Origin of the sequence: Burkholderia sp. Ac-20349 (genome assembly GCF_017104865.1) — a bacterium.
Taxonomy (GTDB): Bacteria; Pseudomonadota; Gammaproteobacteria; order Burkholderiales; family Burkholderiaceae; genus Burkholderia; species Burkholderia aenigmatica.
Genome location: NZ_JAAGPM010000035.1, coordinates 1 through 55890 on the forward strand (window position 1 = coordinate 1; position 55890 = coordinate 55890).

Consider the following 55890-nt stretch of genomic DNA (forward strand, 5'->3'; position numbering starts at 1 on the left):
GCCGCCGCCGCGCTGATCGGCCTCGCGCTGCGCATCCGGCAGCAGGGTGCCGTCGAAGGCGTCGGCCCCGCGATGCACTGACCGGTGGCCGGCGGCGTCGGCCGCCGCCTTCGAACCCGGGCGCGCACCGTCGCGCCCTTTTTTACCGGTGCCGGACTCGGGCGCCCGCCCCCCGCTTCTCCAGGCCTTTCGGGCCGATCGGCGCGATCGCGCCGGCCACCACGCCCCGCCGCTGTTCAAACGCCTGTTTCACCCCCGCTCCGGATGCCCGCCCCACGGGCTTTCCCCACCGATTTTTAACGCAGTCGTACATCCACGCGCCACTTTTGCGACAATGGCGGACTTTGATCCACGCGCCGCCGCCGAACGCCGCATAACCGTCTGCTTCCGATGTCGCTTCCCCATATCGATCTGCTGTACTCGTTGTCCGGCCTGTTCGTCGGCATCCTCGTCGGCCTGACGGGCGTTGGCGGTGGTTCGTTGATGACGCCGATCCTCGTGCTGCTGTTCGGCGTCCACCCCGCGACGGCGGTCGGTACCGACCTGCTGTACGCGGCCGCGACCAAGGCCACCGGCACGCTCGTCCACGGCCTGAAGGGGTCGATCGACTGGCGCATCACGGGCCGGCTCGCGGCGGGCAGCGTCCCGGCCGCGGCCGTCACGCTGTGGTGGCTGCATACGCACGGGATGAACGCGCCGGGCACCGCGCGGATGATCCAGCTCGTGCTCGGCGTCGCGCTGCTGCTCACGTCGCTCGCGCTGATCTTCCGGCCGCAGCTCACCGCGCTCGCCGCGCGCAACCCGCTCGCGCCGAGCCCCGCGCGCACGCTGTGGTCGACCGTGCTGACGGGCGCCGTGCTCGGCGTGCTCGTGTCGATGACGTCGGTCGGCGCCGGCGCGATCGGCGTGACCGTGCTCCTGCTGCTGTATCCGGCGCTCGCGACGACCCGCATCGTCGGCTCCGACATCGCGCACGCGGTGCCGCTCACGCTCGTCGCGGGCATGGGTCACTGGCTGCTCGGCTCGGTCGACTGGTCGATGCTGCTGTCGCTGCTGCTCGGCTCGCTGCCCGGCATCGTGCTCGGCAGCCTGCTGTCGGCGCGCGCGCCCGAGCGGCTGCTGCGCAACCTGCTCGCCGCGACGCTCGTCGCGGTCGGCGTACGGCTGGTGCTCGCGTAAGCGGCGCGGCCGCCCCTCCCCCGCAGTCACCCCCCGCCGGCGCACGATGCGCCGGCCCGTCTCCCGCTTCACAAAAAAACAGCCCGACCGGCCTGCGCCGATCGGGCTGTCGTCCATCCAGGGCGATGCGATCCGCGCACGGCCCGGCGGCGAACCGGGCGACACGCATCGCATCGCATTGCAGCGGGCGGTGCACGCCGCCCGCTGCGCTTACTGCCCCTGCTGCTGCAGCTTCTGCTGCTTGAGCTGCTGCGTGCGCATCTGCAGCTTCAGCACGCGCTGCAGCGCGGTGCGGTTGGCCAGGATGCCATCGTAGAAGTTGGCCAGATCGCCCTTCAGCGCGGTCCGCGACGCGTCGTTCAGGTAGATCATGTGGCCCGACGGGTAGTTCTTGATCGTCAGGTTCTGCGCCTTGAGCGTCGGATCGAGCGGCATCTGCGCGAGCGTCAGCTCCGTCTGGTGGAACGGCGTGACGGCGTCGAAATAGCCGTTGGCCGACAGCACCTTCAGGTCCGGGTTCACGCTCATCGTCGACGCCAGGTCGCCGGCCGTGTACAGCGTATTGCCGCCGCCCTTGTTCGCGCCGGTCGGGTCGATGTGGCTGAAGTCCCAGTTGTTGAAGACCTGGTCGTTCAGGTCCACGAACGACGACGTCGACGTGTACTTGAGGTCGGTGTTGATGTAGCTGTTCCACAGCACCGTGTACGCGCCGCCGACGTTCGTGATCGACGGATCGTTGCTGCCCGAGTTCGGCAGGATGTACGGCGCGATGCCCTTGCCCGTGAAGTTCGCGCGACCGTCGTACTGGCCGATCTGCGTGCCCGGCACGAGCGTCAGGAAGAACGTGTACGGCGGGTTGTCGTCCGACGACGGCACGTTGCCGAGCGCGGCCGGGTTGCCGAACGTCTGGATCAGCGACGTCGGATCCGTGCCGATGTACGAGCCCATCTGCTGCGCGGTCTGCAGGTTCAGGTTCAGGCGCACGTTCACGAAGCCGCCGTCCTGCGGGTTCGGCTTCTGCGCGAGCGGCGCGAGCGTGTTGTCCGCGTAGTTGCGGGCCTGGATCATGTACGCGTCGAGATCGGTCGGCGTCGGGTTGAGCGTCGTCTTCTTCCAGTAGAACGCGTCGGCCGCGAGCGTCGGGAACGTGCCCGGCGCGGACAGCGCGTTCGCGTAGTCGAGGATCGACGACTGCAGCGTGATGCCGTTCAGGTCGATGCCGTCCTCATGCAGCACCCACGACACGACCGCGCTGCGCGCGGTGCCGTACGACTCGCCGTACAGGAACTTCGGCGAGTTCCAGCGCGAGTACTTGGTCAGGTAGCGCTGGATGAAGCGGTCGATCGAGCGGGCATCCTGGTCGGTACCCCAGAAGTCCTTGTTCTTGGCCGGGGCGATCGCCGCCGAGTAACCGGTGCCGACCGGGTTGATGAACACGAGGTCGGTACGGTCGAGCAGGCTGTCCGGGTTGTCGAGCAGCTTGTACGGCGCGGGCGGCGTGAAGTTCGGGAACGACGACTGCAGGCGCTTCGGCCCGTACGAGCCGAGCAGCAGGTAGACCGACGACGAGCCGGGGCCGCCGTTGTAGAAGAACGTGACCGGGCGCGGCTTCGACGGATCGGGATTGTCCTGCGTGTACGCGACGTAGAACATCTTCGCGTTCGGCGCCGACGTGGTCGGGTCGATCGTCGTCAGGTGGCCGGTGGTGGCCGTGTAGTTGATGGTCTTGCCGCCGACCGTGACCGTGCGGTGCACGACGGCCGCCCCTTCCGTGGAATCCGTGACCGCGTCGTTCGGCCCGGTGCCGTACACGTCGTTGTCGACGTACGGCTGGTCGGCCGGCGTGGCATTCGTTGCGTTGGTGCTGGCCGACGTGCTGCCGTTGGACGTCGTCGCGGCCGCGTTGGCGGCCGCGGCCGGGCTCGACCCGTCGTCGCCGCCGCACCCCGTGACGAGCAGCGCTGCGGCGAGCGGCACGCTCAGTGTCGTTCCGAATAGCGCGAAACCGTCTTTCAAGGACTTCCGTGTCGTCATTATTGCCTCTCGAACAGAACGATAAATACCGCCGGTCGCAAAGGATCATTTGCGCCGGCGCTCCGCACCAGGAATGCATTCGTTATGCGACGCACTCCGAGTTTTTTACCGGATCGGCAAATACCGATCGGCACGATTTACCCCACCCATATTTTTTTGCGACTGCACAATGAAATCCATTCCACTGCAAACGACAATTCAATAATCCGCAGCAATACGAATTCACTCAACGAATTTGCACTTGCACAAAATCGACGGCAAAAACATGCCCCACAAGGCCCGCCCAACAAGGGCATCTCGCTTCGAACAGACGAACAATCCCCCTCGGCGAGCTGCCGATTAATCGCAAATCTGCGATCAATCGCGACTCGAGCCGATTTAATAAAATCGAAAGGATCGATTAACTAAATGGAAAGGAATGCCTCGTATCTAGAATTTATTAAATTAAGTGAAAATACCGGCGCATATTAGGGCCCCGATTTACCACCGTAAAGTAATAATTTGTTACGGCACTCGCCATTCCGATAAAAGGCAGTGCGGGACCGATTCCAGACCACCCAAAAGAAAAAGCCGGACGACTGTCCGGCTTGGTGAGGGCGGCGCGGCGGACGCCGTCAGAGCGGCACGTCGATCGCGCCGGCGCCGACCGTGATCGCGTTCGCACCCGGCGCCGCCGAGATCGGCGGCAGGTTCGCGCTCGTCAGCGCGGGCGCGGCGCCCGGCGTGCCGCCGCGCGGCACCGTGCGGATCACCTGCGACGGCGGCAGCGGCGCGCCGTTCTTCAGGTGCTTCCACATCAGGTTCAGCGCCTGCAGGTTGTAGTAGTGAACCGGCACGAAGCGCGTGTCGAAGCCCGGCACCGGCAGGAACGCGTCGAAATGCTGGCCGTTCGTCACCTCGTAGAACACGAGCTGGCTGCGCCCGCCTTCGCTGATGCCGTTCTGCGCGACATACGCGCGCGATGCGTGGTTCACGGGCACGAGCGCATCGCTGCGGCCCTGCACGATGATTGCCGGCTTGCCCTGCAGGTTCGCGTTCACGCGCACCGCGTCGACGTTCGCGGGCATCCCGAGCATCCCGTTGGTCCACAGCTGGCGCAGGCACAACGCGCCCGCGAAGCTCGCATCGGGCGTCGCGAGCCGGTGGTCGACGCCCGCGCCCGTGTTGAACACGAGGTCGATGCCGGCCGTGGGCGGCACGCCGTTGCCGACGCCGAACACGGCCGGCATCGGCGACGTGGCGGGCGCGGCGACAGCGCCCGTCGCCGGGTTCGTCGTCGCGAAGCTGAAATTGCACAGGTTGTCGGTGACGCGCGAGCGCGTGTACGCGTTCGCATACGTGACCGCGATCGCCGGCATCGCCTGCGAATCCCACATCGGTGCTTGCAGCAGGTCGGAATCGGCGAGGTAGCCGGCCGCGTGGAGCTGCGCGAGCGCGTCGGCAGCCTGGCTTTGCGTATCGGCGCCCGACACGAGCCCGGCCGCGGCGAGCGTCGCGCAGCGCTGGGTGCGGATCGACTGCGTGGTCGCCGCCGGCAGCGCGCTCAGGTACGGCGCGCCGGCGAGCGACGCCGACGCGGCCGCGCACGGCTCCAGCAGGTTCGCGAGCGTCGCGTAATCGGCCAGCGGCCGGCCGAACGACGGCACGGTCTGGCCGCCGGAGCGCACGACCGCATTCGGCGCCATCCGCACGTTGATCTGCGGTTCGCCGACCACGACCGCGGTGATCCAGCCGCGGCTATCCTGCTCGGCCGCCGCGAGCGACGCACCGCCGCCATTGCTGACCGACGCGGCGATCGTCGTGATGTCGCCCGCGCGATAGCGTACGCCGTGATGCGAGCCGTCGATCAGCGGTCCGAACTGCTCGTTGAGCGCCCAGTACGCGAACTCGACCGACTGCAGCGTCACGCGCCCCCAGTCCTGCTCGGGGTTCTGCTGCGAATGCGCGTGCTTGAACGCGTAGCGGTTCGGGAAGCGGGAATTGAACGTGGCGAGATCGCCGCTGGTGACGTTCGCGGTGAACAGGCTCGCGGTGCCGGCCAGCACCGCGTTGGCGAGCGTACCGTCGATCAGCGTGACGGTATCCGACATCAGCTCGTGCGCGCCGTTGCCGCCGCCCTTGTCGTTGTAGGCCACCGCGCAGCCGCGCTTGAGCGCCCATTCGCCGGCCGCGGAAATCGCGCCGTACACGCCGCGCGAACCCGACGACGTCGCCGTGACGATGCACGGCTGCGCGGGATTGAAGCTCGCGGGCACCTGCACCAGCAGCGTGACGTTCTTGCTGCCGCTGCCGTCGTCGGAATACGCGAGATATTCGGTGCCGGGGATCTTGCCTTCGCCGAGCGTGTCGTTGCCGTCGAGGTCGACGTTCGGCCCCCAGAAGCGGCCGTAGCCACCGTTCGCGCTCATGTCGACGAGCGCGCGGTAGTTCGACCAGATCGCGAGGCGGCGCAGCTCGGCGCTCGTCGGCCGGGCGGCATTCGCGAAAGCGGGGGCGCTCGCCGAGCCGAGGCCGGTCTTGCCGAGGCCGGCCGTCAGCAGGTCGTCGCTCGCGCCGTCATAGGCCGTCGTGCGTACGCTGCCGGACACGAAACCGGGCAACCGGTTGCGCTCGGCCGACTCGTCGCCGTTACAGGCGCCGAGTATCGCAACCGCGGCCAGCGCCGCGCCGAAAACCATCCGCCTGCCCCACCCGAGTCTCGTCATCGCCGCCCTCTCGATATCGTTATCGGTCCGCCGCCGCTTCATGCGGCTCGCGGCCTCTCAAGCGCAAACGGGCCCCGGCATGCCGGGGCCCGCCTGAACACGGGCGCACGCGGCGCTCGCGCGCCGCGGCCCGGCATCACTGCTGCTGAACCGTCAGCTTGTTCGCGACCGACGTCACGCCCTTCACGCCCTTGGCTGCAGCTTCGGCCTTGTCGATCTGATCCTGGGCCGGCATCGTGCCTTCCAGCGTGACCGCGCCACCCTTCGAACGCACGACGAGGTTCGACACGTTCACGCCGGCTTCCTTCGAAATCGCCTTGCGCACCGCGTAGCCGAGCTTGCGGTTCGCCTTCTTCGCGGTCTTCGCGGCGGCCTTCGGCGCGCTGGTCGCGGCCGCGGGCGCTTCCGTTGCCGCCGCATCGCTCGACTGCGCATACACGCTGCCCGACAGACAGGCCGCCACGGCGGCGACGCCCAACGCTCTCAACACGATCGACTTCATGCTATCTCCTTATCACTCCGGAACGGCCGTGCACAGTACGGCCGGATACCCCCAAAAACAGCCGGCCCACGCGCGAACGGGCGGGACAGCCGGTGTTTTCCACGGCGATACGAGAGAGGCGAGACGGGCTGGCGGTCGGCGCACGCGAAAAGCGGGCCGGCCGGGCCGGACAGCCGCCGGCCGAACGCGCCCGGTCTGATTGCGTGCCGGGTCGCGCGCAAATCGGGCGCGGCTGCGTCGCACAATGTAATCCAGCGCCCGCGGAAGCGCAAAGCTTTTGACGCGGGGCCGCCCGCCACTGTCGCCGCGGTGCCGCGCCAGGCCGCCCCACTCGCGCACATGCGGCGAAACCGGGTACCATCGCCGCGAGAATCCCCATCGTCCGCGACGACGGTCACCGATCCGTCACGCCAGCGTCATCCGCCGCCCCCATGAAGCCAGCCCGCCCTCGCCCGCCTCGCCGCATCCTCGCCCGCTTCGTCGCGGTGTCGTGGCGCGACCTCGCGCTGTCGATCGGCCCCACCGTGCTGCTCGCCGTCGCGGCCGTCTGGCTCGCGGTCAAGCTGATCCAGCCGGCACCGCCGTCCACGCTCGTGATCTCGTCCGGGCCGCCCGGCAGCACGTACTGGAACGCCGCGCAGAAGTACAAGACGATCCTCGCGAAGAACGGCGTCACGCTCGACGTCCAGTCGTCCGAAGGGTCGGCCCAGAACCTCTCGAGGCTGTCGAACCCGAACGCGCCGGTCGACGTCGGCTTCGTGCAGAGCGGCATCGGCCCGAAGGAGCGCGACGAACACCTCGTGTCGCTCGGCAGCATCGGCTACGTGCCGCTCGCGATCATGTATCGTGGCCCGGTCGTCGCCCGCCTGTCCGACTTCAACGGCAAGCGGCTCGCACTCGGCGCGGAAGGTAGCGGCGCGCGCGAGTTGAGCCTCGCGTTGCTGAAGATGAACGGCATCGTGCCGGGCGGTTCGACCGAGCTGCTGCCCACCGCCGGCGAAGATGCGGCCACCGCGCTGCTCGACGGCAAGATCGACGCGGCGTTCCTGTCCGGCGACTCGACGCAGATCCCGGTGATGGCGAAGCTGTTCCGCGCGCCGGGCGTGCACGTGTATTCGTTCACGCAGGCCGAGGCGTACGCGCGGCGCTTTCCGTACCTGACCGCGATCACGCTGCCGATGGGCGTCTACGATCTCGGCCGCAACCTGCCGCCCGCCGACATCCACACGGTTGCGCCGACGATCGAGCTCGTCGCGCGCGACTCGCTGCACCCGGCGCTGTCCGACCTGCTGATCGAGGCCGCCCGCGAGGTGCACGGCCACGCGACGATCCTGCAGCACGCGGGCGAATTCCCGTCGCCCGTCACGCGCGGCTTCCCGCTCTCCGACGACGCCGCGCGCTACTACAAATCGGGCAAGACCTTCCTGTACCGGCGGCTGCCGTTCTGGGTCGCGAGCCTCGTCGACCGGCTGCTCGTCGTGGCCGTGCCGCTGATCGTCGTACTGATCCCCGGGCTGCGGCTCGTGCCGTCGCTGTACGGCTGGCGCGTGCGCTCGCGCATCTACCGCTGGTACGGCGCGCTGATTTCGCTCGAGCGCAGCGCGCTCGGCGAACACACGGCCGAGGAACGCGTGCAGTTGCTCGACGAGCTCGACGACATCGAGGAAGCGGTGAACCGGATGAAGATGCCGCTCGCCTATGCCGGGCAGTTCTACGTGCTGCGCGAGCACATCGGCTTCGTGCGCGAACGGCTCACCGCGCACGACCAGGACCCGGCGGCCAACCCGCCCGGTGCCGGTGGACAGCCGCACGCACGTGCCGACACTGCGCCGCCGCAGGCTGGCGATCCCCCCCGGGCGACTCCCGGTTCCGCGTGAGCGGACGATCCGCGATCATTGCCGCATGCGCGCGCCGCCGCGTAACATGGAGGCCGCCGCCAGGCGCCGCACGCCCCACCCACTGGAGATCGACATGACAACCGGCCTCGATACCACCCAGCCCGCCTGGTTCTTCGACTTCGTGTCGCCGTTCTCCTACCTGCTGCTCGAACAGCATGACAAGTGGCCCGACGTGCCGTTCGAACCCATCGCCGTGTCGTTGATCGACCTGCAGCGTCACTGGGGGCAGCGCTCCGGCGCCGACGTGCCGGCCAAGCGCGTGTTCACGTACCGTCACGCGCTGTTTCGCGCGGAGCAGCTCGGCATCCGCTTCAAGATGCCGCCCGCGCACCCGTTCGAATCGGACAAGCTGCTGCGCCTCGCGATCGCGCTGCGCGCCGATATCGCGACCGTGCGGGAGATGTTCCGATTCATCTGGCGCGACGGCAACGATCCGTCGACGCCGGAAGGCTTCGCGGCACTGTGCGAGCGGGTCGGCGTCGGCCACGGCGATGAACTGATCGAGTTCGAGGAGACCACCGCGCAACTGGCCCGCAACAACGCCGACGCGATCGCGCTCGGTGTGTTCGGTGTGCCGACGTTCTGGATGAACCAGCAGCTGTTCTGGGGCGAGGACGCGCTGCCGATGGTGCTGTATTGCGCGCGCACGCCGAACTGGCTCGAATCGCGCGAGGTCAAGCGGATCAGCGCGCTGCCGAAGGGCCGTGCGTGATGGCCGGTATCACGCACGCCAACGCGCGGCTGCGGTAAGGTAAGGGTCTGTTTTCAAATGGAACGTGCATGCGAATGCCCGAAATCGCTCGTCCCCCAAGGGGACTTCCTTGCGGGGCGCAGGCAAGAAGTGAGGAGCGCCGTTTGGCCGAGCCAAACAAGCGACGAGCGACGCCGCCATGCGGGCGATTTCGGGCATTCCCGTGGAATAAATAGTTAATTTGGGGTTGCCACGAGAACGGCCGCTCGCCACGTTGTGCTCCTTGCGAATACGTCAGTATTCGCGGCGTCGCACGCCTCGCGAGCGGCCGTTCTCGTGGCAACGCATGCACGTTCCATTTGAAAACAGACCCTTGGCTTCACCTGAATCACCCCAACCGATGGAAGACGACGACCGTACCGCCTCGCTCGATATCTGGCTCGTGCGCGTGTTGCGCACGCTGCTGCTCGAGCGCAGCGTCACGCAGGCCGCGCTGCGGCTGAACCAGACCCAGCCCGCGATCAGCACCGCGCTGCGCAAGCTGCGCGAGACGCTGAACGACCCGATCCTCGTGCGCGGCAAATCCGGCATGGTGCCGACCGAATACGGCGCGTCGCTGCTCGAGGCCGCGCAGCGCGCGCTGCGCGAGGTCGACTTCATCGCGACGCCGCACGGCGACTTCGATCCGTCGTCCGCGCGGCGCACGTTCCGCGTCGCCGCGCCCGACTACCTGAACGATTTCTTCATGCCGACGCTGATCGAGCGCTTTCGCGACGCGGCGCCGCATGCCCATCTGGAAATCGATTCGCTGAATCCCGCGCTCGATCACGCGGGGGCGCTCGAATCCGGCGCGCTCGATCTCGTGATCGGCAACTGGCCGAAGCCCGACCCGCAGTTCGCGCGCCAGGACCTGTTCTCCGACACGATCGTGTGCCTGATGCGCGATGCGCATCCGCTCGCACGCGTGCCGCTCACGCGTGAAGCGTATGCGTCGGCCGCGCACGTCGCGCCGACGCCGTACACCGGCGACAAGCGCAACGCGATCGAGATCGGCCTCGCTCGCGCGCGCCTCACGCGGCGCATCGTGACGACGCTGCCGTATTTCGGGATCGTCCCGCAGGTGCTGCTGCAGTCGGACCTGATCTTCACGACGACGCGCCGCTTCGCGACGCACTATGCGCAGCTGCTGCCGCTCGTCGTCGTCACGCCGCCCGTGCCGTTCCCGCGCATCAAGAGCTACCTGCTCACGCATCCGCAGCCCGACCGCCCGACCGACATCGCGTGGCTGTGCGCGCTGATGCAGAGCGTGTCCGACGAGCTGACGGTTCCCCGCAGCCGCAAGCGCTGAGCCGCGGCACCAAACGCGGCACCAAACGCGGCACGGCCGCTCAAGTTCAGGCCGTGCAGAAGGTTTCCTGCAGATGGGTCCAGCGCACGACGCCCGCCGCGTCGCGCTCGAACACGGCGGTTGCGCGGCGCGCGGGCAGCTCGCCCGAAGCCGCGTGCTGCGCTTCGAGATAGGTGAGCGTCGCATGCGACGCGTCGGCCGCGAGCACGCGCGTTTCCGACAGCGTGATGCGCAGCCCCGACTTCGCGCCGGCAAGCTTGGCGAACAGCGCGCGCGTACCGTCGTGGTCGACCTCGCGGCCGTCGGTCAGGATCATCGTGAAATCGGCGGAAAACGGTGCGAGCATCGCGTCGAGCGCCTCGGGCGCGGTATCGACGCCGGATAGCCAGCGCTCGATGGCGACGAGGCTCGATTCGAGCGTGTCGAGATAAACCTGATGATCGGACATGGCACGTGCACGGTAAGGCGCGGCCCGATGCCGCGCGTCGTCGTGCAGTGTATGCAAAAACGCGCGGCCCTGCGCTGGCCGCGCGGCGCTACCGCGCGCAGGACACGTCGTCGCGCGCCCGCCCCGCTGCGGCTGCCTTCGCGTCGGCCACCGGCATGCCCGAGCGCGCCTGCAGCAGCTCCGCGCACACGGCCACCGCGATCGCGCCCGGCGCCTTGTCGACGATGCCCGCGACGCCGATCGGGCACACCATCTCCACGAGCCGCGCCGGATCGACGCCGCGCGCGGCAAGCCGCCGCTCGAACTTCACGCGCTTGGTGCGCGAGCCGATCATCCCGAAGTACGCGTAGTCGCGCCGCCGCATGATCTGCGCGGCGAGCGAGAAGTCGAGCGCGTGGTTGTGCGTCATCACGAGGAAGTACGCGCCGGGCGGCGCCGCGTCGACGACGGCCTCCGGCGTGTCGGTCGGCTCCGGTTGCACGTTCGGCGGACATTCGTCCGGGAACAGCTCGTCGCGCGTGTCGACCCACTGCACGACGCACGGCAGCGCGCCGAGCAGCGTGACGAGCGCATGACCGACGTGCCCGGCGCCGAACAGCACGATGTGCATCGGCGCCGGCGTACCGGTCGCACGGTTGCGCTGGCCGGTGCCCGGCGCGAACGCCGGGGTCGACGCGGTGCGGAGCGAGCGTGCGGGGCCGTTCATGTCAGCCTCCGCCGGGCCGCCCCAAGGAGGCTGACCGCCCCCTCGGGGGGAGCCGTGCATGGGACCGGAGTAAGCGCTGAAGCGCCAACTCCGGTCGACAGCGAACGAAGTGAGCGTGGGGGTCGTTTCATCTCAGCCTCCGCCGGGCCGCCCCAAGGAGGCTGACCGCCCCCTCGGGGGGAGCCGTGCATGGGACCGGAGTAAGCGCTGAAGCACCAACTCCGGTCGACAGCGAACGAAGAGAACGTGGGGGCCGTTTCATCTCAGCCTGCCTTCGCCGCACGCACTGCGCTGACCGCGCGCAGGATCGACTCGCCGGTAGCCGGCGCATCGAGCGGCGGGTTCACCTTGTAGTCGCCGACCGCGGCCACGGCATCGCGCACCGCGAAGAACACCGAGAACGGCAGCAGCAGCGGCGGCTCGCCGACGGCCTTCGAACGGTGGATGCTGTCCTCGACGTTGCGGTTCTTGAACAGCTGCACGTTGAATTCGGGCGGCGTGTCGTTCACCGTCGGGATCTTGTACGTGGACGGCGCATGCGTCATCAGCTTGCCGCCCTTGTTCCACCACAGCTCCTCGGTCGTGAGCCAGCCCATCCCCTGGATGAACGCGCCTTCGACCTGGCCGATATCGAGCGCCGGGTTCAGCGACGCGCCCACGTCGTGCAGTGCATCGACGCGCAGCGTGCGCATCTCGCCCGTCAGCGTGTCGATCACGACTTCCGACACGGCCGCGCCGTACGAGTAGTAGTAGAACGGCCGGCCCTGCAGCTTCGACTGGTCCCAGTACAGCTTCGGCGTCGCGTAGAAACCGTCGGACCACAGCTGCACGCGCGCGAGGTACGCCTTCGCGATCACTTCGCCGAACGGCACGCCGTTGCCGCCAACCCACACGAAGTCGTTGCCGAACTTCACGTCGGCCGCATCGACCTTGCCGTCGCCGAACTGCTTCGCCGCGAACACCGCGAGCCGCTCGCGCAACTGGCGCGCCGCATCCTGCGCGGCCTTGCCGTTCAGGTCCGAGCCCGTCGATGCAGCCGTCGCGGACGTGTTCGCGACCTTGCTGGTGTCGGTCGCCGTCACGCGGATCCGGCCGAAGCGAATGCCGAGCTCGTGCGCGACGACCTGCGCGACCTTCGTGTTGAGCCCCTGCCCCATCTCCGTGCCACCGTGGTTCACGAGCACCGAGCCGTCGGTGTAGATGTGCACCAGCGCGCCGGCCTGGTTGAAGTGCGTGACGTTGAACGCAATGCCGAACTTCACCGGCGTGATCGCGATGCCCTTCTTCAGCACCGTGTTGCGCGCGTTGAATGCGCGCACGCCCGCGCGCCGCGCGCGGTAGTCGCTCGTCGCTTCGAGTTCGCCGAGCAGTTCCTGCAGCACGTTGTCCTCGACCGTCTGCCCGTACGGCGTGACGTTGCGTTCGGTCTTGCCGTACAGGTTCGCATAGCGGACGTCGAGCGGATCGCGATCGAGCGAACGCGCGACGTCGTCGAGGATGTACTCGATCGCGAACGCGCCCTGCGGGCCGCCGAACCCGCGGAACGCGGTGTTCGACTGCGTGTTGGTCTTGCCGCAGTAGCCAGCGATGTTCACGTCGCCCAGCCAGTACGCGTTGTCGAAGTGGCACACGGCGCGCGTCATCACCGGGCCCGACAGGTCGGCCGAGAAGCCGCAGCGCGACGTCATGTCGAGCGCCACGCCGTCGATGCGGCCGTCGTCGTCGTAGCCGACGTCGAAACGGTAATGGAAATCGTGCCGCTTGCCGGTGATCATCATGTCGTCGTCGCGGTCCGGACGCAGCTTCACCGGGCACAGCAGCTTCCATGCGGCAAGCGCCGCGCAGCACGCGAACAGGCCCGACTGCGATTCCTTGCCGCCGAACCCGCCGCCCATCCGACGGCATTCGACGAGCACGTTGTGCGACGCGACGCCGAGCACGTGCGCGACGAGGTGCTGCATCTCGCTCGGGTGCTGCGTCGAGCAGTACACGTGCATCCCGTCGTCGTCCTTCGGCACCGCGTACGCAATCTGCCCTTCGAGGTAGAACTGCTCCTGGCCGCCGAGCAGCATTTCGCCCGACTTGCGGTGCGGCGCGACGGCGAGCCGCGCAGCCGCGTCGCCGCGCGCGAGCTTCAGCGGCGGGATCACGTAGGTTTCGGCCGCGCGCGCTTCCTGCGCGGTGAGGATCGCCGGCAGCTCCTCGTAGTCGACCTGTGCGCGGCGCGCGGCGAGCCGCGCGGTTTCATGCGACGTCGCGACGACGATGAACATCGGCTGGCCGACGAACTGCACGATGCCCTTCGCGAGCACCGGGTCGTCGTGGATGATCGGGCCGCAATCGTTGACGCCCGGGATGTCGTCGGCCGTGAACACGGCGACCACGCCCGGCGTCGCGCGCACCGCGTCGAAGTTCATCGACACGATCCGCGCGTGCGGCTTCGCCGACAGGCCGAGCGCCGCGTGGAGCGTGCCGGCGACGACCGGGATGTCATCGGTGTAGGTGGCACGCCCGCTGACGTGCAGGTGCGCGGATTCGTGCGCGCGCGAGACGTGCACCTGCGCGGCGTCGGCTTGCGGGTCGAGGGTGCTCAGGAACGGTTCTGCTTGCTGGTTCATGTTCGGTGTTCTCCGTCTTCAGACGCGCGCCGCGTCGGTGCCGACTTCAGCGGCCACTTCACGCACATTCAGGGCTTGCGGCGGCAGCGGGTCGTGCGGGCGCGTCTCCAGCCAGAATCGATACATCAGGTTTTTCGCGGTATCGAGGCGGTACGTGTTCGTCGCGCGCATATCGGACAGCGGCTGGTAGTCGCGCTCGAGCGCCTGCATCGCGGCCTGCGCGGTGGCTTCGTGCCACTGCGCGCCGTCGAGCACGGCTTCCGTGTGGGCCGCGCGCTTCGGCGTCGCGGCCATCCCGCCGAACGCGATGCGCGGCTCGCGGATCATGTCGCCGTCCGCGATGAACGCGAACGCCGCGCACACGGCCGAGATGTCGGAGTCGAACCGCTTCGACAGCTTGTAGGTACGGAACTGCAGCTTCTCGCGCGCGCCGGTGCGGGTCGGCACCTTCAGGCCGACGACGAATTCGTGCGGCGCCATGTCCTTCTGCTGGTAGCCCGTGTACAGCGCCTCGAGCGGCAGCTCGCGCACCGTGTCGCCGCCGCGCAGCACCACGCGCGCGCCGAGCGCGATCAGGCCCGGCATCGAATCGCCGATCGGCGAGCCGTTCGCGACGTTGCCGCCGATCGTGCCGGCATTGCGGATCGGCAGCGACGCGAAGCGCTTCCACATCTCGATCAGCTCCGGATACGTGCCGGCCAGCGCCGTATACGCGTTCTCGACCGTCACGCCCGCGCCGATCTCGATCCAGTCGCCGCGTTCCACGAGGCGCTGCAGTTCGGCGATCTGGCCGACGTAGATCAGGTCGTCGAGCCGACGCATCTGCTTGGTGACCCACAGGCCGATGTCGGTGCTGCCTGCAAGGATGCGCGCGTCGGGCCGCTCGGCCTTCAGCGCGGCCAGCGCGTCGAGCGTGCGCGGCGCCGCGAAGCGCGCGCCGTTGATCGTCGTGTAGTCGAACGTATCGTCGCGCTTGAGCGACGCGAGCGTGCGGGCCAGCGCGGCCGTGTCGACCGGCGCCGACGGCGCCGGCGCATCGAACATCTGCACGGCCGCATCGACGATCGGGCGATAGCCGGTGCAGCGGCACAGGTTGCCCGTCAGCGCATCGGCGATCTCGGTGCGCGTCGGCACGTCCTTCGCCTTCGCGCACGCGCTGCCGCAACCTTCGTGGCCGTGCTTCTCGTACAGCGCCCACATCGACATCACGAAGCCGGGCGTGCAGAACCCGCATTGCGAACCATGGCAATCGACCATCGCCTGCTGCACCGGATGCAGCGAGCCGTCCGGCTGACGCAAATCCTCGACCGTCAGCAGCGCCTTGCCGTCGAGCGTCGGCAGGAACTGGATGCATGCGTTGACGGCCTTGAACTCGACCGCGCCGGCGTCGGTCAGCTCGCCGACGACGACCGTGCACGCGCCGCAGTCGCCTTCCGCGCAGCCTTCCTTGGTGCCGGTGCAATGCGCGTCCTCGCGCAGGTATTGCAGCACGGTGCGGGTAACGTCCGCGCCGCTGACTTCGCGGATCGCGTGACGATGGTAGAAGCGGATCGGCTCACTCATGTCTCGATGGTTCTTCAAATGGGGGGCAAGGCGGCCTGCGCAGTGCGCTCGACCGACGTTTTTCTGACAGTTTGCACGCTATCACCATCAAATTCCGCAACCCATAGCCCATCACGCATGGGGCCCATATAACTGCCGCGATATGAGCGCCGGTGCCGCCCGGCGGCCTTTCCACGCGGGGCTCCCGGTCCCTTCCCTGCGCCCCCGCAACCGTCCGTCATCCTCAAAAACAGGTCGCGATTAACTAAATGGTACCTGCGTGAAAACCGGTTCCATGGGAAAATCCCGATTCCCTTTTTCGCCGTCCCCCGTCCGTTTCGTTCATTCGTTCCGACCCCATGTCAACCGATTCCGCCACACCGCCGCGCAGCGGGTTCGCGGTCACGCTGCAAATCGTGTCCGTCGTCTGCTTCACGTTCATCTGCTACCTGACCATCGGCCTGCCGCTCGCGGTGCTGCCGGGCTTCGTCCATGACGACCTCGGTTTTTCCGCGATCGTCGCGGGCGGCGCGATCAGCGTCCAGTATTTCGCGACGCTCGCGTCGCGGCCGCTCGCCGGGCGCCTGGCCGATACGCTCGGCCCGAAGCAGACGGTGTCGCGCGGGCTGGTCGGTTGCGGTGTGTCGGGTGTGCTGCTGCTCGTCGCGCTGCTGCTCGCGCACTGGCCGGTCGCGAGCCTCGTGCTGCTGGTCGCGAGCCGGCTCGTGCTCGGCGTCGGCGAGAGCCTGTGCGGCACCGGCGCGATCCTGTGGGGCATCGGCCGGGTCGGCGTCACGCACAACGCGAAGGTGATCTCGTGGAACGGCATCGCGACCTACGGCGCGCTCGCGCTCGGCGCGCCGGTCGGCGTCGCGATCGCGCATACGCTGAATCCGGCGCTGATCGGCGTGATCGTGATCGCGCTGGCCGCGACCGGCTTCTACCTCGCGCGCCTGATCGCTCCCGTGCCGCTCGTGCACGGCGAGCGGATGTCGTATGCGAGCGTGTTCACGCGCGTGCTGCCGCACGGCCTCGGCCTCGCGCTCGGCTCGGCCGGCTTCGGCTCGATCGCGACCTTCGTCACGCTGTACTACGCGGCGCGCCACTGGCCGAACGCCGCGTTGTCGCTGACCGTGTTCGGTACGCTGTTCATCGGTGCGCGCCTGCTGTTCGCGAACACGATCAAGACCTACGGCGGCTTCCGCGTCGCGATCGTGTCGTTCGCATTCGAATGCTCGGGCCTCGTGCTGCTGTGGCTCGCGCCCGTGCCGCACGTCGCGCTCGTCGGCGCCGCGCTGACGGGCTTCGGCTTCGCGCTGATCTTCCCGGCGCTCGGCGTCGAGGCCGTCGCGCTCGTGCCGCCCGCAAGCCGCGGCGCGGCGCTGTCCGCGTATTCGGTGTTCCTCGACCTGTCGCTCGGCATCACGGGCCCGCTCGCCGGCTATGTCGCAGGCGCGTTCGGCTACCCGCAGGTGTTCCTGTTCGCGGCGGCGGCCGCCGCCGCGGGCGTCGCGCTGTCGATGGTGCTGTACCAGCGGCAGGCGCGGGTCGAAGGGAGCAGCGCGGCGGCCTGACGGAGCAAGGTTCGGCGGGCTCAAAGGGCGGGTACATCAGCCATCCGCCGGCCGCTGCGGCACAGACTAGCGCGGCAGAATGTTGAATTCGCGCAGCACGCGGGCGGCTTCCGGATGATGGCGAAACGGCACTGCAGCCGCGCGTTCAAGCTTGGACGCGGCGCGATCGAACAGGACAAGCGCTTCCGACGTGTTGAGGTGCCTCGACATGTACAGGAAGCCGTCGACCCGCTGGTCGTGCCGGTGCACGGCGGCGGACCATTGTTGCGGGATGTCGTAGGGCACGACGGTCGACAGCGACCCGTCTCCGCCAAGATTCTTCAGCGGCAGACCGTGCAGGACGGCCACGTTCAGTGGCGAACCCGTAAAGGACAGCACGTAGCGCTCCAATTCCGCCGTCACGAGCGGGAACCCGCCGAGTTCGAGATCCGCGACTTCGTCGTGCAGCACCGTCTCTGCAAACGCGCAATGCAGGTCGAAGCCGAAATAGCAGGTACCGAACCTGCCCCGCTTGCGCGGATCGTCGAACCGGTTACCACCCGACCTGCCGAAGTAGGGCTCGCCGGTGTCGTAGCGTGAAATACGGAGCAGCGTGGCAGGCGCGACTTCTTTCGTCGTCAGCGTTGCATGCGCGAAATGCCTGCCCGGCGCCGCCAGCGTCAACCGCGCGCTCCTAGCGTTCCGCGAAGGCTGCCGCCGCGCGCTCCACCCGCTCGACCTGCCCTTGCGACAATGCTTTCAGCGGCGTGACGTTACCGAGCGAAGCCTTCGGTGTCGTAAAAAACTGCCACTTGCTCCAGCCCGGCAGGCTGCCCAGTTGTTGCGTCACCTTGCCCAGCGTCTTGCGATCGATGTCGCCTGCCAGATAGAAGGCCGGATAGTATGGCGCGGCCCCGACGTCCACCGTGAAAATCCGCCCCGACACGAGCGCCTTGTTGAGCGCCTGCCGGGTAATGCCCAGCCCCGCCCAGAGTTCGGCGGCCGGCAACAACCTGCCGGCGGCAACCAGCGCCTGCCGCTCGGACAACGCAATCCGCTCGACCTCGGAAAGCACGGCGCCCTCGTACGCGGCCGGCTTCGGATTCGGCTTCGCGCGGCCGGGCGCTTTCCTGTCGCGGGTCGCCGCGGCGGCGATCCCGAAAGTGACGACACCAGCAAGATCGATGACCTGAGCGATACCGACCTTGAACAGATGGCCCAGTTGCGCGTCGGACAGCTCGAGCAATGCTCGGGCCTTGTCCGGCCCGAGCATGGTCGCTGCGCCGACGGCGCAGCGCAGCGCCACTTCGGTATCCACATCGAGGATGACATCGGCGCCCTCGAGCGCTTGCGCATGCCGACCCATCATCGCCTCCGTTCACGATCAGGATGAAGGATAGGTCAGCCTCGCAACCAAGTCAACCGCGTCAACCTTTCTGCGTACCCAAGACTGCCAGCACTGGGCGGACAACCGATGCATCGGCCCCCCGCAGACAGCCGCCTCCCGGTCAGGCCGTGCGCAGAAACAACCGCCGCGTCAGGTCGAATGCGACCAGATTGCCGGCCACCACCAGCAGCAGCCCGACCACCGCGAGCGGCGACCACTGGTAGCCCTCGAACACGGTCGACACGGCCAGCGCGACGATCGGGAACAGCACCGTGCAGTACGCGGCACGCTCCGGCCCGATCCGGCCGACCAGGGTCAGATACGCGGTAAAGCCGATCACCGAGCCTGGCACGGCCAGGTAGACGAGCGCGCCGAGATAGCGCGGGCTCGTGTCGAGCGTGAACGGCAATCCGGCCACCGCGCTGCCGACGGTCAGGATCGTGGCGCCGATCAGCATCGCCCAGCCGTTGGTCACGAGCGGGTGCAGCCCCATCGACTGCATCCGGCTCGACAGCAGGTTGCCGGCCGAGAAGCACATCGTGCCCGCGAACGCGATCGCGAGCCCCGTCCAGGTTGCGTGGTCGTCGAGATGGCCGGCCATCTGCTGCCAGAACAGGCATGCGATGCCGGCGAGCCCGAGCAGCGCACCGGCGATCGCCGACGGCCGCAGCGGACGGCCCATGAACAGCCGGCCGTTGATCGAGTTCAACAGCGGCGCGGTCGAGAAAATCACCGCGACGAGGCCGCTCGGCACGACCTGCTCCGAGTAGTAGAAGCACAGGAAATTCAGGCAGAACAGCGCGAAGCCCTGCGCCAGCAGGAAGCGCCACGCTTCGCGCGGCGGGCGCACCGGCCGGCGCATCACGCGCAGCAGCGCGAACAGCACGGCGGCCGCGAGCCAGAAGCGCCATGCGATCGACACGGGCGGCGGCACGGAGCCGAGCTGCCACTTGATCGCGATCCAGGTGGTGCCCCAGATCAGCACGGTGACGAAATAAAGCGACAGGTTCATGGCGGCAACGATCCGAAAAAACAGGTGAAACGGATCCCGACTATGCCGCCGCCCGGCGCGCGCCGATTGTCCGGAATTGCGGTCTTTTTCGGGTCGCCGCACGCGGCGCCGCGCACCCGCTTATACTCGGCCCATCATGAGCCTCTCCCTGTCCGCCCCGCCCGTCGATCACCCCGCCGCCCTCGCCGGCGGCGATCTGCCGTTCGGCCTGCAGTCGGTCTGCCGCACGCTCGCCGACGCGAACGCGACGCTCGAGCGCTTCGCGTGGCTCGGCGACCATCTCGCGATCGCCGAATGGACGCGGATCACCGACGAAAGCGAGACAGTCTACGAACAGCCCGGCCACCATACGCTGTCGTGCTACCTCGACGGCGGCTACCGGACGGAACGCCAGCGCGTGCCGCGCTACGGCGCGCCGAGCCTGCTGTGCGCGCTGCCGGGCGACCATGAATCGCGCTGGTGGGTGCGCGGCGAGATGCACTTCATCCACCTGTATTTCCTGCCCGAACACTTCACGCAGCGCGCGATCCGCGAACTCGACCGCGAGCCGCGCGAGCTGAAGCTCGCCGACCGCACCTACTTCGAGGATGCGCGCGTCGCGACGCTGCTGCGTTCGCTCGCGCTGGACGGCTGGGACGATGCCGACGAACGGCTGCGCGTGAACGAGACCGCGCACGAGGTACTGAGCCTGCTGCTGCGCGGACAGAGCACGACGCGCACCGACACGTCGTTCCGCGGCGGGCTCGCGCCGGCCGTGCGCCGCCGTGTGCGCGACTACATCGACACCTACCTGACGCAACCGCTGACGCTCGGCGAACTCGCCGACGTTGCCGCGCTGTCCGAGTACCACTTCTCGCGGATGTTCCGGCTGTCGTTCGGCCGCGCACCGCACGCGTGGGTGGCCGAGCAACGGCTGGCGCGAGCGCGCGAGTTGCTGCGCACGACGGCGCTGCCGCTCGCGCAGATCGCGGCCGACTGCGGCTATGCGAACGCCGGCCACTTCAGCCATCGCTTTCGCGACGCGCACGGCACGACGCCGAATACGTACCGGCGCGCGATGCAGGGCCGCTGAGCGCGGCCCCTCTCGTCGTTTCGCGGCTTACGCGCCGCGCTGCGACAGTTCCTGTTCAAGCGCCGCGACACCGGCCGGCAGATCGACCGGCACCTTCAGGTCGACCATCGTGCGGCCGAACGCGTGCAGCGTGCGGAACAGGTTGTGTTCGCGGCACTGCTCGCCCATCTGGCCGATCCGCACGATCGGCAACCCGAACGAGCCCGAAATCTCGACCTGGTACTGCTTCGAGATATGGCCGCAGACCATCCCGGGCGTCAGCCCCTCGGGCGTCTCGATCCCGACCACCGAATTGAGCCGGCAGTCCTTCGGCGCATAGAGCTTGAGCCCCATCGCCTCAACGCCCGCCTGCAGCGCGAGCGAGCAGCGCAGGTGGCGTGCGAAGCGGCTTTCGAGCGTTTCCGCGCAAACGAGCCGCAGCGCCTCGTGCAGCGCGAGCACGCCCGACACCGGCGCCGTGTAGTGATAGCCCGCGTTGTGCCAGAAGTTTTCCGCGAGCGCCATGTCGAGACACCAGTGCGCATTCGGCTCGGGGCGCTGCTTCATCCGGTCCCAGGCGGCGTCGGAGAACGCGATCAGCGACACGCCCGGGATCGACGACAGCCCCTTCTGCCCGCCGGTAATCACCGCGTCGATGCCCCACGCGTCCATTTCGAGCGGCATCGTCGACAGCGTACACACCGCATCGACGACCACCAGCGCACCGGCCGCCTTCGCGAGCGCCGCGATGTCGCGCAGGTCGCGGTTCCACACGGTGTTCGACGTCTCGCCCTGCACGATCGTGACGATCTCGGGCCGCTCGCGGGCGATCGCGTCGGCAATCTCGTCGAGACTCGCGACCGCGCGGTCGGCCACTTCGAGCGTCGAGACGTCGGCGCCGACGCGCGTGGCCATCTCGGCCATCCGCGCGCTGAAGAAGCCGTTGCGGATCGACAGCACGCGCGTCCCGCGCCACGCGAGGTTCGAGATCGCCATTTCCATGGCGGCCGAACCGGGGCCCGCGACGCCGAGCACCCACTTCGTGCGGGTCTGGAACACGTAGCGCGCCATCTCCTTCACCTGCTCGATGATCTTCGCCATCGTCGCGCCGAGATGGTTGATCACGATCGTGTTCGCCTTCGCGACGGCGGCCGGGATCGGAACCGGGCCGGCCCCCATCATCAGCAGCGGTTCTTCGGGCAGGATCGCGTCGAGCGGCACGACGACGGGACAGGGAATCGGCGAGTAATCGATGGACATGGCTGGTAAAAAGTGAGGAAAGGAAGTGCACGGGCGCCCGCCGCACGACATGGCGAACTGATCGATCATTCCGCGTTCCGCCGCCTCGCGCAAGAGGCACCCGCGGCCGGACAGCGCAACGGTGGCCCGGTCGCCGCACCGGGCCAGCCGGCCGCGCGCGGGTCGCACGCCAATCATCCGGATTGAAAAAAGATTGCCGGCCGGGTTGTGAAACGGTTCCATTCGTGCAGCAAGCACACGATTTACTCCGTCAATAACAGCGCGATTCGCCGAGATCGCCGGTTCAGCGCGACTTTGTATCGAGCGAAATAGACCGGATCCACGATAAAAATCGCCGAACGGAATCCGATACGAAAAATCCGCGCACGGGCGAAAAACATCCATTATTCCGGCATGTATTAGGGATCGCTTCCCGTCAATACCGGAACAAGTCTGCCACTCTGGATTGCAACCTATTGATTAACATACGAAATATTCGATACCTCCATGGTTATTCGAATACCCCGCCGTCTTTGAACGGCAGACGTGCGAGACAGCGCCGGGTTTAGCGCGTTACCCCCGAATTCGATTTTTCGCAACCCGCCCCTTTTCTCAGGTTGACGGATATCGCTTCCGTATTGAACAATCGTCTGCGGAATCGAAAAAAGCGATTTTTCGATACGAGGGAGAACTGGGTGTCGCGCGATGCGCTTTCGGGGTTGCGCGACGAAAAACCACAACCATAATCAATCAACCGGGCCAGAAATACGCAAGCCATGAACCAGATTCAGACCATGCGTGTATTCGTCTGCGTCGCCGAGCAGCAGAGCTTCCGGCGCGCGGCGCACCATCTCGGCGTGTCCAATGCACTCGTCACGCGTTCGATCGCGATGCTCGAGGGCCACCTGAACACACGGCTGATCCATCGCACCACGCGCAACCTGTCGCTCACCGAGGCCGGCGTGCGCTACCTCGACGGGTGTCGCGCGCTGCTCGAGGAATTCGACCACCTCGAATCGTCCGTCGCGCATGCCGTGCGCGAACCGGCCGGCACGCTGCGCGTCGTCGCGTCGGGCCTGCTGTCGCCGCTTGCGCTGACGCCGCTCGTCAGCAGCTTCCGGCATCGCTACCCCGAATTGCGTGTGCAACTGACCGTCGCCGAGGGGCCGCTCGACGTGCTCGATTCGGGTTACGACGTCGGCATCGTCACCGGCAACCGGCTCGACGGCAACCCGACGCTGGTCGGCCACGCGCTCGCGCCGAACCCGTTCGTCGCAGTCGCGGCACCGGCCTATCTCGAGCGACGCGGCGAGCCCCGCGTGCCCGACGACCTGCCGGGCCACGACTGGGTCACGCTCGCGCCGCACCAGCATGCGCCCGCGTGGCAACTGGTCGGCCACGACGGCATCGCGCATTCCGTCACGGTGCGCCCGGCCTGCACGGTCAACCAGCTCGCGCTCGTCCAGGCGGCCGCCGTGGCCGGTGCCGGCATCGCGGTGCTGCCCGAGCCGTGCGTCGCCAGCGCGCTCGCAAACGGCACGCTCGTGCGGCTGATGGCCGGCTACCGGATCGACGATCCCGACACGCAGTTGTCGCTCGTCTACCCGAACCGCCAGTACGTGCCCGCCCGGACGCGCAGCTTCGTCGAGCACGCGCTCGATCACTTCAGCGCGCAGCCAGCCCGCGAACGCACCGACTACGGCTTCCTGCTGCCGCCGCGCGGGCCCGAGCGCGCCGACATCGTCACGGGCCTGCAGTAAACTGCGCGCGTCAGCCATCGGAGGTGCAGCGTGCGCGTGATCCTGTTCAGCAGCCGGCAGTACGACGACGATTCGTTTGCTGCCGCCAACCGGCGGTTCGGCTATCGGCTGCACTTCCAGCCGTCGCACCTCGACGCGGAAACCGCGATCCTCGCGCATGGCTATGACGTCGTCTGCCCGTTCGTCAACGACACCGTCGACGCGGCCGTGCTCGAACGGCTCGCGGACGGCGGCACGCGCCTGATCGCGCTGCGCTCGGCGGGCTTCAACCATGTCGACCTGGCCGCCGCCGAGCGGCTCGGCATCACGGTCGTGCGCGTGCCCGCCTATTCGCCGCACGCGGTGGCCGAGCACGCGGTCGCGCTGATCCTCGCGCTCAACCGCCGCCTGCCGCGCGCCGTCGCGCGCACCCGCGAAGGCGACTTCTCGCTGAACGGCCTGCTCGGCTTCGACCTGCACGGCAAGACCGTCGGCGTGATCGGCACCGGCATCATCGGCAGCGTGTTCGCGAAAATCATGATGGGCTTCGGGATGCATGTGCTCGCGCACTCGGTGCCGCCGTACAACGACGAGCTGATCGCGTTCGGCGCGCGCTATGTCGAGCTCGACGAGTTGCTGCACCACGCCGACATCGTCAGCCTGCACTGCCCGTTGCTGCCGTCGACGCACCATCTGATCAACGAACGGACGCTCGCGCGGATGAAGCACGGCGCGATGCTGATCAACACCGGGCGCGGCGGCCTCGTCGATGCGCAGGCGCTGGTCGACGCGCTCAAGAGCGGTCAGCTCGGCCATCTCGGGCTCGACGTGTACGAAGAGGAAAGCGGGCTCTTCTTCGAGGATCACTCCGACCTGCCGCTGCAGGACGACGTGCTCGCGCGCCTGCTGACGTTCCCGAACGTGATCGTCACGTCGCACCAGGCATTCTTCACGCGCGAGGCGCTCGCCGAGATCGCGCACACCACATTGCTGAACATCGAGGCGTGGCATGCGGGCACGCCGCAGAACGTCGTGACGGCGAATCGCTGACAAATCGACGAAATCGGCCCATTTCATGGTGACCGGCGCCATCGCAATCGTTTGCTTTTGATCGACACTGAAAATGCGATCTTTTGCATCAACAATTTCGTGCTTTGTTTCGACTGATGTAACGATTCCCGCGCGCCGTCTGCTATCGTTGCGCCGACGTTATCCCGCCCCCGCCTGCTCATGCGTTTCGACGACTCCGACATCGCCGCCGTCTACCGTGCCATTTTCGAACGGCGCGACATGCGCCACTTCACGCCGGCCCCCGTCGATCCGGCCGTGCTCGCACGGTTGCTGCGCGCGGCGCATCACGCGCCGAGCGTCGGCTTCATGCAGCCGTGGCGCTTCATCCGCATCACCGATCCCGCGCTGCGGACCGCGATCCATGCGCTGGTCGAGGCCGAGCGCCGCGCGACCGCCGACGCACTCGGCGAGCGCCAGGACGAGTTCATGCGATTGAAGGTCGAAGGCGTGCGCGAATGCGGCGAGCTGCTGGTCGTCGCGCTCGCCGACGGCCGCGAGCGCCACGTGTTCGGCCGCCGCACGTTACCGGAGATGGATCTCGCGTCCGCCGCGTGCGCGATCCAGAACATGTGGCTCGCAGCCCGCGCCGAAGGGCTCGGAATGGGCTGGGTATCGCTGTTCGATGTCGACGCGCTGCGCGCGCTGCTGCGGATGCCCGACGGTGCGAAGCCGATCGCCGTGCTGTGCGTCGGGCACGTCGACGCGTTCTACGCGAAGCCGATGCTCGAGCAGGAGCGTTGGGCTGCGCGGATGCCGATCGAAGCGTGCCTGTTCGAAAACGGCTGGGACGATCCGGCCGCGAGCGATGCCGCCGGCTCGCCGTCGTCGCCCGTGGATGCCGACGCGGACGCAGCAGGCGCCTCACCCACCCGTGTCGACGGATCCCCCGAGCGCACCGCCTGACGACCACCCCGCCGCCGTCATCGCTCCGCCCCCGACACATTCGCCGCCGCAAACCGCGTCGAATCCCACACTGTGAGCGTCTCGCGCACTGCCCCGTCGCACGCCGGCAACATCCGTTTTGGCCCCAAGCATAGGGGTTTTCACTGAAGTAGAATCGCGGCTGTCGTTCGCCTTACCGTCCGCCCGTCCCGCGCATCCCGCGCCCGCCCGAGCGGCGGCTTTTCCCGAGCCTACCGCGATGCCCTTACCTCTTTTCGCCCTCGCCGTCGCCGCATTTGGAATCGGTACCACCGAGTTCGTGATCATGGGGCTGCTGCCCAATGTCGCGCGCGACCTCGGCGTGTCGATCCCGGCCGCCGGGATGCTCGTGTCCGGCTATGCGCTCGGCGTGACGATCGGTGCGCCGATCCTCGCGATCGTCACCGCGAAGATGCCGCGCAAGCGTGCGCTGATGGGCCTGATCGGGCTGTTCATCGCGGGCAACCTGTTCTGCGCGATCGCACCGGGCTATGCGGTGCTGATGGCCGCGCGCGTCGTCACCGCGTTCTGCCACGGCGCGTTCTTCGGGATCGGCTCGGTGGTCGCGAGCAATCTCGTCGCGCCGAACCGTCGCGCGCAGGCGATCGCGCTGATGTTCACCGGCCTCACCCTCGCGAACGTGCTCGGCGTGCCGCTCGGCACCGCGCTCGGCCAGGCGTTCGGCTGGCGCGCGACGTTCTGGGCCGTCACCGGCATCGGCATTGCCGCGGCCGCCGCGCTCGCCGTCTGCCTGCCGAAGAACCTCGCGATGCCCGACACCAGCATCACGCGCGAATTCAGCGTGCTGAAGCATCCGCAGGTGCTGATGGTGCTCGGCATCAGCGTGCTCGCATCGGCCAGCCTGTTCAGCGTGTTCACGTACATCACGCCGATCCTCGAGGACGTGACGGGCTTCTCGCCACGCCAGGTCACTTACGTGCTGCTGCTGTTCGGCCTCGGCCTGACGGTCGGCGGCACGCTCGGCGGCAAGCTCGCCGACTGGCGCCGGATGCCGTCGCTGATCGCGACGCTCGCCTTGATCGGCGTGATCCTCGCGCTGTTCGCGGGCACGATGCACCTGCCGTTCGCCGCGCTCGCGACGATCTTCGTGTGGGGCATCCTCGCGTTCGCGATCGTGCCGCCGCTGCAGATCCTGATCGTCGACCGCGCCAGCGACGCGCCGAACCTCGCGTCGACGCTGAACCAGGGCGCGTTCAACCTCGGCAACGCAACCGGCGCGTGGCTCGGCGGGATGGCGATCGGCTCCGGCATGTCGCTCGTGAACCTGCCGTGGGTCGGCGTCGCAATGGCCGTCGCGGCACTCGCGCTCACGCTGTGGTCGGCGTCGCTCGAACGCCGCCCGGTGGCCGTGCCGACCGAATACGTGTAACGCAACCCTGTTGAAATCGTTGCGTACACAACTCCACTCGAAGCTGATGGCCTTCATGGACCTTTCAAGGTCCGAGGTGTAGCATCGCGCCCGATGAAAGCCATTCTTAATCGCGATTTCCTCGCCCTCATTCTGAGCGTCGCGGTCGTCGGTCTCGGCACCGGCGCCACGCTGCCGCTCACCGCGCTCGCGCTGACCGAAGCCGGGCACGGCACCAACGTCGTCGGCATGCTGACGGCCGCGCAGGCCCTCGGCGGCCTTGCGATCGTCCCGTTCGTCACCGCGCTCGCACGACACATCGGCTCGCGCCGCGCGATCGTCGTGTCGGTCGTGCTGCTCGCGGCCGCCACCGCGCTGATGCAGTTCACGTCGAACCTGATTCTGTGGGGCGCGCTGCGCGTGCTGTGCGGCGCGGCGCTGATGCTGCTGTTTACGATCGGCGAAGCGTGGGTCAACCAGCTCGCCGACGATTCGACGCGCGGCCGCGTCGTCGCGATCTACGCGACCAACTTCACGCTGTTCCAGATGGCGGGCCCCGTGCTCGTGAGCCAGATCGCGGGCGCGACGAGCATCCGCTTCGCGCTGTGCGGCGCGCTGTTCCTGCTCGCGCTGCCGACGCTCGCGACGATCCGTCGCGCGCCGCTCGCCGGCGACGACGCGCATCACGCGCAGCACGATCACTGGCTCGCCGTGCTGCCGCGCATGCCCGCGCTGATCATCGGCACCGGCTTCTTCGCGCTGTTCGATACGCTCGCGCTGTCGCTGCTGCCGCTCTACGCGATGGATCACGGCGTCGCGAGTGCCACGGCCGTGCTGCTCGCGTCGATCATGCTGTTCGGCGATACCGCGATGCAGTTCCCGATCGGCTGGCTCGCGGACAAGCTCGGCCGCGAACGCGTGCATCTCGGCGCAGGCTGGATCGTGCTCGCGGGCCTGCCGCTGCTGCCGTTCGTGATCGCGAATCCGTGGCTGTGCTGGCCGCTGCTGTTCGTGCTCGGCGCGGCGGCCGGCAGCATCTATACGCTGTCGCTCGTCGCGTGCGGCCAACGCTTCCGCGGTGCGGCGCTCGTCACCGCAAGCTCGCTCGTGTCGGCATCGTGGAGCGCCGCGAGTTTCGGCGGCCCGCTGGTCGCCGGTGCGCTGATGGAGCAACTGGGCAGCAACGCGCTGGTCGGCGTGCTGGTCGTCTGCGTCGCGGCGTTCGTCGCGGCCGCGCTGTGGGAACGTCGCGCCGCGTTGCAACGCGCGGTCTGACGCCGGCGCGAGCACGCCACCGCGCGCCGCCCTTCCACTGAATACGCCGACTTCGAAACGACGACGGCCCGCGCAATGCGGGCCGTCTTGCTCATGCTCGCGCCACGTTGCGCGTTACGCCTTCAACGCCGGCAGGATCGTGCCGACACACGCGCCGAAGCCGACGCGATAGCCGTCGCCCTGGCACCAGCCGGCGAGCGTGAGCTCGTCGCCGTCCTCGATGAACGCGCGGCTGCGGCCGCCGTTCAGCGTGACCGGCTCCTTGCCGTTCCACGTCAGTTCGAGCAGGCTGCCGAACGAATCCTTCGTCGGCCCGCTGATCGTGCCCGAACCCATCAGGTCGCCCACTCGCGTGTTGCAGCCCGCGACCGTGTGATGCGCGAGCTGCTGCGCCATCGTCCAGTACATGTGCTTGAAGTTCGTGCGGCAGATCGAGGTTGCTTCGGCCGCCCCTTCCTCGCGCAGCGTCACTTCGAGCGCGATGTCGAACGCATGCTTGCCTGCGTGCTGCAGGTACGCGAGCGGCTGCGGCGATTGCTCCGGCTGCGCAGTGCGGAACGGTTCGAGCGCGTCGAGCGTGACGATCCACGGCGAGATCGTCGTCGCGAACGTCTTCGCGTTGAACGGGCCGAGCGGCACGTATTCCCATTGCTGGATGTCGCGCGCGCTCCAGTCGTTCAGCAGCACCATCCCGAAGATATGCGCTTCCGCGTCCTCGCACGCGATCGGCTCGCCGAGCGCGTTGCCCTTGCCGACGATGAAGCCCGTCTCGAGTTCGATGTCGAGCTTGCGGCATGCGCCGAACACCGGACGCTCCTGGTCGGGCAGCTTCAGTTGCCCGTTCGGACGCCGCACCGGCGTGCCGCTCACGACCACCGACGACGCGCGGCCGTTGTAGCCGATCGGCATCTCCGACCAGTTCGGCAGCAGTGCATTCTTCGGATCACGGAACATCGAGCCGACGTTGGTCGCGTGCTCCTTCGACGAATAGAAGTCGGTATAGCCGGGAATGTCGACCGGCAGATGCAGCGTCGCGTCGCGCTGCGCGACGAGCACCTGCGCGCGCAGCGCCGTATCGTCGCGCAACCGGGCGTTGTCGCGCGAAAACAAATCAGACAGCTGCACGCGCACGCTGCGCCATGCGTCGCGGCCCAGTGCGATGAACGGGTTGAGCGTCGGCGCGGCGAACGCATCGGCGCCGGCCGGCAGCGTCACGAGGCCCGCGCGCGCGAGCGCCGCGAGATCGACGATCTGGTCGCCGAGTGCCACGCCTGCACGGCGCGACGCTTGCTTCGCATCGCTGAAGATCCCGAACGGCAGGTTCTGGATCGGGAAATCGCAGGCGGGATCGTTCGCCGTCCCGACCCAACTCTTGCGAGCCGGGTCGAGCGTCGCGCGCCAGTCTTGGGTATCGCTCATCAGATGCTCCGAAAAATCCCGTCCTTCAGGGCGGGGAGGGAAAGAGTGCCGTTGACAGGCAGCTTCTTCCAGGGGTTAGCATCACCGGTATGATTCTTGTCTACCGCTACCGAGTGAAGTCGCTCAACGGACTGCTTAACAAGCAGAGCCGTGCGGTGAACTACGTCTGGAACTTCTGCAACGACACGCAGAAACACGCGCTCAAGTGGAGCAAGAAGTGGCCAACAGGATTCGATCTGAATGGACTGACGAGCGGCGGCAGCAAGGAGCTCGGCATCCACTCCGGTACGATCAACGCAACTTGCGAGCAGTACGCGCAATCGCGCAGCCAGCACCGACGCCCTTACCTGCGCTATCGCGGTAAGAGATCGCTCGGCTGGGTGCCGCTGAAGGGACGCGACTTGAAGCGCGAGGGTGATGCCTTTCGCTTTGCCGGCAACACCTTTCGCGTGTTCAACAGCCGCCCGCTTCCCGAAGGCAAGATCAAGGACGGAACCAGCTTTGCGCAGGACGCGCGCGGCAACTGGTTTCTCAACATCGTGATCGAGGTGCCGGATATTCAGGCCCGCCCGATCCGTTCCGGTGTCGGAATTGATCTCGGCCTGAAAGACTTCGCCACACTTTCGACCGGCGAGAAGCTGCCTAACGATCGGTTCGGCCGATGCGCGGCCGAGAAGCTCGCGAAAGCGCAACGGGCGCGCAAACACAAGAGGCATATCGCGAAGTTGCACGCGAAGGTCGCGAACGCCCGAGCCGATTTCCAGCACAAGCTCGCACTCGATCTGGTGCGACGCTTTGATTACATCGCGGTCGGCAACGTGTCGGCCGCCAAGCTTGCCAGAACCAGGATGGCGAAGAGCGTGTACGACGCATCCTGGTCGTCCTTCCGAAGCAAACTCCGTTACAAGGCGATCGCGCACGGAGCCACGTTCGAGGAAGTCGACGAAAGCGGTTCTACCCAGTCCTGTTCGGCGTGCGGGTCGAAAGACAGCACGACGCGGCCGAAAGGTATCGCAGGACTGCGAATAAGAGAGTGGGCCTGCGATGGCTGTGGTGTCGTGCATGATCGTGATATCAACGCTGCGCTGAACATTCTCCGATGCGGACGTGCATCGCCAGTCGTGGGAATCGCCCCCCGTTCGGGAGGCGAGGACGTCAACGTTGCTCCGGGTTGAAATGTTTCTTGATGCCTTGCCAGCATTCGAAGTAGTCGGCCTGCAGCTGCGCGGTGTCGAGCGCGTAGCGCGTCGGCCGGATCAGCGTGCGGGTTTCGAACATGAACGCCATCGTCGCGTCGACCTTGTGCGGCTTCGTCGTGTCGCTCGCGGACGCCTTCTCGAACGTATCCGCGTCGGGCCCGTGGCCCGACATGCAGTTGTGCAGACTCGCGCCGCCCGGCACGAAGCCTTCGGCCTTCGCGTCGTACGCGCCGTGCACGAGCCCCATGAACTCGCTCGCGACGTTGCGGTGGAACCAGGGCGGGCGGAACGTATCCTCGGCTGCGAGCCAGCGCGGCGGGAAGATCACGAAGTCGATCGTGTCGACACCCGGCGTATCGCTCTGCGACTGCAGCACCAGGAAGATCGACGGATCGGGATGGTCGTAGCTGATCGAGCCGATCGTGTTGAACAGGCGCAGGTCGTACTTGTACGGCGCGTAGTTGCCGTGCCATGCGACGACGTCGAGCGGCGAATGGCCGATGTCCGCGCGCCACAGGCGGCCGTTCAGCTTCGCGATCAGCTCGAACGCGCCTTCGCGGTCTTCGTACGCGGCTTGCGGCGTCAGGAAGTCGCGCGGGTTCGCGAGACCGTTCGAGCCGATCGGGCCGAGATCCGGCAGGCGCAGTTGCGCGCCGAAGTTTTCGCAGATGTAGCCGCGTGCGTCGCCGTCCGGCAGCGCGACGGAAAAACGCACGCCGCGCGGGATCACCGCGATCTCGAACGGCTCGACGTCGAGCCGACCGAATTCGGTCGCAATGAACAACCGCCCCTGCTGCGGCACGATCAGCAGTTCGCCGTCCGCGCTGTAGAAGAAGCGATCCTGCATCGAGCGATTCGCGGCATACAGGTGGATCGCGCAACCGTTCATCGCGGCGGCCGACCCGTTGCCGGCCATCGTCACGAGACCGTCGACGAAATCGGTCGGATCGACCGGCATCGGCAGCGGATCCCAGCGCAGCTGGTTCGGCGACGTCGGCGGCACGTCGACCGAATCGCCGAATTCCGACACGAGCTGCTGCGGGCCCGCGTACGGCTCGAACGGCCGGTGTACGGCCGCCGGGCGGATGCGGTACAGCCACGAGCGGCGGTTGTGGCCGCGCGGCGCGGTGAACGCGGTGCCCGACAGTTGCTCCGCATACAGCCCGTACGGCGCGCGCTGCGGCGAGTTGCGGCCGTGCGGCAACGCGCCGGGCAGTGCCTCGGTCGCGAATTCGTTCGCGAAACCGCTCAGGTAGCCGGCGGTCGCCGGTTTCGACAGGTCAAGCGTCATCGTTTCCTTTCTCCCTCAATTCATCGCAGCGTTCGGCGCCTGCGCGCCGTTGCGCCGCGTCACACCGGCAAGCCCGAGGACGAACAGCGCCGAGCACAGCACGGGCACCGCGGCCGCGTGGAACAGCGCACCGTTCGACCAGTTGAGCGCAATCAGTTGTCCGCCGACGAGCGGCCCGAGCACCGAGCCGATCCGGCCGATGCCGAGGCTCCAGCCGATGCCCGTCGAGCGCAGCGACGTCGGGTAATACTGGCCCGCGAGCGCGTTGACGGCCGGCTGCCCGCCGACCACGCAGAACCCGCCCGCGAACACCACCACCAGCAGCCACGGCAGCGCATGCGCGACCGAGCCGATCAACCCCACCGACACGGCCGCGCACGCGAAGCATGCGAACAGCACGCGCACGAAGCCGTGGCGTTCGATGAACCAGCCGAGCGACAGCGTGCCGACCACGCCGCCCGTCTGCAGCACCGTGCCGACGATCACCGCCGTGCCGGGCGAATAGCCCGCGTCGCGCATCACGGTCGGCAGCCAGTTCGACAGGAAGTACAGATCGATCAGGTTCATGAAGCTGATCGCCCACAGCAGCAGCGTGACCGGCAGGCGCCCATGGCTGAACAGCTCGGCGACCGGTGCGCCGGTCGCGGCGCGCTCGCGCACGACGAGCCGCGTATTCGCATCGATGCCGGCCTGCGGCGCGAAATGCGCGAGCCAGTCGCGCGCCTGCGCGACGCGCCCTTTCAGCACCAGGAACTGCAGCGACTCGGGCAGCCGCGCGACCATCGCGACCGTCAGCACGAGCGGCACCGCGCCGCCGACGAAGAACACCGACCGCCAGCCGAGGGCCGGAATCAGCGCGGCGCTGATGAAGCCGCCGAGCGCCGCGCCGAGCGTGAAGCCGCACGACACGATCATCATCCGCTTCACGCGATGCGCAGCCGGGCTGAACTCGCCGACCAGCGCCATCGCATTCGGCATGATGCAGCCGAGGCCGAGGCCCGTGACGAAGCGCAGCGCCATCAGCACCGGGATCGAGCCCGCGAACGGCGTCGCGAGCATCGTCACCGCGAAGAACAGCGTCGAGCCGATCAGCACCGGGCGCCGCCCGATCCGGTCGGCCAGCACCGACAGCCCGAGCGCGCCCAGCAGCATCCCGAACAGGCTCGCGCTGAACACGGGCCCAAGCGCCTGCTTCGGCACGCCCCATTCGGCAATCACGCTCGGCGCGACGTAGCCCATCGCCTGCGCATCGAAACCGTCGATCACGAGGCACAGCCCGCACAACACGAGCAACATCCAGTGAAAGCCCGGGCGATGGGTATCGTCGATCACGCACTCGACTTCGAGCACGCGTGCGTCGGCCGGAGCCGCACTCATTGCGCGACCTCGGCAGCCGGATGCACGGGCGGCGTCACGCCCTGCCGCGCGAGCGTCATCGCTTCGCGCAGCACGTCGGCGTCGCCGATCTGGTTCGCGAGCAGCAGGATCAGCTTCGCGTTGACGAGCTGGCTGTCGGCGTCGGACAGGTCGCGATGCATGTCGATCAGCGCTTCGTAGAACGCGTCCGGGTCGGCCAGGCGCGGGCGGGTGTCGAGTGAGGGCATGACGGAGTCTCCGGTGTCTTTATCGTTTTCAGCGTGCGCAGGTCGCGCGTGCCAGGGCGTCGGCAAGCGCCTGACGGTCGAGCGCGCGCGTGCGGGCGCAGACATGCTGGTCGGGGCGCAGCAGGTAGAACGTGCCGGGCTTCGCGTCGTAGCGTTGCGCGGCAAAGCCGTCGACGTCCTCCACGACGACGACACCCGCGATCGGCTGCGCGTGCCCGGCCGGCACGACGAGCACGGGCCGCACCGGCAGCGCGAGGCCGTCGAGCGCCTGCGCAAGCGCGGCCGCGTCGCCCGGCAACCCGAACAGCACGCCGGTGAAGCCGCTGCCCAGATGCTGCAGCAACCAGCCCGACGCGCCCTGCGTCCGCACCGGCGCATCGGCTGCCGCGGCACCCGGCCGCATCGCGCCCGCGAAGGTGTCGCCGTGGCGGTCCGGCGTGTTCAGCGGCGAATCGGCCAGCACCGCCGGCACCGACAGGCGGCCGCTGTTCACGAGCTTGCGCGCGAATTCGCAGTCGCGCGCGAGCTTCAGCGTCGCGTCGCGGAACACGCGCGACACCGGGCTCTTCGGCGTGATGAAGTCGGTCGAGCGCGTCGAGTTGCGGATGTTCTCGTCGGCCGCGAACTCGCGCTCGCTCGCATACGTGTCGAGCAGGCTGTCGGCCGAACGGCCGTCGAGCACGAGCTTCAGCTTCCACGCGAGGTTGTCCGCATCCTGCACGCCGCTGTTCGCACCGCGCGCGCCGAACGGCGACACGCCGTGCGCGGAATCGCCGGCGAACAGCACGCGGCCGTGACGGAACGACTCCATCCGCTGGCAGCGGAACGTATAGACGCTCACCCATTCGAGCTCGAACTCGACGTCCGGCCCGAGCAGCGCGCGCACGCGCGGGATCACGCGTTCCGGCTGCTTCTCGGCGACGGGGTCGGCATCCCAGCCGAGCTGGAAGTCGATGCGCCACACGTTGTCGGGCTGGCGATGCAGCAGCACCGACTGATTGGGATGGAACGGCGGATCGAACCAGAACCAGCGCTCGGTCGGAAACTCCGCCTTCATCTTCACGTCGGCGATCAGGAAGCGGTCCTTGAACGTGCGGCCGTGGCTTTCGAGGCCCATCATCGTGCGCATCGGGCTGCGCGAGCCGTCGGCCGCGATCACGTACTGCGCGCGCAGCGTCGCGATACCTTCCGGCGTTTCGATCGTCAGCACCGCGTGTTCGGCCGACTGGTCGATGCCCGTCACCTTGTGCTTCCAGCGGATGTCGATGTTCGGCAGCTCGAACGCGCGGTCGGCCAGATAGCCTTCGACGTAGTACTGCTGCAGGTTGATGAACGCGGGGCGCGCATGCCCTTCCTCGGGCAGCAGGTCGAACGCGTACAGCTGCTCGTCCTGCAGAAACACCTTGCCGACGTGCCAGCTCACGCCCTTGTCGACGAAGCGCTCGCCGCAGCCGAGCCGGTCGAAGATCTCGAGCGTGCGCTTCGCGAAGCAGATCGCGCGCGAGCCGGTCGACAGCGTGTCGTCGTCGTCGAGCAGCACGACGGGCACGCCCTGCTGCGCGAGGTCGATCGCGGCCGCGAGGCCCACCGGGCCCGCGCCGACGACGATCACCGGGTGAACGGCGGTGTCCTGCGCACGCGCGCGGTATTCGAACTTCAGCGTCTGGTAATCGATGCTCATGGTCGCCATCCGCCCCTCAACCCTGCCGGGCGCACGCCGGCCCGCCCGTCATCCCGTCCGTCGCCTGCCGGCGCGCCGCGCCGCCGTCCCGCGTGCCATTCCTGTCAACCGCCACGTCTCGCTCCTTGCTTCCTGTTGATTCGTGAACGGCGCCGTTTCGCGGCGCCCGCATGCCGCATTTCTTGATCGGCGACAAATCTTGGATTTACGAATAGTAAAACCAATTACGAATAGTGAAATCAACGTAAACCCTAGGCGAAGCATCGAGGACGGGATAACCATATGAACGAAACGCCAAGCCGAGCTTGGCCGGCGCTGCTAATATCAAGCTACGAGGCGGCCCGTTCGGCCGCCGTTTTTCCTTCTTACGCCGATGATTCCGCCCACCATTCCCGAGCTGGTCGCCCGTGCGGGGCAACTGCCGTATCTGCGGGATCACCTCACGCTCGCCGATGGCGGCACCGCCAGCGCGAACCTGCCTGAGCGCACGCTCGGCAGCGCCTACGAACCGATCTACGACGTGACGATGCCGGGTGCGCCGCAATCGACGTCGTTCGCCGACGCAATCGAGCGCTACGGCGACGAGCTCGGGTTCCAGGCCGTCACCGTCGTCACGGGCGCGCCGCACGATCCGGTCGACTCGGCCGTCGACGACCAGACGCTCGTGGCGATCGACCGCCTGTCGCGCACGTTGCACTCGATCAACTTCTTCGGCGCGCAGCGCCACGGGCTGCTGTTCCTGCGCGTGCACGAACGGCTGCTGAAGAGCGTGAAGTACGACCACGGCAAGCATTTCTCGTCGGTGCTGCAGCGTTTCGGGCTGCCGAGCGAGCGGATCGTGATCGAGCTGCCGGCGGTCGCGGTCGCGCACAAGACCTTCCTCGGCTACCTGACGCGCAGCTACCAGCATCACGGCTTCAAGGTCGCGGACAAGCTGCCCGACCCGGGCCGCATCCTCGCGGTCGAATCGGAGATGGCGCGCCCCGACTACATCAAGATGGATGCGGGCATCGCGTTGCGCGACGGGATGGTCAAGGCGCTCGTCGCGTATGCGCAGCGCGTGCGGATTCCGCTGATCTTCGACGGCGTCGTCGACGAAACGCAGTGCGAGCTGCTGCGCCAGCACGACGTGCGGTTCATGCAAGGGCCCGTGTTTGCGAAGGTCGTGACGGCGTGAGTGGATGAGGTGGCCGGCACACCCGATGTGGGGCGCGGGTGATGTGACGGGAGGATCGGGTCGCCTGGCTTGACCGGCCGTCCGATGTCCGGCGGGTTGTTGCCGACCTCGCTGAAAGACCGGCTTCGTGGGCGCCCTTCGCTTCCGGCGTCGGCGGTTACCGCTTATACCCTTCCGCCGTCGTCATACTTGGGCAGATCGTCGTCGATCTCGATGCCCGGATAGCGATCCCCGTACCAGACATGCCAGGCCGGACGCAGCCGCGCCGGCTCATCGAGCGTCGCGCAATTGATCTCGACGGTTTTAGGTGTATCGCTGAGCCGGTATTCGAGCTGCGCGCCGCAGCGGCCACAGAAGCGTCGCTCACCCCACGCGCTCGACGCGTAGACCGTCGGCTCACCTTGCAGGTAAGCGAACGCGTCGATCGGCACCGATGCCGACGCGACGACCGCCGCGCCGGTCGTACGCTGGCAAAGCCGGCAGTGGCAAAAACCGGCGTCGACCGGAACATGGGCGATCCGGTACCGGATCGCACCACATGCGCATCCGCCTTCCATCGGTTCTGCGTGAGACATGGCCAGCCTCTTCGTCGGTGAGTGGGCGAACGATCATGCGCGCGGTTCGCCTGCGGCACAACCGCCGGCGACGGTGCCACCCTCGCCCGTGACCGTCCGGACCGACGACGGCCCCGTACCGCGCGCCGCCGTGCTCAGGCCGTCTGCCCGAGCCGTTGCGCGAGCGTCTTCAACTTCGGTCCAATCTGCGTCCGGAACACGTCCTCGTCCATTGACGACGCGGGGCCACTGCAGCTCAGGATCAGCCAGCGCCCCTCGCGCGGCTCGCGAAACGGTACGGCCGCCGCGTTGACGTCCATGTGCCACGCCCGGAACGAATAACAGCAACCGCCTGCCGAGAACTCGGCCACCGCGTGCTGCGCGGCGGCGACGAGCGCATCGGCGTCGGCCGCGCCGCCGGCCGCGCGATGCAGCTCCGCATAGAGCGCGCGGCGCACGTCCTCCGGCTGCACGGCCAGGTACGCGCGCCCCATCGAGCTCGTCAGCATCGACAGCCGCGAACCGGGCGCGAGCCCGAGCGTCAGCGCGGTCTCGCTGCGGATCGTCTCCAGATAGATCATGTCGAGCCCGTCGCGACAGCCGAGCGACACGGCCGCGCCGATGTCGCGCGCGAGCGCCTGCATGTGCGGCCGCGCGAGGTCGATCGTCCCCGAACCCGACAGCAGCGCGTAGCCGAGCGACAGCACGCCGGCGTCGAGCGCATACTTTCCGAGCGTCTCGTCGTAGCGCAGGTAGCCAAGCACGGTCAGCGTGTAGGCGAGCCGGTTCACGGTCGCCTTCGGCAGCCCCGTGCGCTCCGCGAAGTCGCGGTTGCCGAGCATCGTCTCGCCCGGCCGGAATGCGCGCAGCAGGTCAAGCCCGCGCGCGAGCGCGACGACGAACTTGCGTTCGTCGATCGTGGTTTCGTCGATGGTTGAAAGTGTCATCTGGTGCTACACTGGGTTCGATTTGCAAAACATTGTTCCGCACAGCGGAACTTGAGTCAAGCGAACTTTAGGCATGGGGCCCGGCCGGAAACCCGGGGCCGACCGCAAAGCATGGGACCCGAGTAAGCGCTGAAGCGCCAACTCGGGCCGACCGCAAAGCATGGGACCCGAGTAAGCGCTGAAGCGCCAACTCGGGCCGACCGCAAAGCATGGGGCCCGAGTAAGCGCTGAAGCGCCAACTCGGGCCGACAGGAGATGAGACGATGAGTGCTGCAACTTTTCATTGGGACGATCCGCTGCTGCTCAACCAGCAACTGACCGAAGAAGAGCGGATGGTGCGCGATGCCGCGCAAGCCTACGCGCAGGACAAGCTCGCGCCGCGCGTGACCGAGGCGTTCCGCCACGAACGTACCGACGCCGAAATCTTCCGCGAGATGGGCGAAGTCGGCCTGCTCGGCCCGACGATTCCCGAGGAATACGGCGGCCCCGGCCTCAATTACGTGAGCTACGGGCTGATCGCCCGCGAAGTCGAGCGCGTCGATTCGGGCTACCGGTCGATGATGTCCGTGCAGTCGTCGCTCGTGATGGTGCCGATCCACGAATTCGGCTCCGACGCGCAGAAGCAGAAATACCTGCCGAAGCTCGCGACCGGCGAATGGATCGGCTGCTTCGGGCTGACCGAGCCGAACCACGGCTCCGATCCGGGCAGCATGGTCACCCGCGCGAAGAAGGTGCCCGGCGGCTACTCGCTGTCCGGCGCGAAGATGTGGATCACGAACTCGCCGATCGCCGACGTGTTCGTCGTGTGGGCGAAGCTGGAAGAAAACGGCAAGGACGCGATTCGCGGCTTCATCCTCGAGAAAGGCTGGAAGGGCCTGTCGGCACCCGCGATCCACGGCAAGGTCGGGCTGCGCGCGTCGATCACCGGCGAGATCGTCCTCGACGAGGTATTCGTCCCGGAAGAGAACCTGATGCCGAACGTGAGCGGCCTGCGCGGCCCGTTCACGTGCCTGAACTCGGCCCGCTACGGGATCGCATGGGGCGCGCTGGGCGCCGCCGAGTCCTGCTGGCACACCGCGCGCCAGTACGTGCTCGACCGCCAGCAGTTCGGCCGGCCGCTCGCTGCGAACCAGCTGATCCAGAAGAAGCTCGCGGACATGCAGACCGAAATCACGCTCGGCCTGCAAGGCGTGCTGCGTCTCGGCCGGATGAAGGACGAAGGCACGGCGGCCGTCGAGATCACGTCGATCATGAAGCGCAACTCGTGCGGCAAGGCGCTCGACATCGCCCGGCTCGCGCGCGACATGCTCGGCGGCAACGGCATCTCGGACGAATTCGGCGTCGCACGCCACCTCGTGAACCTCGAAGTGGTCAACACGTACGAAGGCACGCACGATATCCACGCGCTGATCCTCGGCCGCGCGCAGACGGGCATCCAGGCGTTCTTCTGATCGTCCGGGTGCGGCGTGCGCGGCAGCGATGCTGCGCACGAGCACGCGCAAAAGACACGGCCCGCCCGGCATGACTGCCGGGCGGGCCGTTTTCATCGGAGCCGCACGCCGGGCCGCAGGCCCGCTACCGCGTTCGTGCGCAGCCGCTGCTTACTTGTTCGGCTGCGGCGTGAGGCGCAGATACGGACGCACTGCGTTGAAGCCCTTCGGGAAGCGCTTCTTCAGCTCTTCCGGATCCTGCAGCGACGGCACGATCACGACGTCGTCGCCATCCTTCCAGTTGCCCGGCGTCGCGACCTTGTAGTTGTCGGTCAGCTGCAGCGAGTCGATCACGCGCAGCACTTCGTCGAAGTTGCGCCCCGTGCTGGCCGGGTACGTGATGGTGAGCCGCACCTTCTTGTTCGGGTCGATCACGAACAGCGAACGCACCGTCAGCGTTTCGTTCGCGTTCGGGTGGATCATGTCGTACAGCTGCGAAACCTTGCGGTCCGCATCGGCGATGATCGGAAAACCGACAACCGTCGACTGCGTTTCGTTGATGTCGTTGATCCAGCCCTTGTGCGATTCGACACCGTCGACCGACAGCGCGATCACCTTCACGTTGCGCTTCTCGAATTCGCCCTTCAGCTTCGAGGTCAGCCCGAGTTCGGTCGTGCACACCGGCGTGTAGTCGGCCGGATGCGAGAACAGGACACCCCAGCTGTCGCCCAGCCAGTCGTGAAACTTGATCGGGCCCAGGCTCGATTCCTGCTCGAAATCCGGTGCGATGTCGCCAAGACGCAGACTCATGATGTTCCCTCCTCGAACGATGCTGGTTGAAACCGCGCCCGGATCGGCGCGGGAAAGTCTGTCAGCTTACGGGAAGCAATGGGTCGTGCGAACGATTATTCCGTTTGATATTCATACTTTTTTGTCATTTTTGCCTGGCGTCGGTGCAGGACGCGCGACCACGCGGGAAACTTTTCACCCCGTTTGCCGCTCTGTTGATGATTACAAGTCGTTTACCATGCGGTCTTGCACGGCCGTCGTGTGTCTTCCCGGCTCGCCAGCAGGCAGGCGTTTCGCTACGATGTGAACCTGCAGCATGACAGCATGAAGGGAGTTGCAATGTCGGAAATCAACAAGGAGAAACTGATGTCGGATATCAAAACCGTTCTCTCGGACGCCGAAGACCTGCTCAAGCAAGCTGCGAGCAGCACGGGCGACCGTGCGGCCGAGCTGCGCGAAAAAGCCATGTCGCGCCTGAAGCAGGCCAAGGAAAAGGCGGCCGACGTCCAGGTCGTGGTGGTCGAGAAAGGCAAGAAGGCCGCACGCGCGACCGACGATTACGTGCACGAGCATCCGTGGACGTCGATCGGCGTCGCCGCAGGCGTCGGCGTGCTGATCGGCCTGCTGATCAACCGCAAGTAACGCGCTCCGCGCCGTTTCGTCCCGTTGGCCGCGTCGCGCGGCCTGCGGGCGTCGAAGCCAGCCGGCGGTTTCCGCCGGCCGGCTTTGTCCTAGCTGCACACTGCACGCGCACGCACCTCACCCATGACGACAGACACCACCTCGCAGCCGTCCGGCCAAGGACCGCTGCGCCGCCTCGTCGGCTCCGCGATCGGACTTCTGCAAACGCGCCTCGAACTGGTGAGCATCGAGCTTGCCGAGGAGAAGGAGCGCCTGCTGGGCGTGCTGTTCCTCGGGCTCGCCGCGATGATGCTCGCGACGATGGCACTGATCAGCCTCACCGTGCTTGTCGCGATCGCGTTCTGGGATACCTACCGCTGGCAGTCGCTCGCGGCGATCACCGCGCTGTATGCCGCAAGCGGCATCGTATGCGCACTGAAGGCCCGCTCGGGCCTGCGCGATGCGCCGACCGTATTCGAGGCAACGCTCGCCGAGATCGAGAAAGACCGCGAACTGTTCCGCGGCAAGCCGTGAACGCAAGCGCGCTCACCCCTTCCACCTACTTCGCCGACGCGCCATGAGCCAGAACATCACGGGCAATTCACCCCGCTCCCATTCGTCGCGATCGAACTGGAGCGCGTCGCAGCATCGCGCGCTCCGCAAGGAACTGCTGATCCTGCGATCCGAAGTCGAGCGGCTCGAACTCGCGGAAGCCGCCGGCGAAATGCGCCAGGCCGTCACGCGCTTCAGCTGGCTCAAGGTGTTCATCCCCGGCCTGTCCAGCAACAAGTTCAGCCAGTCCGCCAAGAACCTGAACGCGAGCCTCGGCCAGCTCGTCAACCAGTATCCGATGCTGAGCTCGCTCGCATCGCTCGTGCTCGCAAAACCCGTTCGCTCGCTGCTGCGCGCGAGCGCGGGGCCCGCGCTGAAGTGGGGCACCCTCGGTTTCGCTGCATGGGAGGTCTACCGGATCTGGAAGCAGTCCCGCAACGAGCGCGGGCTCGACACGCACGACGACTGACCGTCGGCAATCTGCGCGCACGGCCACACGCCGTGGCGCGCCTTTCACCCAAACTCAACGCACACCCCAGCACGCCGCGACCTGTTCATCGGCGGTATCACTTCGCACATTGCCCTTCGTCCCGTCCGAGCGCAGCGTGAAGGCACCGCACGCATCGTCGTGCATCGGGCCCGCGTCGAGCGGGATGGCTTCCAGTTCGTAGCTCACCGGCGAATCACCGCCGTCCGGCCGCCTGAGCGCCAATCGATAGACCGCGCGCCCGTCCGGCGGCGCCTGCGCGAGCGCGTCCGGTAATGCCGAAGGCGGCGCACCGTCCCGCGTTTCGAGATATTGGGCCGCCCGGTACAGCGCGGCGACCGCCGACGCGCGATGAACGCGCGCGACATGCTCGCGATACGACGGGATGCTCCATCCTGCCAGTACCGCGACGATCGCGAGCACGATCATCAACTCGATCAGCGTAAATCCCGCCGAACGGTACACGGACGTGCGGCCATTCATCGAAGCACCGTCGCGACGCGACGCCAGCGCAAGGCCACGATGTGTCCGTCGCGGATCGCGACCTGATGCTGCAGCCATACAGCGCTCGATGCATGCGCACCGACGCCACGCGCAGTGACGACATAAGCGCGGCTGCCTGCCGGCCCTGCCCCGCGCCATGCTTCGATCAGGCATCGCGGCGGTTGCGCAGCCATCGGCCAGCCGGCAAACGGCGCAAACGCTTCGGCGGCCGCGAGCGCCGGCATGCGCCGCCACGCGTCCGGCTCCGTGTGCGACTCGCGTTCGCTCACGTAGGGCGCGGAACCCCGGCGCAATCGTGCGGTGCACGCAGCAAGCGCGGCATCGGCCGCGTGAAATGCGATCAGCCGATCGGACAACGCACGCGTGCGGCGCGACTCCGTCAGCGCGACTTCGAACCACGTGCCTGTCAGCGCCGCAACCGCCGCGCCAACCGCGATCACCGCGGGCAAGGCAAGGCCCGCATCGCGATGCCAATCGCGGCTGGCTGACCGCAAGCGTATGCGCGACGCTTGCCGGCTGGTTGTCGGGGCTTCCGCCGCTGCAGCCTGCAGCGGCCCGTCGCCGTGCGTCGCGATAGGCGCAGGCGTATCGCCTGCCGCGACGCATCGCAATCTCTTCGCTGTGTACTGCCCCGCTCCGTTCATCGCGGCACCTCGCGTTCATCCGTTGCATCGCGCAACGTATCGTCGACTGCGTGTTCGGCATTCCTCAACGCGACGATGCGATCGAGCGTCAGACGCGCGCGGCCGTCTTGCGCAACGACAGTGCGGCCGTCGCAATCGACGTGTCGCGCCGGTTCGCCCGCCGGTTCGCCGCGCGCACGCACGCAGACGTGCACGGCCACGACATCGGGCCACTCGTCGCCCCGCATTGCACCGGCATCGACGAACTGCGTGCCGCCGCGGCGAAGATAGCTCACCCGTAACTGGTCGATTCCCGACACGACCGGCTGCGGCGTACCCGGACGGCCGTTTCCTTCGCAATACAGTTCGGGCTCGCCCGTCGACGGACTGACATGGACGTCGAAGCGGTTCTCCACCCGCGCACGCTCGCCGGACACGCCGACACCCTGCCCGAGGCAATCCGACACCTGGCCGCTTACAGTGAGCCACGTCGACACGGCATCGCCGACATACCGGATCAACAACGCGTCCGACGCAGCGCGCACGGGCTCGCACCGTACCTGTGCGCCATCGCCCCTCACGCGCGCCATCGAGCAGCCGAACACCGGCGGCAATGACGACACCCCGTCCGCATCGAGCGGCCGGAAACCGGCCATCTGGATCTGCTGGCCGATCAGCGTCAGTGCCGTGGCGGCTGCATCGCGCATCCGGAACCCGTCGTCCGCGCGCCGCTGCGCAACGCGCTGCGCGTGGTACAACGCACCGGCCGCGACGAGCACGAGCAGACCGACGGTCATCGCAATCAACACTTCAAGCAGCGTATGCGCGCGCATGCGGCGATCAGCGTTCATCAGCGTCGGCCTCCCGATATGGAATCCGGACGCATGACGACGGCTGCACCGACCTGCCCGCCGCTTCGCACCGCGACCCGGTAGCCGCATTGCCGCCGTGCCAGCCGACACCCGCGTAGCGAACGCCATCCGGCCCGTCACCGCGCGTCATCGCGCCGCCGGGCAGCAACGCCGCAGCCCGCGCCGCGAGGCCATCGTCGGCTCCGGCGGCTACATGCAAGCGCTCGATACGCGCATCGGCCAGCCACAGCGCGCGTTCGCGCCAGATCGTCGCGCGCTGTGCACGCGCCATCGCAAGCTGGCTGCCCGCTACAGCCAGCATCACGGTCGCGAGCAGCGCGACGGCCAGCATCGCTTCGATCAGCGACGTGCCGCGCATGGCGTTGCGCATGATGCTCACGCCGCGTCGCAACGGCCGGCGACAACTCGCGCCCGGCCGCCTGCCGCGATCCGCACGCAACGCGATACGCGCGCGTCGCCAGCCCCCGGCACGTCGCGTCGCGGACGCAATTCGAAACGCCGGATGCCACCGATCGCCTGACCGACCGGCGGTGCGAACGCGAGATCGTGCGCGGCGCCCGCGACGGCCACTTCGGCATCGTGCGGATAGCGCCGCAGCACGCGCGACTGCCCGTCGACCTGCCCGCTGACGATCCAGTCACACGACCATTCGGCCGGATCGCACCGCTCACCGGCACGCAGGCAAGTGCCGCCGCTCGCGGCCCGACACAGTGTGACGCGCACGCCGAGACGCGTCGCCTCGGTGCGCGCAAACGACAGCGCGCCGAGCAACGCGCGCGAGCGTGCATCCACGCGTTCGCGCATGCGCCACTGGTCGAACGCGGGTGCCGCATAGAGCGCGAGCCCCGCCGCCAGCGAGATGGCGACCATCAGCTCGACGAGCGTGAACCCGCCCGAGCGTTGCAACAGATTATTCAGGGGTGGAGCGTGCAGTGCCATCGCAGTCGTCCTTCGCCAGGGTGATGCGACGACTGTAGCGACGTGTGCGGACGCGCACCATTTGCCGAATGGCCGACTGGTGGCATGCGATCGCGACCGACACAATCGGCGCGAACTGACCCAACGGAGAAGACGATGAACGGACGCAGCGCGTCAGCGCTTACGCGGAGTCTTGGCGGGAGAGGCGCGACGGAACTCTTCGATCACGTCGGCAAATTCGGAAACGTCCTCGAACCGGCGATACACCGATGCGAAGCGGACATAAGCGATCGTATCGAGGCCGCGCAACTCGTTCATCACGAGTTCGCCGAGCTTCTCGCTACGCACTTCGCGCTCGCCTGTCGCGAGCAGTTGATACTCGATGCGGGCGACCGCCGCGTCGATCGCGTCGGCAGCAACCGGCCGCTTGCGCAGCGCGAGTTGCATGCTGGCGACGATCTTGCGACGGTCGAATTCCGTGCGGCTGCCGTCCTTCTTCACGACGAACGGCAGGGACAGCTCGACCCGCTCGTACGTCGTGAAGCGCTTGTCGCAAGCCGAGCAGCGACGGCGCCGCCGGATCGCGGCGCCATCTTCGGACACGCGCGAGTCCACGACCTGCGTGTCGTCATGCCGGCAGAACGGGCAGCGCATCGTCGATCAGCGATAGACCGGGAAACGCTTGGTCAGCTCGGCGACCTGCGCGCGCACGCGCTCGATCGTCGCTGCATCTTCCGGGTTGTCCAGCACGTCCGCGATCAGGTTGCCCACCTGTTCCGCTTCCGCCGGACCGAAGCCGCGCGTCGTCATTGCCGGCGAACCCAGGCGCACGCCGCTCGTCACGAACGGCTTTTCCGGGTCGTTCGGGATCGCGTTCTTGTTCACCGTGATGTGCGCCGCGCCCAGTGCCGCTTCCGCTGCCTTGCCGGTGATGTTCTTTGCGCGCAGGTCGACCAGCATCACGTGGCTTTCCGTACGGCCCGACACGATCCGCAGACCGCGCTTCACCAGCGTTTCAGCCAGCACGCGTGCGTTCTCGACCACCTTCTCCTGGTACGCCTTGAACTCCGGCGACAGCGCTTCCTTGAACGCCACCGCCTTGCCTGCGATCACGTGCATCAACGGGCCACCCTGGATCCCCGGGAAGATTGCCGAATTGATCGGCTTCTCGTACTCGGCCTTCATCAGGATCACGCCGCCGCGCGGGCCGCGCAGGCTCTTGTGCGTCGTCGTCGTCACGAAGTCCGCGTGCGGCACCGGGTTCGGATACACGCCCGCTGCGATCAGGCCCGCGTAGTGGGCCATGTCGACCATCAGGTACGCACCGACCGACTTCGCGATCTTCGCCAGACGCTCGAAGTCGATCTTCAGCGAGAACGCCGATGCGCCCGCGACGATCAGCTTCGGCTTGTGTTCTTGCGCAAGCTTCTCGGCTGCTTCGTAATCGATGTCTTCGTTCTCGTTCAGGCCGTAGCTCACCACGTTGAACCACTTGCCCGACATGTTCACGGGCGAACCGTGCGTCAGGTGGCCGCCGTGCGCGAGGCTCATGCCCATGATCGTGTCGCCCGGCTTGAGCATCGCGAAGAACACGCCCTGGTTCGCCTGCGAACCCGAGTTCGGCTGCACGTTCGCTGCTTCCGCGCCGAACAGCTGCTTCACGCGATCGATCGCCAGTTGCTCGACGACGTCCACGTATTCGCAGCCGCCGTAGTAGCGCTTGCCCGGATAACCTTCCGCGTACTTGTTCGTGAGTTGCGAACCCTGCGCAGCCATCACGGCCGGGCTCGTGTAGTTTTCCGACGCGATCAGCTCGATGTGATCTTCCTGGCGACGGTTTTCCTGCTCGATCGCGGCAAAGATTTCGGGATCGACGTTCGCGATGGTGCTTTGGGCTCTGTCAAACATACGGTTTCCGTTAAGTGTGTACAGGTTGACCGGAGCGGCCGAGTACGGTGCGCTGCTGGCGGGACCAGCTCGACGTGGCGGAAGAATCCGTATGACGCGAGGCAGGACAGCCACCGGCGATGCACGCGACGGCATACAACGGCTGCCCAGGCGAACGGCAAAAACGGCGCCCCGCGCTTCACGGTGGGATGCTCCACCTTGAACCCGAAGGGTTCTATCGCCAGTCACGCGGGGGTGATGAGCGCGTTAGTGTATTGGATGCGTCATGAATAGGCAACCGCACGGCGGTGCGCCGGAAGCAATTGGGGCCAGACTCTACGCGCCCGTGCCGGAACGCTTTGCCGCCTTGCCGCGGTGCGGCAATCTCAGTAGGCTTGCGGGATACCACCCGCTATTTTGTCATCGACCAGGAGCAGCAATGATCGTGTTCGTCACAGGCGCGTCCGCCGGCTTCGGCGCCGCCATCGCCCGTGCCTTCGTCAAGGGAGGCCACCGCGTCGTCGCGACCGCGCGCCGCAAGGATCGCCTCGATGCGCTCGCCGCCGAACTCGGCGATTCCCTGCTGCCGCTCGAGCTCGACGTACGCGACCGCGCGGCCGTCGAGGCCGTGCCGGCCGCCCTTCCCGCCGAATTCGCGGCACTCGACGTGCTCGTCAACAACGCCGGCCTCGCGCTCGGCGTCGAGCCGGCCCACAAGGCCAGCCTCGACGAATGGCACACGATGATCGATACGAACTGCGCGGGCCTCGTCACGGTCACGCATGCGCTGCTGCCCGGCATGGTCGACCGCGGTCGCGGTCACATCTTCAATATCGGCTCGGTCGCGGGTTCGTACCCTTATGCGGGCGGCAACGTCTACGGCGCGACCAAGGCTTTTGTCAGACAATTCAGCCTGAACCTGCGCGCCGACCTGCTCGGCACGCCGCTGCGCGTCACCGACATCGAGCCGGGCCTGTGCGGCGGCACCGAGTTCTCGAACATCCGCTATCGCGGCGACGACGCAAAAGCGGCAAACGTCTACAACAATGTCCAGCCGCTGATGCCCGAGGACATCGCCGACACGATCTACTGGATCGCGACGCGCCCGGCGCACGTCAACGTCAACACGATCGAGCTGATGCCGATCGCGCAAGCACCCGGCGGCCCGACCGTCCACCGCGGCTGAAGTCACGCGGGCCCGGCCCCCTCGGGCCGGCCCGCAGTGTGCTACGGCATACTACATTCCGTTACGAATCGGTTACGAATCAGGCTCTTGCCTTCCGGTAGAATGCGCGCCATGACCCAGCCTACCCGCTCCCCGGAAGCGCCCTCCGGCTTCATCTGGCCGGTGCGCGTGTACTACGAGGATACCGACGCAGGCGGCATCGTCTTCTATGCCAACTACCTGAAGTTCTTCGAACGCGCCCGCACCGAGTGGCTGCGCGCGTGCGGCATCGACCAGCGTCAGCTCGCCGACGATACCGACGCGATCTTCGTCGTCCGCAGCACGTCGCTCGACTACCGCGCGCCGGCGCGACTCGACGATACCCTGGCGATCACGAGCCGGCCCGGACGCATCGGCCGCGCATCGGTGGAATTCACGCAGGAGGCCTGGTGCGGAGACACGCTGCTCGTGGCCGGACACATCCGTCTCGGCTGCGTCGACCGTACCGGCATCCGGCCCGCGGCCATCCCGCCGGCCGTGCTCGACGCGCTGCAGCGCGGGCCCGTCATCGACGACGGGCACACTGCACTGTCAACGAAGCTCGCATGAGCGCCGTTTAGACAAAGCCTATGAACTTGCCTTTCTGATTCGATACTAAGCAAGGTTCGGCGTCAGGCATGGCCGGCGCGCCGCGCCGCACGCATACCGGGCGCCCCGAAGGGACGTTACTCAAACCTCTATGAACACTTCTCAAGACCTGTCGATCATTTCCCTCGTCCTCAATGCGAGCGTGCTGGCCCAGGCCGTGATGGGGCTGCTGCTGCTGCTGTCGCTGATGTCGTGGACCTTCATCTTCCGCAAGTGGTTTGCGATCCGCCGCGCACGCGCGCAGACCGAACGCTTCGAGAAAGATTTCTGGTCGGGCGGCGACCTGCAGGCGCTGTACCAGAGCGCAGCCAACAACCGCCACACGATCGGCGCGCTCGAGCGGATCTTCGAATCGGGCATGCGCGAGTTCCTGAAGGCGAAGGAAAAGCGCATCAGCGATCCGGGCCTCGTGCTCGACGGTGCACGCCGCGCAATGCGCGCGTCGTTCCAGCGTGAAATGGACGTGCTCGAAGCGAACCTCGCGTTCCTCGCGTCGGTCGGCTCGGTCAGCCCGTACATCGGTCTGTTCGGCACGGTCTGGGGGATCATGAACTCGTTCCGCGGCCTCGCGAACGTGCAGCAAGCCACGCTCGCGAACGTCGCACCGGGCATCGCCGAGGCGCTCGTCGCCACCGCGATCGGCCTGTTCGCCGCGATTCCGGCGGTGGTCGCGTACAACCGCTACGCACACGACATCGACCGCCTCGCGATCCGCTTCGAGACCTTCATCGAAGAGTTCTCGAACATCCTGCAGCGTCAGGCCCAGTAAGGAGCGCGCCATGGCAGGAAGTCCCATCCGATCCAGCATGCGCGGCGGCCGCTCGCGCCGCGCAATGGCCGACATCAACGTCGTGCCGTACATCGACGTGATGCTGGTGCTGCTCGTGATCTTCATGGTCACCGCACCGCTCGTCGCCCCGTCGATCATCAACCTGCCGACCGTCGGCAACGCCGCGCCGCAGGAGCAGACGCCGCCCGTCGTCGTCAACATCAAGGCCGATCGCACGATGAGCGTCAAGTACAAGGGCGACTCGGGCGCGACCCAGGAAGACACGATGACGAAGGCCGAGCTCGACAGCTTCATCGCAGCCCGGCAGGCTGACCATCCCGACCAGCCGGTCGTGATCGCGGCCGACAAGACCGTGCAGTACGATGCAGTCATGACCGTGATGTCCGATCTGAAGGCGCGCGGCGTCAAGCGCGTCGGCCTCCTCGTCAAATCGCAATGAACCGGCAGCAATCCACGCGCAGCTCCGCCTACCCGCCTCAGCCTCCCCGCGAGCGCGGCACCTGGCGCGCCTTCGCGCTCGCCGCGCTGATGCACGTGCTGCTCGCGCTGTTTCTCTATCACGGCGTGCAGTGGCAGAACAGCACGCCGGCCGGCGCCGAAGCCGAGCTGTGGACCGAGGTGCCCGATGTCCCCGCACCGCGGCCCGTTGTCACACCCGCGCCGCCCGTGAAGGTCGCGCCGCCCCCTCCCCCGGTGCGCGACGAGCAGGCCGATATCGCGCTGCAGCAGAAGAAGCGGCAGCAGGAAGCGGCCGCGCGTGAAGCGCTGCTCGAGCAGCAGCGCCGCGCGCAGCAACTGAAGGCCCAGCAGGAAGAGGAAACCCGGCGCGCGCAACTCGCGGCGCAGCAGGCAGCCGCACTCGCCGCGCAGAAGGCCGCGGAACGCGACCGGCAGAAGCAGGCCGACAAGCTCAAGCAACAGCAGCTCGCCGAGCAGCAGAAGCTCGAACAGCAGAAACTCCAGCAACAGAAGCAGGCGCAGCTCGAAGCGCAGCAGGCGGCGAAGGCGAAGGCCGACGCGGCCGCGAAGGCAAAGGCGGAAGCCCAGGCCAAGGCGAAGGCCGAAGCCACGGCGCGCGCGAAGGCCAGCGCGGCGGCGAACGCCAAGCTCGACCGCGAGCGCAGCGCGCGTCTCGCGCAGATGCAGGGCCTGTCCGGCGCCGGTGAAGGCGGCGGCGAAGGCCTCGCGAAAAGTGGCACGGGCACGGGCTCCGGCGGCAATGCCGCGACGCCCGGCTATGCCGACAAGGTGCGCCGCCGCGTCAAACCGAACATCGTTTGGGGCGGCGAGCGAGCAGGCCTGACCACCGTCGTCAAGATTCGGTGCACGCCGTCCGGTGACGTATTGAGCGCATCGGTTTCCCGCTCCAGCGGGAATTCGGGGTGGGATCAAGCCGTGGTCAATGCGATCCACGCATCGGTCCCGTTGCCGCCCGATTCTAACGGTCGTACCCCGTCGGACATTACGATTACCTTCAAGGCGGCGGAGTGAAAAGAAATGCGCTTACACTCCGGGCGTCGCTGTCGGACGGGAACGAATCGGGTATTTTTACTGTCTCTGCCGTTGCGCAGCGATCCAAGTCATACGGGAAGCAAGAAGCATGAGTTTGATGACAAAGCTAGGTTTCAGGGCACTCGTGGCCTCGTGTCTGATTACGGCGGGCAGCGCCGCTAACGCCCAGGTCAACGTGCTGATCACCGGTGTCGGGTCGACCCAGTTCCCCATCGCCACCGCGAATTTCGCGAACGAGGCGAACCTGCCGCAGCAGGTCACGTCGATCGTCCGCGCCGACCTCGCCCGCAGCGGCAAATTCACCAACATCGACGCCGGCAGCACGCCGGTGCCGGAGAGCGCCTCGGTCGATCTCGGCGCATGGAAGGCCAAGGGCGCCAATGCGTTCGTCGCCGGCAGCGTGAACCGCGAGGCGAACGGCCAGTACAAGGTCAACTTCATCCTGTACGACACCGTGAAGCAGCAAAGCCTCGGCGGCCTGTCGCTGACGGCCACCGACACCACGCTGCGCACGGCCGGCCACAAGATCGCCGACTACATCTACCAGAAGCTGCTGGGCGTGCGCGGCGTGTTCGCCACGCGCCTGTCGTACGTGATCAAGACCGGTAACCGCTACCAGTTGCAGATCTCGGATTCGGACGGCCAGAACGCGCGCATTGCGCTGTCGAGCACCGAACCGATCATCTCGCCGTCGTGGTCGCCGAGCGGCACCAAGGTCGCTTACGTGTCGTTCGAGCGCAAGAAGCCGATCGTCTACATCCACGATCTGCCGACCGGCCGCCGCTACATCGTCTCCGACCAGAAGGGCAACAACAGCGCACCGGCCTGGTCGCCGGACAGCAACACGCTGGCCGTCGCACTGTCGCTGACGGGCAATACGCAAATCTATACGGTCAACTCGACGGGCGGCGGCCTGCGCCGCCTCACGCAGAGCAGCTCGATCGACACCGAGCCGTTCTACTCGCCGGACGGTCGCTGGATCTACTTCACGAGCGATCGCGGCGGCGCGCCGCAGATCTACCGGATGCCCGCCCAGGGTGAAAGCGCCGGTGCCGCGCAGCGCGTGACCTTCACGGGCAGCTACAACACGAGTCCGCGCATCAGCCCGGACGGCAAGCTGCTCGCTTACATCTCCCGCACGGGTGGGGGCTTCAAGCTGTACGTTCAGGATCTGCAGTCCGGCGCGGCGAACGCCATCACGAATACGAATCGCGACGAATCGCCGAGCTTCGCGGCAAACGGCCAGTACCTTCTGTACGCTACCCAGTCGGGTGGTCGCAATGTTCTGGCAGCAGTGCCCTCCGACGGCAGCGCGCCGCCGCAAATCCTGTCCGTCCAGGGCGGCTCCGTTCGTGAGCCGTCGTGGGGGCCCTTCATGCAATGACCACAAGGAGAGTAACCATGATGTCGAATAAAGCTCGTCTGGCCCTGGCCGTGATGATGATCAGCGCGCTCGCAGCGTGTAAGTCGGGCGTGAAGCTCGACGACAAGGCGAATGCCGGCGGTGCGGTGAGCACGCAGCCGAGCGCCGACAACGTCGCGCAAGTGAACGTCGATCCGCTGAACGACCCGAACAGCCCGCTCGCGAAGCGCAGCATCTACTTCGACTTCGACAGCTATTCGGTGAAGGACGAGTACCAGCCGCTGATGCAGCAGCACGCTCAGTACCTGAAGAGCCACCCGCAGCGCCACGTGCTGATCCAGGGCAACACCGACGAACGCGGCACGAGCGAGTACAACCTCGCGCTGGGCCAGAAGCGTGCGGAAGCCGTCCGCCGTGCGATGGCACTGCTCGGCGTGAACGATTCGCAAATGGAAGCCGTGAGCCTCGGCAAGGAAAAGCCGCAGGCATCGGGTCACGACGAAGCATCGTGGGCGCAGAACCGTCGCGCCGACCTCGTCTACCAACAGTAAGTAACGGAAGAATCGCCGTATGACGCACCGTGTATCCCTGCTGCGCGTTGCCGCAGCATTCTGCGTCGCCGGCGCGGCGTGGTCGGCCGCGCCGGCGCACGCCGGCGTGTTCGATGACAACGAAGCGCGCCGCGCCGTGCTCGATCTGCGCAGCAAAACCGACAACCTGGCGAGCCAGTTGTCGGCCGCCCAGCGTACGATCCTCGATCAATCCGGCCGTCTCGACCAGCTGAACCAGCAGGTCGCGACGCTGCGCGGCGAGAACGAGGATCTGACGAACCGGCTGACGACGCTCGAGCGGCAGCAGAAGGAGTACTACCAGGATCTCGACACGCGGCTCAAGAAGTTCGAGCCGCAGCAGACGACGATCGATGGTGTCGAAGGCACCGTGCAGCCGGGTGAAACGGATGCGCTCAGTGCGGCGCAGCAGCAGTTCCGCAACGGCAACTTCAAGGCGGCAGCGGCTTCGTTCCGTGCGTTCATCGCGAAGTATCCGCAGAGCCCTTACCAGCCGACCGCGCAGTACTGGTACGGCAATGCGCAGTACGCGCTGCGCGACTACCGTGGTTCGACCGCAACGTGGCAAGGGATCGTCAGCAAGTTCCCGCAGCATCCGCGCGCAGCGGACGCCCTCGTGGCAATCGGCACGAACCAACTGGAGCAAGGGCAGAAGGCGGCCGCGAAGAAGACGTTCGAGCAGGTCGTCTCGCAGTATGGCGGGTCGAACGCTGCGCAGACGGCGCAGGGCAAGCTTGAGACGATCAAATAATTATCGCGGCGGGCTGTTGACAGCCCAGCATTCCGTCGCTATAATCTTTTGCTCTTTGGGTCGTTTCAGAAGTTGTTGAAGCAACGAGCCAAACAGGTTTCAAGAACGTGGGGTGGTAACTCAGTTGGTTAGAGTATCTGACTTTTAATCAGAGAGTCGAGGGTTCGAGTCCCTCCCACCCTACCAACTATCTTTGATAGTGCAAATTAAAGCCTCCCAAGCGGAGGCTTTTTTGCGTCTGTCGCCTGCCGGGTCGGGCGCGCAATCCCGATGGCGCTCGCGACGCACTCAGTCGCGCCCGGCTTCCGATTCCGGTCGAAGCGATTTTCCCGTCAATCCTGCGTAAAGAAATGCGATCGTGAAAGCGATCAAGATGATCGACTCGAGCCAGGTGTTCGTGAACGTATCGACTTCTGCACTGGTTAGCGGCCTGGCCGGGTCATAGCGAACCGGAACCGTGTCACCGACCTCCACCGTCACGAAGCTCCCCGGAAACGATACGCGCTCGCCGCTGTTCGTCACGAACTCGATCAGCGGGTGATGCTCGCCGTGGGTCAACCGGACCACCGTTCCCTGCACGGCAACGGACGACCCGATGAAAGAGAAACGTTCGTCGATCGATGTCGCGCTGCACATCGCCGCGACCACGCCGATCGCCAGCGCAAAGTAATTGAACCTCCCGGTCTTGTCGGCCATCCTGTTTCCCCTGTATCGATCCGCTCACGACTCCCCCGCCCGCGTATCAGCGCACGCTCACGTCGCGCAGCACCGCACCATATCCGGCGTACAGATTGCCGCCAGGCAGCAACTGCCGCTGCGCGAGCTGCCGATGCACGACCGGCAGGTTATGGAACGGCATCCGCGTGAACAGGTGATGTTCGATATGAAAATGAATCGCGTGCGGGCCGAACAGGAACGTCTGCCACGAACGCCGGACGATCGTGCGCGCGTTGCGGCTCTGATCGGCACACGCGGGCAGCCCCGCGTGCTCGAAGATCGCGCGCACCTGTCCGGCGAGCGGCAGCAGCGTGACGGATGGCACGATCCACAACGTGACGTACAACAGCGGATGTCCGGCCAATGCGAGCGCACCGAACAGCGCACCATTGCCGGCCAGCATCGACGCGACTTCCCACGCGGCATACGCACGCGACTTCGCGACCTTCGGCAACGCATGCGCAAACTCGCCGCGCGCGAGCTTCACGACACTCGTCACGTAGCCGATCCCGCACGCGTACGCGAGCAGGCGGCCGATCAGCCGTCCGCGTGATACCGGATAGTCGCGTACCCCAAAGAGCAGCGCGACCGGATCGTCCGACTGCATCGGTGCGCGATGGTGCTTCAGATGGCCTGCACGATACGTGCGCAGCGACAGCCACAGCGGGCCGGCCGCGAACAGTTGGCCCAGCGCATCGTTGGCGCGCCGGTTCCGTGCCAGCAACCCGTGCGCGCCTTCGTGCATCAAGACCGCGAGCGCAAGCTGGCTGCGCGCGATCACGATCGCGGCCAACACGTACACGAGCGGATGTGGAAACGCGATCGCCACCGCGAACGCAGCGGCAATCATCAACCAGTCGCCTGCCAGCGCCGCGCCGACGCGCAACGCGCTCACGCGATACAGCGCGGGATCGGGCACGAACCGCGCAAGCTCGGCCTCCGGCCCGGCAAGGTGAGCGCGGGTATCCGTCACGCGAGCCTCCCGCGCAGCGAGCGCCGTTCGACCCACAGCGCACTGGCCACCGCAAGCGCCACGCCGCCCAGCACATCGGCAACCGTATGCTGCTTGAGCGTCAGCGTCGACGTGCAGATCAGCAGGCCGATCGCCACCGTCACGTTCCGCCGCCGGTCCGCCAGCATCCGGCAGGCAAGACACGTCACCGCGACATGCAGGCTCGGAAAGCCGTTGGCCGCGAGATCGAGCTGCCACATGCGCGCGAGACGGTGGCGCACGAACACGTTGCCGATCTCCGCGACGTCGGGCCGCGGCACGGCTTCTGGAAACAGCAGGAAGCACACGACACCGAACACGAACGCGATCAGCACGGCCTCCTTGAACGCGGCGAACGCGGGCGGCCGCGCATACGCGGCAAGCGCAACCACGAACGGAAAGAAGCCGACGTAGACGAACCACGACCACGCGATGAACGGGATCCGCGCATCGATCGCCGTGGCAAACACGTAGCGCGGCGAGACGCCGCGCTCCAGCAGAAAGAAGATCGCGAGGCCGGCTGCCATGCCGAACGTCGCGG

At 67.2% G+C, this 55890-nt stretch carries 54 protein-coding genes, 1 tRNA gene, 1 pseudogene and 1 riboswitch (1 of these 57 only partly in view); of the genes and pseudogenes, 26 read left to right on the forward strand and 30 right to left on the reverse strand.

The window, feature by feature from the left end:
- Positions 1 to 240: pseudogene (locus G3N61_RS14120) on the reverse strand (hypothetical protein); the annotation flags it as partial.
- Positions 241 to 390: 150 nt separating this feature from the next.
- On the opposite strand from G3N61_RS14120, the gene G3N61_RS14125 reads away from it, so the two are divergent.
- On the forward strand, positions 391 to 1179 hold the full coding sequence (locus tag G3N61_RS14125) for a sulfite exporter TauE/SafE family protein (protein ID WP_043189331.1): 789 nt from the start codon (positions 391 to 393) through the stop codon (positions 1177 to 1179).
- Between the two features lie 210 nt (positions 1180 to 1389).
- Here G3N61_RS14125 and G3N61_RS14130 read toward each other — a convergent pair whose 3' ends face one another.
- From G3N61_RS14130 to G3N61_RS14140, 3 genes are all read right to left on the reverse strand, one after another.
- Positions 1390 to 3213, reverse strand: a complete 1824-nt coding sequence (locus G3N61_RS14130) for a peptidase S1 (RefSeq protein WP_205822775.1) — start codon at positions 3211 to 3213, stop codon at positions 1390 to 1392.
- Positions 3214 to 3827: 614 nt separating this feature from the next.
- On the reverse strand, positions 3828 to 5918 hold the full coding sequence (locus G3N61_RS14135; RefSeq protein WP_205822776.1) for a D-(-)-3-hydroxybutyrate oligomer hydrolase: 2091 nt from the start codon (positions 5916 to 5918) through the stop codon (positions 3828 to 3830).
- Between the two features lie 136 nt (positions 5919 to 6054).
- Positions 6055 to 6420 (reverse strand): BON domain-containing protein, encoded by a 366-nt coding sequence (locus G3N61_RS14140; protein ID WP_043189339.1) that lies wholly within the window; start codon positions 6418 to 6420, stop codon positions 6055 to 6057.
- A gap of 431 nt (positions 6421 to 6851) precedes the next feature.
- Between G3N61_RS14140 and G3N61_RS14145 the strand changes: the two genes are divergently transcribed.
- From G3N61_RS14145 to G3N61_RS14155, 3 genes are all read left to right on the forward strand, one after another.
- Positions 6852 to 8297, forward strand: coding sequence for a TAXI family TRAP transporter solute-binding subunit (locus tag G3N61_RS14145; protein WP_205822777.1), 1446 nt, complete (start codon positions 6852 to 6854; stop codon positions 8295 to 8297).
- A 94-nt stretch (positions 8298 to 8391) separates the two neighbouring features.
- Positions 8392 to 9030 (forward strand): DsbA family protein, encoded by a 639-nt coding sequence (locus tag G3N61_RS14150; RefSeq protein ID WP_205822778.1) that lies wholly within the window; start codon positions 8392 to 8394, stop codon positions 9028 to 9030.
- A 379-nt stretch (positions 9031 to 9409) separates the two neighbouring features.
- Positions 9410 to 10357, forward strand: coding sequence for a LysR family transcriptional regulator (locus tag G3N61_RS14155; protein WP_043189348.1), 948 nt, complete (start codon positions 9410 to 9412; stop codon positions 10355 to 10357).
- A gap of 46 nt (positions 10358 to 10403) precedes the next feature.
- Here the strand turns inward: G3N61_RS14155 and G3N61_RS14160 are convergent, their stop codons facing one another.
- The 4 genes from G3N61_RS14160 to xdhA form a co-directional block, all read right to left on the reverse strand.
- On the reverse strand, positions 10404 to 10805 hold the full coding sequence (locus G3N61_RS14160) for a nuclear transport factor 2 family protein (protein WP_205822780.1): 402 nt from the start codon (positions 10803 to 10805) through the stop codon (positions 10404 to 10406).
- Between the two features lie 88 nt (positions 10806 to 10893).
- A complete protein-coding gene (gene xdhC, locus G3N61_RS14165; protein ID WP_043189353.1) occupies positions 10894 to 11511 on the reverse strand; it encodes a xanthine dehydrogenase accessory protein XdhC in 618 nt (205 codons plus the stop codon).
- Positions 11512 to 11774: 263 nt separating this feature from the next.
- Positions 11775 to 14129, reverse strand: coding sequence for a xanthine dehydrogenase molybdopterin binding subunit (xdhB, locus tag G3N61_RS14170; protein ID WP_205822781.1), 2355 nt, complete (start codon positions 14127 to 14129; stop codon positions 11775 to 11777).
- A gap of 18 nt (positions 14130 to 14147) precedes the next feature.
- On the reverse strand, positions 14148 to 15692 hold the full coding sequence (gene xdhA, locus G3N61_RS14175) for a xanthine dehydrogenase small subunit (RefSeq protein ID WP_205822782.1): 1545 nt from the start codon (positions 15690 to 15692) through the stop codon (positions 14148 to 14150).
- A 338-nt stretch (positions 15693 to 16030) separates the two neighbouring features.
- Between xdhA and G3N61_RS14180 the strand changes: the two genes are divergently transcribed.
- The gene (locus G3N61_RS14180) at positions 16031 to 17245 is read left to right on the forward strand and encodes an MFS transporter (protein ID WP_089449998.1); all 1215 of its coding nucleotides are present in this window, start codon (positions 16031 to 16033) and stop codon (positions 17243 to 17245) included.
- A gap of 66 nt (positions 17246 to 17311) precedes the next feature.
- Here the strand turns inward: G3N61_RS14180 and G3N61_RS14185 are convergent, their stop codons facing one another.
- The 3 genes from G3N61_RS14185 to G3N61_RS14195 all read right to left on the reverse strand — a co-directional run bounded on the left by G3N61_RS14185 (position 17312) and on the right by G3N61_RS14195 (position 19623).
- Positions 17312 to 17908 carry an RES family NAD+ phosphorylase gene (locus G3N61_RS14185; protein WP_043189365.1) on the reverse strand — a complete coding sequence of 199 codons (597 nt, stop codon included), beginning with the start codon at positions 17906 to 17908 and terminating at the stop codon, positions 17312 to 17314.
- 10 nt (positions 17909 to 17918) lie between these two features.
- Entirely contained in the window at positions 17919 to 18590 is a 672-nt protein-coding gene (locus G3N61_RS14190; RefSeq protein ID WP_089449997.1) for a hypothetical protein, read from the reverse strand.
- A gap of 142 nt (positions 18591 to 18732) precedes the next feature.
- A complete protein-coding gene (locus G3N61_RS14195) occupies positions 18733 to 19623 on the reverse strand; it encodes an EamA family transporter (RefSeq protein WP_043189370.1) in 891 nt (296 codons plus the stop codon).
- A 136-nt stretch (positions 19624 to 19759) separates the two neighbouring features.
- Between G3N61_RS14195 and G3N61_RS14200 the strand changes: the two genes are divergently transcribed.
- Positions 19760 to 20695 (forward strand): AraC family transcriptional regulator, encoded by a 936-nt coding sequence (locus G3N61_RS14200; RefSeq protein WP_043189372.1) that lies wholly within the window; start codon positions 19760 to 19762, stop codon positions 20693 to 20695.
- A gap of 27 nt (positions 20696 to 20722) precedes the next feature.
- On the opposite strand, the gene G3N61_RS14205 is transcribed toward G3N61_RS14200, so the two are convergent.
- Positions 20723 to 21934 carry an alanine--glyoxylate aminotransferase family protein gene (locus G3N61_RS14205; RefSeq protein WP_089449996.1) on the reverse strand — a complete coding sequence of 404 codons (1212 nt, stop codon included), beginning with the start codon at positions 21932 to 21934 and terminating at the stop codon, positions 20723 to 20725.
- A 755-nt stretch (positions 21935 to 22689) separates the two neighbouring features.
- Here G3N61_RS14205 and G3N61_RS14210 point away from each other — a divergent pair.
- From G3N61_RS14210 to G3N61_RS14230, 5 genes are all read left to right on the forward strand, one after another.
- Entirely contained in the window at positions 22690 to 23673 is a 984-nt protein-coding gene (locus G3N61_RS14210) for a LysR family transcriptional regulator (protein ID WP_205822783.1), read from the forward strand.
- 30 nt (positions 23674 to 23703) lie between these two features.
- Complete coding sequence (locus G3N61_RS14215) at positions 23704 to 24702, forward strand: 2-hydroxyacid dehydrogenase (RefSeq protein WP_043189380.1); 999 nt, start codon at positions 23704 to 23706, stop codon at positions 24700 to 24702.
- Between the two features lie 180 nt (positions 24703 to 24882).
- Positions 24883 to 25626 (forward strand): 5,6-dimethylbenzimidazole synthase, encoded by a 744-nt coding sequence (bluB, locus tag G3N61_RS14220; protein WP_205822784.1) that lies wholly within the window; start codon positions 24883 to 24885, stop codon positions 25624 to 25626.
- Between the two features lie 238 nt (positions 25627 to 25864).
- Complete coding sequence (locus tag G3N61_RS14225; protein ID WP_043189386.1) at positions 25865 to 27034, forward strand: MFS transporter; 1170 nt, start codon at positions 25865 to 25867, stop codon at positions 27032 to 27034.
- Positions 27035 to 27127: 93 nt separating this feature from the next.
- Positions 27128 to 28288 (forward strand): MFS transporter, encoded by a 1161-nt coding sequence (locus G3N61_RS14230; RefSeq protein ID WP_089449992.1) that lies wholly within the window; start codon positions 27128 to 27130, stop codon positions 28286 to 28288.
- Between the two features lie 114 nt (positions 28289 to 28402).
- On the opposite strand, the gene fahA is transcribed toward G3N61_RS14230, so the two are convergent.
- A complete protein-coding gene (gene fahA / locus G3N61_RS14235) occupies positions 28403 to 29707 on the reverse strand; it encodes a fumarylacetoacetase (RefSeq protein ID WP_205822785.1) in 1305 nt (434 codons plus the stop codon).
- An 89-nt stretch (positions 29708 to 29796) separates the two neighbouring features.
- Here fahA and G3N61_RS14240 point away from each other — a divergent pair, with 89 nt between their 5' ends.
- Positions 29797 to 30882 carry an RNA-guided endonuclease TnpB family protein gene (locus tag G3N61_RS14240; protein ID WP_205822786.1) on the forward strand — a complete coding sequence of 362 codons (1086 nt, stop codon included), beginning with the start codon at positions 29797 to 29799 and terminating at the stop codon, positions 30880 to 30882.
- Here the strand turns inward: G3N61_RS14240 and hmgA are convergent.
- Genes hmgA through G3N61_RS14260 form a run of 4 tightly spaced genes read right to left on the reverse strand, consistent with a single transcriptional unit; the run spans position 30863 to position 35491 of the window.
- Entirely contained in the window at positions 30863 to 32197 is a 1335-nt protein-coding gene (hmgA, locus tag G3N61_RS14245; RefSeq protein WP_205822787.1) for a homogentisate 1,2-dioxygenase, read from the reverse strand. The genes G3N61_RS14240 and hmgA overlap by 20 nt on opposite strands.
- A gap of 15 nt (positions 32198 to 32212) precedes the next feature.
- Positions 32213 to 33574 carry an MFS transporter gene (locus tag G3N61_RS14250; RefSeq protein WP_089449988.1) on the reverse strand — a complete coding sequence of 454 codons (1362 nt, stop codon included), beginning with the start codon at positions 33572 to 33574 and terminating at the stop codon, positions 32213 to 32215.
- Complete coding sequence (locus G3N61_RS14255) at positions 33571 to 33801, reverse strand: DUF2783 domain-containing protein (protein WP_043189394.1); 231 nt, start codon at positions 33799 to 33801, stop codon at positions 33571 to 33573. Before G3N61_RS14255 ends, G3N61_RS14250 begins: the two co-directional genes overlap by 4 nt.
- Positions 33802 to 33829: 28 nt before the next feature.
- Complete coding sequence (locus G3N61_RS14260) at positions 33830 to 35491, reverse strand: FAD-dependent oxidoreductase (RefSeq protein WP_205822788.1); 1662 nt, start codon at positions 35489 to 35491, stop codon at positions 33830 to 33832.
- Positions 35492 to 35855: 364 nt separating this feature from the next.
- Here G3N61_RS14260 and G3N61_RS14265 point away from each other — a divergent pair, with 364 nt between their 5' ends.
- Positions 35856 to 36659: an EAL domain-containing protein gene (locus tag G3N61_RS14265; protein WP_089449986.1), complete on the forward strand. Its 804-nt coding sequence runs from the start codon at positions 35856 to 35858 to the stop codon at positions 36657 to 36659.
- A 164-nt stretch (positions 36660 to 36823) separates the two neighbouring features.
- Here the strand turns inward: G3N61_RS14265 and G3N61_RS14270 are convergent, their stop codons facing one another.
- Positions 36824 to 37234: a GFA family protein gene (locus G3N61_RS14270; RefSeq protein WP_205822789.1), complete on the reverse strand. Its 411-nt coding sequence runs from the start codon at positions 37232 to 37234 to the stop codon at positions 36824 to 36826.
- Positions 37235 to 37368: 134 nt separating this feature from the next.
- The gene (locus G3N61_RS14275) at positions 37369 to 38160 is read right to left on the reverse strand and encodes an IclR family transcriptional regulator (RefSeq protein WP_043189403.1); all 792 of its coding nucleotides are present in this window, start codon (positions 38158 to 38160) and stop codon (positions 37369 to 37371) included.
- A gap of 263 nt (positions 38161 to 38423) precedes the next feature.
- Between G3N61_RS14275 and G3N61_RS14280 the strand changes: the two genes are divergently transcribed.
- Positions 38424 to 39611: an acyl-CoA dehydrogenase gene (locus G3N61_RS14280; protein WP_043189404.1), complete on the forward strand. Its 1188-nt coding sequence runs from the start codon at positions 38424 to 38426 to the stop codon at positions 39609 to 39611.
- A gap of 150 nt (positions 39612 to 39761) precedes the next feature.
- Here the strand turns inward: G3N61_RS14280 and G3N61_RS14285 are convergent, their stop codons facing one another.
- Positions 39762 to 40400 carry a peroxiredoxin gene (locus G3N61_RS14285; RefSeq protein WP_043189406.1) on the reverse strand — a complete coding sequence of 213 codons (639 nt, stop codon included), beginning with the start codon at positions 40398 to 40400 and terminating at the stop codon, positions 39762 to 39764.
- Between the two features lie 318 nt (positions 40401 to 40718).
- On the opposite strand from G3N61_RS14285, the gene G3N61_RS14290 reads away from it, so the two are divergent.
- The 3 genes from G3N61_RS14290 to G3N61_RS14300 all read left to right on the forward strand — a co-directional run bounded on the left by G3N61_RS14290 (position 40719) and on the right by G3N61_RS14300 (position 42021).
- A complete protein-coding gene (locus tag G3N61_RS14290; RefSeq protein ID WP_006494044.1) occupies positions 40719 to 41021 on the forward strand; it encodes a YqjD family protein in 303 nt (100 codons plus the stop codon).
- A 123-nt stretch (positions 41022 to 41144) separates the two neighbouring features.
- Positions 41145 to 41534: a phage holin family protein gene (locus G3N61_RS14295; RefSeq protein WP_043189411.1), complete on the forward strand. Its 390-nt coding sequence runs from the start codon at positions 41145 to 41147 to the stop codon at positions 41532 to 41534.
- Between the two features lie 43 nt (positions 41535 to 41577).
- The gene (locus G3N61_RS14300; RefSeq protein WP_043189413.1) at positions 41578 to 42021 is read left to right on the forward strand and encodes a DUF3318 domain-containing protein; all 444 of its coding nucleotides are present in this window, start codon (positions 41578 to 41580) and stop codon (positions 42019 to 42021) included.
- 54 nt (positions 42022 to 42075) lie between these two features.
- Here G3N61_RS14300 and G3N61_RS14305 read toward each other — a convergent pair whose 3' ends face one another.
- The 7 genes from G3N61_RS14305 to glyA all read right to left on the reverse strand — a co-directional run bounded on the left by G3N61_RS14305 (position 42076) and on the right by glyA (position 46864).
- The gene (locus tag G3N61_RS14305; protein WP_205822790.1) at positions 42076 to 42522 is read right to left on the reverse strand and encodes a type IV pilin protein; all 447 of its coding nucleotides are present in this window, start codon (positions 42520 to 42522) and stop codon (positions 42076 to 42078) included.
- Entirely contained in the window at positions 42519 to 43037 is a 519-nt protein-coding gene (locus G3N61_RS14310; RefSeq protein ID WP_205822791.1) for a hypothetical protein, read from the reverse strand. Before G3N61_RS14310 ends, G3N61_RS14305 begins: the two co-directional genes overlap by 4 nt.
- 146 nt (positions 43038 to 43183) lie before the next feature.
- On the reverse strand, positions 43184 to 44017 hold the full coding sequence (locus G3N61_RS14315) for a PilW family protein (protein ID WP_205822792.1): 834 nt from the start codon (positions 44015 to 44017) through the stop codon (positions 43184 to 43186).
- Positions 44007 to 44408 carry a hypothetical protein gene (locus G3N61_RS14320; protein WP_241017740.1) on the reverse strand — a complete coding sequence of 134 codons (402 nt, stop codon included), beginning with the start codon at positions 44406 to 44408 and terminating at the stop codon, positions 44007 to 44009. Before G3N61_RS14320 ends, G3N61_RS14315 begins: the two co-directional genes overlap by 11 nt.
- Positions 44409 to 44413: 5 nt before the next feature.
- Complete coding sequence (locus tag G3N61_RS14325; protein ID WP_205822793.1) at positions 44414 to 44977, reverse strand: GspH/FimT family pseudopilin; 564 nt, start codon at positions 44975 to 44977, stop codon at positions 44414 to 44416.
- 153 nt (positions 44978 to 45130) lie between these two features.
- Positions 45131 to 45610, reverse strand: a complete 480-nt coding sequence (gene nrdR, locus G3N61_RS14330) for a transcriptional regulator NrdR (RefSeq protein ID WP_006476792.1) — start codon at positions 45608 to 45610, stop codon at positions 45131 to 45133.
- A 6-nt stretch (positions 45611 to 45616) separates the two neighbouring features.
- A complete protein-coding gene (gene glyA / locus G3N61_RS14335) occupies positions 45617 to 46864 on the reverse strand; it encodes a serine hydroxymethyltransferase (protein WP_021157166.1) in 1248 nt (415 codons plus the stop codon).
- Positions 46865 to 47001: 137 nt separating this feature from the next.
- Positions 47002 to 47102, reverse strand: a riboswitch (ZMP/ZTP riboswitch).
- Positions 47103 to 47282: 180 nt separating this feature from the next.
- Between glyA and G3N61_RS14340 the strand changes: the two genes are divergently transcribed.
- The 9 genes from G3N61_RS14340 (at position 47283) to G3N61_RS14380 (ending at position 53827) form a co-directional block, all read left to right on the forward strand.
- On the forward strand, positions 47283 to 48029 hold the full coding sequence (locus G3N61_RS14340) for an SDR family NAD(P)-dependent oxidoreductase (RefSeq protein WP_043189421.1): 747 nt from the start codon (positions 47283 to 47285) through the stop codon (positions 48027 to 48029).
- A gap of 102 nt (positions 48030 to 48131) precedes the next feature.
- Positions 48132 to 48617 carry a tol-pal system-associated acyl-CoA thioesterase gene (gene ybgC, locus G3N61_RS14345; protein ID WP_089449982.1) on the forward strand — a complete coding sequence of 162 codons (486 nt, stop codon included), beginning with the start codon at positions 48132 to 48134 and terminating at the stop codon, positions 48615 to 48617.
- A gap of 130 nt (positions 48618 to 48747) precedes the next feature.
- Positions 48748 to 49425, forward strand: coding sequence for a protein TolQ (gene tolQ / locus G3N61_RS14350; RefSeq protein WP_021157170.1), 678 nt, complete (start codon positions 48748 to 48750; stop codon positions 49423 to 49425).
- A 10-nt stretch (positions 49426 to 49435) separates the two neighbouring features.
- Positions 49436 to 49885 (forward strand): protein TolR, encoded by a 450-nt coding sequence (tolR, locus tag G3N61_RS14355; protein WP_031399575.1) that lies wholly within the window; start codon positions 49436 to 49438, stop codon positions 49883 to 49885.
- Positions 49882 to 50937 (forward strand): cell envelope integrity protein TolA, encoded by a 1056-nt coding sequence (gene tolA, locus G3N61_RS14360; RefSeq protein ID WP_089449981.1) that lies wholly within the window; start codon positions 49882 to 49884, stop codon positions 50935 to 50937. Before tolR ends, tolA begins: the two co-directional genes overlap by 4 nt.
- Positions 50938 to 51046: 109 nt before the next feature.
- Positions 51047 to 52342: a Tol-Pal system beta propeller repeat protein TolB gene (tolB, locus tag G3N61_RS14365; RefSeq protein WP_043189432.1), complete on the forward strand. Its 1296-nt coding sequence runs from the start codon at positions 51047 to 51049 to the stop codon at positions 52340 to 52342.
- A 17-nt stretch (positions 52343 to 52359) separates the two neighbouring features.
- Positions 52360 to 52872 (forward strand): peptidoglycan-associated lipoprotein Pal, encoded by a 513-nt coding sequence (pal, locus tag G3N61_RS14370; RefSeq protein ID WP_043189435.1) that lies wholly within the window; start codon positions 52360 to 52362, stop codon positions 52870 to 52872.
- Positions 52873 to 52891: 19 nt separating this feature from the next.
- Positions 52892 to 53641 (forward strand): tol-pal system protein YbgF, encoded by a 750-nt coding sequence (gene ybgF, locus G3N61_RS14375; RefSeq protein WP_043189438.1) that lies wholly within the window; start codon positions 52892 to 52894, stop codon positions 53639 to 53641.
- A gap of 109 nt (positions 53642 to 53750) precedes the next feature.
- Positions 53751 to 53827 (forward strand) — tRNA-Lys (locus tag G3N61_RS14380).
- Between the two features lie 102 nt (positions 53828 to 53929).
- Here G3N61_RS14380 and G3N61_RS14385 read toward each other — a convergent pair.
- The 3 genes in view from G3N61_RS14385 to G3N61_RS14395 are tightly spaced (at most 46 nt apart) and all read right to left on the reverse strand, a layout consistent with a single transcriptional unit that may run on beyond the window.
- A complete protein-coding gene (locus G3N61_RS14385; RefSeq protein ID WP_051890344.1) occupies positions 53930 to 54337 on the reverse strand; it encodes a DUF3592 domain-containing protein in 408 nt (135 codons plus the stop codon).
- Between the two features lie 46 nt (positions 54338 to 54383).
- Positions 54384 to 55331 (reverse strand): fatty acid desaturase family protein, encoded by a 948-nt coding sequence (locus tag G3N61_RS14390; protein WP_205822796.1) that lies wholly within the window; start codon positions 55329 to 55331, stop codon positions 54384 to 54386.
- Positions 55328 to 55890 carry the 3' portion of a phosphatase PAP2 family protein gene (locus G3N61_RS14395; RefSeq protein ID WP_205822798.1) on the reverse strand. Its footprint extends 55 nt past the window's final position, so the window shows 563 of its 618 coding nt (coding positions 56-618); its start codon lies beyond the right edge, outside the window; its stop codon occupies positions 55328 to 55330. The genes G3N61_RS14390 and G3N61_RS14395 overlap by 4 nt, the downstream gene beginning before the upstream one ends.

Bases quoted from the DNA above. Each gene is read 5' to 3' on its own strand.
- xdhC (WP_043189353.1), bottom strand. From the start codon at position 11,511: ATGAACGGCCCCGCACGCTCGCTCCGCACCGCGTCGACCCCGGCGTTC.
- tolA (WP_089449981.1), top strand. From the start codon at position 49,882: ATGAACCGGCAGCAATCCACGCGCAGCTCCGCCTACCCGCCTCAGCCT.
- G3N61_RS14325 (WP_205822793.1), bottom strand. From the start codon at position 44,977: ATGGCACTGCACGCTCCACCCCTGAATAATCTGTTGCAACGCTCGGGC.
- G3N61_RS14190 (WP_089449997.1), bottom strand. From the start codon at position 18,590: ATGGGTCGGCATGCGCAAGCGCTCGAGGGCGCCGATGTCATCCTCGAT.
- xdhB (WP_205822781.1), bottom strand. From the start codon at position 14,129: ATGAACCAGCAAGCAGAACCGTTCCTGAGCACCCTCGACCCGCAAGCC.
- G3N61_RS14180 (WP_089449998.1), top strand. From the start codon at position 16,031: ATGTCAACCGATTCCGCCACACCGCCGCGCAGCGGGTTCGCGGTCACG.
- G3N61_RS14290 (WP_006494044.1), top strand. From the start codon at position 40,719: ATGTCGGAAATCAACAAGGAGAAACTGATGTCGGATATCAAAACCGTT.
- G3N61_RS14320 (WP_241017740.1), bottom strand. From the start codon at position 44,408: ATGCGCAACGCCATGCGCGGCACGTCGCTGATCGAAGCGATGCTGGCC.
- fahA (WP_205822785.1), bottom strand. From the start codon at position 29,707: ATGAGCGATACCCAAGACTGGCGCGCGACGCTCGACCCGGCTCGCAAG.
- G3N61_RS14265 (WP_089449986.1), top strand. From the start codon at position 35,856: ATGATTCCGCCCACCATTCCCGAGCTGGTCGCCCGTGCGGGGCAACTG.
- xdhA (WP_205822782.1), bottom strand. From the start codon at position 15,692: ATGAGTGAGCCGATCCGCTTCTACCATCGTCACGCGATCCGCGAAGTC.
- G3N61_RS14160 (WP_205822780.1), bottom strand. From the start codon at position 10,805: ATGTCCGATCATCAGGTTTATCTCGACACGCTCGAATCGAGCCTCGTC.
- G3N61_RS14240 (WP_205822786.1), top strand. From the start codon at position 29,797: ATGATTCTTGTCTACCGCTACCGAGTGAAGTCGCTCAACGGACTGCTT.
- tolQ (WP_021157170.1), top strand. From the start codon at position 48,748: ATGAACACTTCTCAAGACCTGTCGATCATTTCCCTCGTCCTCAATGCG.
- G3N61_RS14280 (WP_043189404.1), top strand. From the start codon at position 38,424: ATGAGTGCTGCAACTTTTCATTGGGACGATCCGCTGCTGCTCAACCAG.
- G3N61_RS14200 (WP_043189372.1), top strand. From the start codon at position 19,760: ATGAGCCTCTCCCTGTCCGCCCCGCCCGTCGATCACCCCGCCGCCCTC.
- G3N61_RS14260 (WP_205822788.1), bottom strand. From the start codon at position 35,491: ATGGCGACCATGAGCATCGATTACCAGACGCTGAAGTTCGAATACCGC.
- ybgC (WP_089449982.1), top strand. From the start codon at position 48,132: ATGCGCGCCATGACCCAGCCTACCCGCTCCCCGGAAGCGCCCTCCGGC.
- G3N61_RS14155 (WP_043189348.1), top strand. From the start codon at position 9,410: ATGGAAGACGACGACCGTACCGCCTCGCTCGATATCTGGCTCGTGCGC.
- ybgF (WP_043189438.1), top strand. From the start codon at position 52,892: ATGACGCACCGTGTATCCCTGCTGCGCGTTGCCGCAGCATTCTGCGTC.
- G3N61_RS14255 (WP_043189394.1), bottom strand. From the start codon at position 33,801: ATGCCCTCACTCGACACCCGCCCGCGCCTGGCCGACCCGGACGCGTTC.
- G3N61_RS14135 (WP_205822776.1), bottom strand. From the start codon at position 5,918: ATGACGAGACTCGGGTGGGGCAGGCGGATGGTTTTCGGCGCGGCGCTG.
- pal (WP_043189435.1), top strand. From the start codon at position 52,360: ATGATGTCGAATAAAGCTCGTCTGGCCCTGGCCGTGATGATGATCAGC.
- glyA (WP_021157166.1), bottom strand. From the start codon at position 46,864: ATGTTTGACAGAGCCCAAAGCACCATCGCGAACGTCGATCCCGAAATC.
- G3N61_RS14130 (WP_205822775.1), bottom strand. From the start codon at position 3,213: ATGACGACACGGAAGTCCTTGAAAGACGGTTTCGCGCTATTCGGAACG.
- G3N61_RS14305 (WP_205822790.1), bottom strand. From the start codon at position 42,522: ATGAATGGCCGCACGTCCGTGTACCGTTCGGCGGGATTTACGCTGATC.
- G3N61_RS14195 (WP_043189370.1), bottom strand. From the start codon at position 19,623: ATGAACCTGTCGCTTTATTTCGTCACCGTGCTGATCTGGGGCACCACC.
- G3N61_RS14210 (WP_205822783.1), top strand. From the start codon at position 22,690: ATGAACCAGATTCAGACCATGCGTGTATTCGTCTGCGTCGCCGAGCAG.
- G3N61_RS14225 (WP_043189386.1), top strand. From the start codon at position 25,865: ATGCCCTTACCTCTTTTCGCCCTCGCCGTCGCCGCATTTGGAATCGGT.
- G3N61_RS14340 (WP_043189421.1), top strand. From the start codon at position 47,283: ATGATCGTGTTCGTCACAGGCGCGTCCGCCGGCTTCGGCGCCGCCATC.
- bluB (WP_205822784.1), top strand. From the start codon at position 24,883: ATGCGTTTCGACGACTCCGACATCGCCGCCGTCTACCGTGCCATTTTC.
- G3N61_RS14285 (WP_043189406.1), bottom strand. From the start codon at position 40,400: ATGAGTCTGCGTCTTGGCGACATCGCACCGGATTTCGAGCAGGAATCG.
- G3N61_RS14315 (WP_205822792.1), bottom strand. From the start codon at position 44,017: ATGAACGCTGATCGCCGCATGCGCGCGCATACGCTGCTTGAAGTGTTG.
- G3N61_RS14300 (WP_043189413.1), top strand. From the start codon at position 41,578: ATGAGCCAGAACATCACGGGCAATTCACCCCGCTCCCATTCGTCGCGA.
- G3N61_RS14385 (WP_051890344.1), bottom strand. From the start codon at position 54,337: ATGGCCGACAAGACCGGGAGGTTCAATTACTTTGCGCTGGCGATCGGC.
- G3N61_RS14250 (WP_089449988.1), bottom strand. From the start codon at position 33,574: ATGAGTGCGGCTCCGGCCGACGCACGCGTGCTCGAAGTCGAGTGCGTG.
- G3N61_RS14140 (WP_043189339.1), bottom strand. From the start codon at position 6,420: ATGAAGTCGATCGTGTTGAGAGCGTTGGGCGTCGCCGCCGTGGCGGCC.
- G3N61_RS14150 (WP_205822778.1), top strand. From the start codon at position 8,392: ATGACAACCGGCCTCGATACCACCCAGCCCGCCTGGTTCTTCGACTTC.
- G3N61_RS14270 (WP_205822789.1), bottom strand. From the start codon at position 37,234: ATGTCTCACGCAGAACCGATGGAAGGCGGATGCGCATGTGGTGCGATC.
- tolB (WP_043189432.1), top strand. From the start codon at position 51,047: ATGAGTTTGATGACAAAGCTAGGTTTCAGGGCACTCGTGGCCTCGTGT.
- G3N61_RS14205 (WP_089449996.1), bottom strand. From the start codon at position 21,934: ATGTCCATCGATTACTCGCCGATTCCCTGTCCCGTCGTCGTGCCGCTC.
- G3N61_RS14275 (WP_043189403.1), bottom strand. From the start codon at position 38,160: ATGACACTTTCAACCATCGACGAAACCACGATCGACGAACGCAAGTTC.
- G3N61_RS14145 (WP_205822777.1), top strand. From the start codon at position 6,852: ATGAAGCCAGCCCGCCCTCGCCCGCCTCGCCGCATCCTCGCCCGCTTC.
- G3N61_RS14295 (WP_043189411.1), top strand. From the start codon at position 41,145: ATGACGACAGACACCACCTCGCAGCCGTCCGGCCAAGGACCGCTGCGC.
- nrdR (WP_006476792.1), bottom strand. From the start codon at position 45,610: ATGCGCTGCCCGTTCTGCCGGCATGACGACACGCAGGTCGTGGACTCG.
- hmgA (WP_205822787.1), bottom strand. From the start codon at position 32,197: ATGACGCTTGACCTGTCGAAACCGGCGACCGCCGGCTACCTGAGCGGT.
- G3N61_RS14125 (WP_043189331.1), top strand. From the start codon at position 391: ATGTCGCTTCCCCATATCGATCTGCTGTACTCGTTGTCCGGCCTGTTC.
- tolR (WP_031399575.1), top strand. From the start codon at position 49,436: ATGGCAGGAAGTCCCATCCGATCCAGCATGCGCGGCGGCCGCTCGCGC.
- G3N61_RS14230 (WP_089449992.1), top strand. From the start codon at position 27,128: ATGAAAGCCATTCTTAATCGCGATTTCCTCGCCCTCATTCTGAGCGTC.